This window comes from Bacteroidales bacterium (genome assembly GCA_016707785.1).
Taxonomy (GTDB): domain Bacteria; phylum Bacteroidota; class Bacteroidia; order Bacteroidales; family UBA4417; genus UBA4417.
Map to the genome: position 1 here is coordinate 1 of JADJGZ010000053.1, position 57671 is coordinate 57671.

At 42.8% G+C, this 57671-nt stretch carries 47 protein-coding genes, 1 tRNA gene and 4 pseudogenes (1 of these 52 running past the window's edge); 27 read left to right on the plus strand and 25 right to left on the minus strand.

The window, feature by feature from the left end:
* Window positions 1-168: 168 nt before the first annotated feature.
* The 11 genes and pseudogenes from IPH84_17960 to rhaD form a co-directional block, all read right to left on the minus strand.
* Window positions 169-606, minus strand: a complete 438-nt coding sequence (locus IPH84_17960; protein ID MBK7175056.1) for an AAA family ATPase — start codon at window positions 604-606, stop codon at window positions 169-171.
* Window positions 607-761: 155 nt separating this feature from the next.
* A complete protein-coding gene (locus tag IPH84_17965) occupies window positions 762-1010 on the minus strand; it encodes a hypothetical protein (GenBank protein ID MBK7175057.1) in 249 nt (82 codons plus the stop codon).
* The gene (locus tag IPH84_17970; protein MBK7175058.1) at window positions 1007-1426 is read right to left on the minus strand and encodes a restriction endonuclease subunit S; all 420 of its coding nucleotides are present in this window, start codon (window positions 1424-1426) and stop codon (window positions 1007-1009) included. The genes IPH84_17965 and IPH84_17970 overlap by 4 nt, the downstream gene beginning before the upstream one ends.
* Before the next feature lie 801 nt (window positions 1427-2227).
* Window positions 2228-3768 (minus strand): annotated as a pseudogene (locus tag IPH84_17975) (N-6 DNA methylase).
* 1 nt (window position 3769) lies between these two features.
* A pseudogene (locus IPH84_17980) lies at window positions 3770-6551 on the minus strand (DEAD/DEAH box helicase family protein).
* 381 nt (window positions 6552-6932) lie between these two features.
* A complete protein-coding gene (locus IPH84_17985; GenBank protein ID MBK7175059.1) occupies window positions 6933-7556 on the minus strand; it encodes a hypothetical protein in 624 nt (207 codons plus the stop codon).
* Between the two features lie 351 nt (window positions 7557-7907).
* The gene (locus IPH84_17990) at window positions 7908-8213 is read right to left on the minus strand and encodes a hypothetical protein (protein ID MBK7175060.1); all 306 of its coding nucleotides are present in this window, start codon (window positions 8211-8213) and stop codon (window positions 7908-7910) included.
* Window positions 8161-8514 carry an ATP-binding protein gene (locus IPH84_17995; protein ID MBK7175061.1) on the minus strand — a complete coding sequence of 118 codons (354 nt, stop codon included), beginning with the start codon at window positions 8512-8514 and terminating at the stop codon, window positions 8161-8163. Before IPH84_17995 ends, IPH84_17990 begins: the two co-directional genes overlap by 53 nt.
* Before the next feature lie 167 nt (window positions 8515-8681).
* A complete protein-coding gene (locus IPH84_18000) occupies window positions 8682-10451 on the minus strand; it encodes an L-fucose isomerase (GenBank protein MBK7175062.1) in 1770 nt (589 codons plus the stop codon).
* Entirely contained in the window at window positions 10451-11932 is a 1482-nt protein-coding gene (fucK, locus tag IPH84_18005) for an L-fuculokinase (GenBank protein MBK7175063.1), read from the minus strand. Before fucK ends, IPH84_18000 begins: the two co-directional genes overlap by 1 nt.
* Window positions 11933-11939: 7 nt before the next feature.
* Window positions 11940-12739, minus strand: a pseudogene (rhaD, locus tag IPH84_18010) (rhamnulose-1-phosphate aldolase).
* Window positions 12740-12837: 98 nt separating this feature from the next.
* Between rhaD and IPH84_18015 the strand changes: the two are divergent.
* Both IPH84_18015 and IPH84_18020 read left to right on the plus strand, forming a co-directional pair.
* Window positions 12838-13737 (plus strand): helix-turn-helix transcriptional regulator, encoded by a 900-nt coding sequence (locus IPH84_18015; protein ID MBK7175064.1) that lies wholly within the window; start codon window positions 12838-12840, stop codon window positions 13735-13737.
* Between the two features lie 428 nt (window positions 13738-14165).
* Window positions 14166-14549, plus strand: a complete 384-nt coding sequence (locus tag IPH84_18020) for a DUF302 domain-containing protein (GenBank protein ID MBK7175065.1) — start codon at window positions 14166-14168, stop codon at window positions 14547-14549.
* A gap of 128 nt (window positions 14550-14677) precedes the next feature.
* On the opposite strand, the gene IPH84_18025 is transcribed toward IPH84_18020, so the two are convergent.
* The 3 genes from IPH84_18025 to IPH84_18035 form a co-directional block, all read right to left on the minus strand.
* A complete protein-coding gene (locus IPH84_18025; GenBank protein ID MBK7175066.1) occupies window positions 14678-16600 on the minus strand; it encodes a T9SS type A sorting domain-containing protein in 1923 nt (640 codons plus the stop codon).
* A 250-nt stretch (window positions 16601-16850) separates the two neighbouring features.
* Complete coding sequence (locus IPH84_18030) at window positions 16851-17369, minus strand: hypothetical protein (GenBank protein ID MBK7175067.1); 519 nt, start codon at window positions 17367-17369, stop codon at window positions 16851-16853.
* On the minus strand, window positions 17353-18099 hold the full coding sequence (locus tag IPH84_18035; GenBank protein ID MBK7175068.1) for a glycosyltransferase family 39 protein: 747 nt from the start codon (window positions 18097-18099) through the stop codon (window positions 17353-17355). The genes IPH84_18030 and IPH84_18035 overlap by 17 nt, the downstream gene beginning before the upstream one ends.
* 260 nt (window positions 18100-18359) lie before the next feature.
* Here IPH84_18035 and IPH84_18040 point away from each other — a divergent pair, with 260 nt between their 5' ends.
* The 13 genes from IPH84_18040 (at window position 18360) to IPH84_18100 (ending at window position 35433) form a co-directional block, all read left to right on the plus strand.
* Window positions 18360-19235, plus strand: a complete 876-nt coding sequence (locus tag IPH84_18040; GenBank protein ID MBK7175069.1) for a T9SS type A sorting domain-containing protein — start codon at window positions 18360-18362, stop codon at window positions 19233-19235.
* A 164-nt stretch (window positions 19236-19399) separates the two neighbouring features.
* Complete coding sequence (locus tag IPH84_18045) at window positions 19400-20347, plus strand: hypothetical protein (GenBank protein MBK7175070.1); 948 nt, start codon at window positions 19400-19402, stop codon at window positions 20345-20347.
* A 1-nt stretch (window position 20348) separates the two neighbouring features.
* The gene (locus IPH84_18050) at window positions 20349-20747 is read left to right on the plus strand and encodes a T9SS type A sorting domain-containing protein (GenBank protein MBK7175071.1); all 399 of its coding nucleotides are present in this window, start codon (window positions 20349-20351) and stop codon (window positions 20745-20747) included.
* A 29-nt stretch (window positions 20748-20776) separates the two neighbouring features.
* The gene (locus IPH84_18055) at window positions 20777-21514 is read left to right on the plus strand and encodes a GntR family transcriptional regulator (GenBank protein ID MBK7175072.1); all 738 of its coding nucleotides are present in this window, start codon (window positions 20777-20779) and stop codon (window positions 21512-21514) included.
* A gap of 40 nt (window positions 21515-21554) precedes the next feature.
* Entirely contained in the window at window positions 21555-24611 is a 3057-nt protein-coding gene (locus IPH84_18060; GenBank protein ID MBK7175073.1) for a TonB-dependent receptor, read from the plus strand.
* A 20-nt stretch (window positions 24612-24631) separates the two neighbouring features.
* Window positions 24632-26080: a RagB/SusD family nutrient uptake outer membrane protein gene (locus IPH84_18065; protein MBK7175074.1), complete on the plus strand. Its 1449-nt coding sequence runs from the start codon at window positions 24632-24634 to the stop codon at window positions 26078-26080.
* A 303-nt stretch (window positions 26081-26383) separates the two neighbouring features.
* Window positions 26384-28144, plus strand: a complete 1761-nt coding sequence (locus IPH84_18070; protein ID MBK7175075.1) for a class I mannose-6-phosphate isomerase — start codon at window positions 26384-26386, stop codon at window positions 28142-28144.
* A gap of 501 nt (window positions 28145-28645) precedes the next feature.
* The gene (locus IPH84_18075) at window positions 28646-29587 is read left to right on the plus strand and encodes an ROK family protein (protein ID MBK7175076.1); all 942 of its coding nucleotides are present in this window, start codon (window positions 28646-28648) and stop codon (window positions 29585-29587) included.
* Window positions 29588-29605: 18 nt separating this feature from the next.
* Window positions 29606-30763 carry an MFS transporter gene (locus IPH84_18080; GenBank protein MBK7175077.1) on the plus strand — a complete coding sequence of 386 codons (1158 nt, stop codon included), beginning with the start codon at window positions 29606-29608 and terminating at the stop codon, window positions 30761-30763.
* Between the two features lie 22 nt (window positions 30764-30785).
* The gene (locus IPH84_18085; GenBank protein MBK7175078.1) at window positions 30786-31286 is read left to right on the plus strand and encodes a DUF5005 domain-containing protein; all 501 of its coding nucleotides are present in this window, start codon (window positions 30786-30788) and stop codon (window positions 31284-31286) included.
* Window positions 31287-31314: 28 nt separating this feature from the next.
* On the plus strand, window positions 31315-31920 hold the full coding sequence (locus tag IPH84_18090; protein MBK7175079.1) for a DUF5005 domain-containing protein: 606 nt from the start codon (window positions 31315-31317) through the stop codon (window positions 31918-31920).
* Window positions 31921-31938: 18 nt separating this feature from the next.
* Complete coding sequence (locus IPH84_18095) at window positions 31939-32748, plus strand: esterase (protein ID MBK7175080.1); 810 nt, start codon at window positions 31939-31941, stop codon at window positions 32746-32748.
* A gap of 54 nt (window positions 32749-32802) precedes the next feature.
* Entirely contained in the window at window positions 32803-35433 is a 2631-nt protein-coding gene (locus tag IPH84_18100) for a hypothetical protein (protein MBK7175081.1), read from the plus strand.
* Between the two features lie 333 nt (window positions 35434-35766).
* Here IPH84_18100 and IPH84_18105 read toward each other — a convergent pair whose 3' ends face one another.
* Together IPH84_18105 and IPH84_18110 are read right to left on the minus strand one after the other, a co-directional pair.
* A complete protein-coding gene (locus tag IPH84_18105; protein MBK7175082.1) occupies window positions 35767-36174 on the minus strand; it encodes a hypothetical protein in 408 nt (135 codons plus the stop codon).
* Between the two features lie 31 nt (window positions 36175-36205).
* On the minus strand, window positions 36206-37135 hold the full coding sequence (locus IPH84_18110; GenBank protein MBK7175083.1) for an SGNH/GDSL hydrolase family protein: 930 nt from the start codon (window positions 37133-37135) through the stop codon (window positions 36206-36208).
* Window positions 37136-37273: 138 nt separating this feature from the next.
* On the opposite strand from IPH84_18110, the gene IPH84_18115 reads away from it, so the two are divergent.
* From IPH84_18115 to IPH84_18125, 3 genes are all read left to right on the plus strand, one after another.
* The gene (locus IPH84_18115; GenBank protein MBK7175084.1) at window positions 37274-38341 is read left to right on the plus strand and encodes a rhodanese-related sulfurtransferase; all 1068 of its coding nucleotides are present in this window, start codon (window positions 37274-37276) and stop codon (window positions 38339-38341) included.
* Window positions 38334-39353, plus strand: coding sequence for a tRNA-dihydrouridine synthase (locus tag IPH84_18120; protein ID MBK7175085.1), 1020 nt, complete (start codon window positions 38334-38336; stop codon window positions 39351-39353). Before IPH84_18115 ends, IPH84_18120 begins: the two co-directional genes overlap by 8 nt.
* A gap of 103 nt (window positions 39354-39456) precedes the next feature.
* A complete protein-coding gene (locus IPH84_18125) occupies window positions 39457-40116 on the plus strand; it encodes an HAD family phosphatase (GenBank protein MBK7175086.1) in 660 nt (219 codons plus the stop codon).
* A 17-nt stretch (window positions 40117-40133) separates the two neighbouring features.
* Here IPH84_18125 and IPH84_18130 read toward each other — a convergent pair whose 3' ends face one another.
* A complete protein-coding gene (locus IPH84_18130) occupies window positions 40134-41486 on the minus strand; it encodes a sigma-54-dependent Fis family transcriptional regulator (protein ID MBK7175087.1) in 1353 nt (450 codons plus the stop codon).
* 120 nt (window positions 41487-41606) lie between these two features.
* Window positions 41607-42584 carry a tRNA dihydrouridine synthase DusB gene (gene dusB / locus IPH84_18135; protein ID MBK7175088.1) on the minus strand — a complete coding sequence of 326 codons (978 nt, stop codon included), beginning with the start codon at window positions 42582-42584 and terminating at the stop codon, window positions 41607-41609.
* 178 nt (window positions 42585-42762) lie between these two features.
* Here dusB and IPH84_18140 point away from each other — a divergent pair, with 178 nt between their 5' ends.
* Window positions 42763-43692, plus strand: coding sequence for a CPBP family intramembrane metalloprotease (locus IPH84_18140; GenBank protein MBK7175089.1), 930 nt, complete (start codon window positions 42763-42765; stop codon window positions 43690-43692).
* 260 nt (window positions 43693-43952) lie between these two features.
* Here the strand turns inward: IPH84_18140 and IPH84_18145 are convergent, their stop codons facing one another.
* The 5 genes from IPH84_18145 to IPH84_18165 all read right to left on the minus strand — a co-directional run bounded on the left by IPH84_18145 (window position 43953) and on the right by IPH84_18165 (window position 46313).
* Window positions 43953-44408: a biopolymer transporter ExbD gene (locus IPH84_18145; protein ID MBK7175090.1), complete on the minus strand. Its 456-nt coding sequence runs from the start codon at window positions 44406-44408 to the stop codon at window positions 43953-43955.
* Window positions 44408-44983 carry a biopolymer transporter ExbD gene (locus IPH84_18150; GenBank protein ID MBK7175091.1) on the minus strand — a complete coding sequence of 192 codons (576 nt, stop codon included), beginning with the start codon at window positions 44981-44983 and terminating at the stop codon, window positions 44408-44410. Before IPH84_18150 ends, IPH84_18145 begins: the two co-directional genes overlap by 1 nt.
* Before the next feature lie 20 nt (window positions 44984-45003).
* Window positions 45004-45330, minus strand: coding sequence for a hypothetical protein (locus IPH84_18155; protein MBK7175092.1), 327 nt, complete (start codon window positions 45328-45330; stop codon window positions 45004-45006).
* A gap of 5 nt (window positions 45331-45335) precedes the next feature.
* On the minus strand, window positions 45336-46157 hold the full coding sequence (locus tag IPH84_18160) for a MotA/TolQ/ExbB proton channel family protein (protein ID MBK7175093.1): 822 nt from the start codon (window positions 46155-46157) through the stop codon (window positions 45336-45338).
* Window positions 46158-46225: 68 nt separating this feature from the next.
* Window positions 46226-46313: transfer RNA gene (locus IPH84_18165), tRNA-Ser, on the minus strand.
* 276 nt (window positions 46314-46589) lie between these two features.
* Between IPH84_18165 and IPH84_18170 the strand changes: the two genes are divergently transcribed.
* From IPH84_18170 to IPH84_18180, 3 genes and pseudogenes are all read left to right on the plus strand, one after another.
* Window positions 46590-47018 (plus strand): transcriptional repressor, encoded by a 429-nt coding sequence (locus tag IPH84_18170; protein ID MBK7175094.1) that lies wholly within the window; start codon window positions 46590-46592, stop codon window positions 47016-47018.
* 76 nt (window positions 47019-47094) lie between these two features.
* A pseudogene (locus tag IPH84_18175) lies at window positions 47095-47591 on the plus strand (bacterioferritin).
* Between the two features lie 28 nt (window positions 47592-47619).
* Window positions 47620-48327: a peroxiredoxin gene (locus tag IPH84_18180; protein MBK7175095.1), complete on the plus strand. Its 708-nt coding sequence runs from the start codon at window positions 47620-47622 to the stop codon at window positions 48325-48327.
* A gap of 461 nt (window positions 48328-48788) precedes the next feature.
* Here IPH84_18180 and IPH84_18185 read toward each other — a convergent pair whose 3' ends face one another.
* Window positions 48789-49811, minus strand: a complete 1023-nt coding sequence (locus IPH84_18185) for a type I asparaginase (protein MBK7175096.1) — start codon at window positions 49809-49811, stop codon at window positions 48789-48791.
* Window positions 49812-50279: 468 nt separating this feature from the next.
* On the minus strand, window positions 50280-51056 hold the full coding sequence (locus tag IPH84_18190) for a TatD family hydrolase (GenBank protein MBK7175097.1): 777 nt from the start codon (window positions 51054-51056) through the stop codon (window positions 50280-50282).
* A 403-nt stretch (window positions 51057-51459) separates the two neighbouring features.
* On the opposite strand from IPH84_18190, the gene IPH84_18195 reads away from it, so the two are divergent.
* The 5 genes from IPH84_18195 to IPH84_18215 all read left to right on the plus strand — a co-directional run.
* On the plus strand, window positions 51460-54522 hold the full coding sequence (locus tag IPH84_18195) for a SprB repeat-containing protein (GenBank protein MBK7175098.1): 3063 nt from the start codon (window positions 51460-51462) through the stop codon (window positions 54520-54522).
* On the plus strand, window positions 54470-55648 hold the full coding sequence (locus IPH84_18200; GenBank protein ID MBK7175099.1) for an HYR domain-containing protein: 1179 nt from the start codon (window positions 54470-54472) through the stop codon (window positions 55646-55648). The genes IPH84_18195 and IPH84_18200 overlap by 53 nt, the downstream gene beginning before the upstream one ends.
* A 79-nt stretch (window positions 55649-55727) precedes the next feature.
* Window positions 55728-56147, plus strand: coding sequence for an HYR domain-containing protein (locus IPH84_18205; GenBank protein MBK7175100.1), 420 nt, complete (start codon window positions 55728-55730; stop codon window positions 56145-56147).
* Window positions 56057-56671, plus strand: a complete 615-nt coding sequence (locus IPH84_18210) for a hypothetical protein (protein ID MBK7175101.1) — start codon at window positions 56057-56059, stop codon at window positions 56669-56671. Before IPH84_18205 ends, IPH84_18210 begins: the two co-directional genes overlap by 91 nt.
* On the plus strand, window positions 56634-57671 hold the beginning of the coding sequence (locus tag IPH84_18215; GenBank protein ID MBK7175102.1) for an HYR domain-containing protein. The gene runs 1731 nt beyond the window's last position; the window shows 1038 of its 2769 coding nt (coding positions 1-1038); it begins with the start codon at window positions 56634-56636; the stop codon falls past the right edge of the window. Before IPH84_18210 ends, IPH84_18215 begins: the two co-directional genes overlap by 38 nt.

The following is a 57671-nucleotide window of genomic DNA, read 5'->3' on the forward strand; positions in this document are numbered from 1 at the left end:
ATTCATCATAATGAATAAAACGAGTTTTGAAAAAGGGAAGACTTAGCAATTCATTTTCACCAGACGAATAGCCCAAAACATAATTTGGCAGGAGTAATTGGATTTTTGCCATGGCTCAGTTTTATTGGAATATTCGCTACGATTTACCCATTCAAAGACGGTGTTTTTCTATTTCTTCTGAAATTCTAATATGGGCTTTAATTTGATTGATTGGAATCTGTGGAAATCACTTATTGGTTTATCCATTAAACCAATTGCAATTGGCATAAAGTACTCTAATTCGAAAGCATCTACAACACAAACATAGTTATCAAATACATAATTTTTATCCGCTAGTTTTCCTGCCTTTAAATCTTCTTCTTTTGAGGTTTTTTTGGAAAAATCGTCAGGTAAATTGTCTGCGTACATACAATCCAAATGATAGAATATATTCGCCAACGCTTCCAAGATATTTGATTTTCCGCTTCCGTTTCTACCTGCCAAAATATTGGGGTTGAAATCTTGAGCTAAATGATAGTCAAAATCTCTAAGGAAATAGATTTCAAAACCACTTTGCAATGACCTGAAACCTTCGGGTGTATTTACTTTAAACCTTAAAAGCTTCATCTGTTAATTTTAGTTTTATGGTTTTAGTTTCTTCATCAAATACTTGTTCAATTATCGGTTGCTTGGCTCCAATAAATCGGAATATGATAGTTTTCCAATTGTCATACGTAAACTCAAAACCAGTTCCTCTCAAAATATATTTTCTAGCATATTGCTCAACTTCCTGTATTGTAAATATCCATTTGCAAATCGGTCTTTAATATGAACTGATAGAAGTAATCTTTGTCCATTTTGGAAAATTCAAAACCTTCGGTTGCTTCATCATCAGGCAATCGCAAATATTGTCGAATGCTCATATTACGAATATCCGTCTCTCTATTTGAAGGTACTTCCCCTTTAGGCAAAGTGTGTTCAAATGAGTCGATTAATTCCTCAAATTGTTCTTCTGTTAAATCTTCTTTCACTGATTCTGGGTCTTTTTTTTTGAATCTACCAGATCTGAAATATCCACTTTGTCTAAATCAAGTTCGCCATTAAATGCTCTTTGCCTAATACTTCCATAAAGGTTTTCGAGTTCTTTAAGGCTATTTAGGAATTTAAGCTTTAGAGATTCAATTTTCGTTACAATTCCTTCAAATTTGGCTTGAATATTAGGTTCGGGTAGAATAATATCAATGTTGCCAACTATGTTTAAATTTAAATTTTCCTGATTTCCACCTCTTGCCAAGCTTCTTAAATAATTGTAGCACTGTTTAAGTAGAATAAACAAAAAAACTTGATTAATATTCTCTGATGGAGGGATTGCAGCACATGCTTGATTTGTTGCCGCCTCAATTTTTAAGAAACCAACATTTCCTCTGGTCTTACCTTGACCATACATAGCGAGTAAAATAGTGCTAATAGGATAGACTTTACAATTTGAATTTCAATAGCTAGATTGGTAACAGTTTCTTCTGTTGAATAAATATAACTGCCATTAACTTCTGTAGTTTTAGCCCAGTTAATTTCACCGCCATAGTACTCTGATTCTCTTTTCCTGCTTGGAGTACCGCCAGTACCAACTTTTGTAATTTGACTAAGCTTTTGCGTTTCCCATCCTTTTCATTTTTTACTGGGTCTCCAAACATATCTAAAAAAAGTTGACCTCAAAAGTTCATCCAACAAATCAATACTTTCTTTTCGTTTTGGATTAATGCTTCGCATTGGGATAGAACTTTTGCACTCGTTTTGGTCGTCTAAAGTTGGAGGAAGTGGAATTTGTAAAGCAGAAAGACTTTGCTTATTCAACGTTTGCCCCATTGCCGCTTGATTACCACCAACTAATGGAATAGACTTTAGAACATAATACAAAACTCCTAAGCAGTTCTGATTCATCTTTGATTGGCAAAGCTGCTATTGCTTCGTTAGTATAAAGGTCTTTTCGCGAATGCTAATTTCCCAATACTGAGTTTGAAGCTCATCAACAAAGTTCCCTTTTTTACGATTTTGCAATTGGACTCAGCTAAAGCAATATCAGTGATTTCTTCTTTGGTTTTGGAAATGTACTTTCTTTTAAATCAGAAATGCTAACCTAAGAATGACCCTTACCCAATATTCACTTTTACTACGACTTGGTGTATTGCCTAAATTAATACTACAAAGTTCCGATAAAGGTTTATATGACCATTTATTATCCTTCATCTTAAAAATAGCTTTCTATTGATTTTATCTCTTTTACCAAATCTTCTTCTAATGAGTTCAATTTCTCAATGATTACTTTCGGCTCTTCATATTTTAACTCTTCAAAAACATCTACCTTATGTTTCGAAAAACTCAAATCATAATTAGCTTCAACAATTTCTAATTTTGGCACAAAGAAATATCTACCTTTTCTGTCGTTCTCGGCTTGACTATCTCTGATTTGAAATGCTTTACAATATCTTGCAAATCACCATAATCGTCTTTCCCATCAGGCAGTTTAAGTTTGTTTCGTTTATCATCGAGAGTATAACCATCTGATTCCATATCATAAAACCAAACGTTCTCAGTAGTGCCCCCTTTGGTAAATATTAATAATGCAGTACTTACACCAGCATAAGGTTTAAAAACTCCACTAGGTGCCGTAATAACTGCTTTCAATTCGGATTTTTCAATCAATATTTTCCTGGCATCTACAAAAGCACCACCAGTGCCAAATAATACACCTTGAGGAACTACAATGCCAGCTGTACCTCCCATTTCGAGCATATTGTAAATACGTTCAATGAAGAGTAATTCGGTTTTGGTAGTTTTTAAAGCCAACTCTTCATTAATATCACCTTTGTCAATATTGCCAGTAAATGGAGGATTTGCTAAAACAATTTTATATTGGGCATTTTCAGTATAGCTTTTACTTAAAGTATATTTGTAGTCAATTTGTGGACTTTTAATGCCGTGCATCATTAAGTTCATCAAACCTAAACGAACCATGGTTTGATCAATATCATATCCTCTATCTCTGTCGAGTTGAGTAATCATATATTGATATGCTCCAAGAAGAAACCCCCCTGTTCCACAAGCGGGGTCTGCAATGTTATGCCCTAGCTGTGGGTCAATTAATTCGACCAATAGTTTTATAATATGACGAGGTGTTCTAAACTGTCCATTTTTGCCAGCAGAAGCAATCTCACTAAGAAGCATTTCATAAACATCACCTTGGATATCTTGAAAATATTGTCCTCCTACATTTTTATCTTTTTCCATTTCTTCATAAATACCATCTATGGAACCAATAGCTTCCGTTAATAAAGATGGTTTAGGAATAATAAAAACGGCATTTGTCATGTGTTTTGTAAAAGAGGATTCTTCTTTATCCAATTCCTTAATAAAAGGGAAAACATATTGTTGTACATAAGTCAGCATTTTGTCAGTTGGAGCAATCTGCTTAAACTGGCTCCAACGAAGGCTTTGTTTGTCAACCCCTCTTGTTTTCTCTATTTCTGCAATTTCCTCTTTAGTTGCATCTGCTCTAGGTCTGTCTTGTGGTAATAGATAAATACCTTCAAATCTAGACGTAAAAGGGTCTCCTGCAAATTCACAATTAGATTGATCTTCTAAATCATTTTCATCTATTTTCTTCATAAAAAGCAAATAGGTAATTTGTTCAATGGCAGTTAGTGGGTTAGATATTCCTCCACTCCAGAATTTTTGCCAAAGGTCATTTATCTTTGATGCTATTGCCGGATTGCTGTTTAATAAGCTCATTTTATGCTACGAATTTTTCTGTTAATACTAGTATTTCATGAATCTCGGATGGAGAGAAAATTCCACGTATTCCCTTTGGATGAATAATTGTAAACGGAGCTTGAATCAGATCTCGTTTCTCAATGTTTCCTCTCTCAATAATGTAATCTTTTAATAGGTTTAGAAATTCAATTTGTCTGGTTGTTAAATGGGTATGTTCACCAATAAATTGTTGCACCGACTTACTCACCTGGTAATCGAGACTTTCCAATATTTCAATGCCCAGAATATGTTTGATGAACTGAAGAAACTTTGCTTTTGATGTTTATAGACCTTTCTTAATAGCGACTCGGTGATATGTGGCTCTTCATCCTGAAGTTCTTCTGCCAGTTGTTGAGTTTCTTCCTCTGATATTGATTCTCCTGATTTAATTTTTCTAAAATCGGATTACGTGCTGTCATTTCTGCAATTTTTGATTCAACCATTTCACGATACTTTGTGATACTTACTGCTTCGTTTTTAGGCCCAAATTCGACAATCTCTTTGGTCTTTAACACGTCTTTCAAATTCAATTTAGTAGGTCCATCAGGTTGAAATAGAAGTTCTCTAAATTTAACAAGAGGAGAAATAGTTTCGGTTAGTTCATCAAATCCATCATCAGTTATTTGTGACCAAAAATGATTGGTATTAACATACTTAATGTATGAAGTATGTTTTGCCACTATGTTTATCGACAATGGCAATTCGCTAACGATTGTAATGATGTTTTCCTTCAATGTATTAAACTTTTCAGTTTCCTCTAATAAGTGAACAAGGGATATCTCCAAAACATCTTTTTGAAAGCGCATAGCTTTGAAATCAGTTTGAGATACTGTTCTGAAAAGTGGTTTGATGGTTTGTTTTAAAAATTCAATTTTTTCAAAATTCAAATGATTCCAAAAAACATCACCTTCTACTTTTGACAAATCAGGTTTAGCCTCTTGAATAACTACTGATTTCTGGGGTAATTCAGCAATTTGAATGCGTAACTTTTCAATTTCCTTTTGAGCAATTGCACCTTTGTCTTTTTCAAGAGCTTTCTCTATTTTCTCAATTCTAAATCCTACAAAGCGAACTGGAAGAGGTGTTTGTCCTTTTAGTTCTTTTCCTTTGGGGGTAAGTTTGAAATATTCAAAATTATCCCAGCAATCCATAATAAGGAAAGTGTCTTTTATGGGACACCAAGATTTCATTTTGGTAGGTTCTAACAATCTGGTTCCGCGACCAATCATCTGCCAAAATTTGGTATAAGAAAATACAGGTTTTATAAAGACCAGATTGACCAACTCTCGCACATCAATTCCAGTGTCCAACATATCCACGCTTAAAGCAATTCTTGGCATGTCTTTATGTGTGAATGACAAGAGACCACCTTGCCATATACTAGGATCATTTGAAACCAATCTTTTGGCTAATTCTCCTGCATATTCAGGATAAAGTGCATCAAATATTTCTTCAATTCTTTTGGCATGTGCCTTGGTAGAACAGAAAAATGGTTTTTCCTGGAAGCACGCCATTTTGGATCTTTAATGCATTCTTCCATGAATTCCTTAACAATGGTAACGTTAGTTCCTTTGTTCGTTACTGTCTTTTTCAAGGTCAGTACCTTCAAAATTGATTTCTGCAACTTCCTTCCCCTCCAAAATCATTTGTTTCTGATCTTCAAGACTAATAGTCCGCTTACTAATTCCTTCCTGTTGAAATTTGGTTTGGATTTTCATAACTTGAAAATCGCAAAGGTATGGAGGACTATTATTTACAGCTTCTTCATACGAATATGCAAAAGTTGGTAAGCCATCTTCGCATTCGAAGAGCTTAAATGTATTATGGTCAATAATATCTGTTGGTGTAGCTGTCAGCCCGAGAGTAATTATCTTAAAATAATCAAGTACTTCTCCATAAGTATTGTATATGGATCGATGACTTTCATCCACTACAATTAAATCAAAGAAATGTGGTGAGATTGAATTTTCTTCATCTCTGATAATATTCAACATCGTAGATAGGTGGAAACGTAATTCGTCTATTATCTTTAGCAATTGAATTCTCACCAATTTTGCCAACTTGGCTCATGAGGGAGAAACTCTTTAAATGCTTCCAATGCCTGATTTCGTAAAGCAATCCGATCAACTAAAAATAGAATACGCTTTGTCCAACCCGCACCATCAAAGTATCAACTAAAGCAATGCAAGTTCTTGTTTTTCCTGTTCCAGTAGCCATTACCAAAAGAAACTTACTTCTTTTCTTTTCAATTCCTTCTAGAACAGCCCGAATAGCATGAATCTGATAATCACGACCAGCTATTATTGTATTAATTATTTCCTTTGCAAGCGGTTTTCGGTTTTCTAATGTATTCATAACGTTCTAAATCATCACGAGTAGGGAAACCCAATAACCTTTTAGGAGGATGGTTTCATATCCCAGAAGAAAATTTCGTGTCCATTAGTGTAAAAGCAAAAAGGCAATCCTTTGTTAATGGAATCAGAAATGTGGTGGCAATATTGTTTGGCTTGTTCCCTTCCTAATTCTGCATCGACGATTGTTTTTTTTGCCTCGACCACAGCAAGTGGTTTACCATCTCTGCCAAGTAAAACATAATCACTGAATTGATGGCCAGCGTAAGGTGTTGGAGCTTCTTCTGCAAGACCTTTATCTACTATAATATCAAATTCTTCAATAACCTGAGTTCGGTCTGATACATTCCATCCGGCTTGTTTCAGCCGGGTGTCAATGATTTCTTTCCGTGTTTGTTGTTCGTTTTTCAAAGCCGATATAACTAATAGTTCAAATGTAATTATATTTTGAAAGTGTTGATGAAGTAGACTTTAGTAGAATCGTTATTTACATTTATTATACATACCTCGTACAAACTATTTTTTTATACTATTAATACTAAGTCATTATTTATCATACAATTAACTCCCATCAACTTCAGCAGCAGGCAAATCATTAAAATGCTCAAAAAGCTCCAGACCACTTTGTTCGAACTTTTTTAGTTCTTTTGAGTAGGATTGAATAAGGGAAAAGGATTCATTCATTGGGTTGATATTATTATCTTTATATAACTTGCTTATTTGAATGAGGGATCGTTTCTATTTTAAAAATATGCTTTCTAATTAGAGATAGATTTTATTACAAAGAGTTAATTATCCGATATTAATTAGTACTTCCCAGAAACCGCCACTAGAGGGACCCATATGTCGAATAGCTTTTTTATTTTTTAATTTCTCAAAATGCTCTTGAACTGTTGAAACTTGTACACCCCATAATTCAGCAATTTCTGCAAAACTTCTGCTATTATCCTTGATAAGAAGGACAACTAATTCCCGTTGCCGTCTGGTTAAAGGTACTTTTACACTGGTTTTTGTACTGCTTTTTACACCGGTTTTTGCACTGGTTTTTACACTGGTTTTTACACTGGTTTTTGCACTGGTTTTCCTAACGGTTTTCACACCTTCTGTTACACCACCTGTTGCACCATCTGTTGCACCACCTGTTAAATCACTTGTTACACCACCTTCATTTAAAGGATTAACAACTTCGGGTAAGAGCCAAAAAGTGACAACGGTATAATCAATCTCCTGATGAAAGACAGGTGACTGGTCTTTATAAATTTTCCAACCACGAATCATCTTTGTGAAGCCGGTACCGGCATTTTCGGCAAGACGAACCGAACGGAAAAGCTTGGCAAGAATGGGATTACGGGGTAAAGAGATATCTTCTCGTATGAAGGTTTCGATGGATTTAGGGGAGCACCCGGATTTAGAAATTCAATACGATTGTCGAAAACCCTGATGCGTGGCTTCATAGGGCTGAAATAATCAGCGTGCATCAGGAAATTTACTAATGCTTCGCGTAAAGCAGATAATTGAGGTACATCCTCTGATGCAAAACCTTCGATTGTAAGGTTTATCGGAATGTCGATGTATTTCCGCAGGCGATCAAGGATAGTAAAGTAGTATTCCCAGAGGTTTTCCTGCTCTGGTAACCGGAAGGAAAAAGGAGACGGTCCATCGGTATAACTATTGCCGGGAATTTCCAGGTAATCGACACGAAAATCAGGAAAATGATCCTGGATGGCATCGTTCTTACCTAGCAAGAGAAGGCCACTGTATGAAAGCTCACCATTTGACAGTTACAATACGAAGCTTTTCCAGAAACTCTGCTCTGGTTAACTTGTTGTAAGAGCTACCCGAATTATAACGTGACATATAATCACGAAAACGGTCCAGAGAATTACTATCCAGGCTTGACTCCGTTTTGCCAGGAATAGTTTTGGAAGTTTGCGTCCCAAATGCCTGGTCGCGAAACATAGCATCTATTTCAGCCTGGGTCGCACGATGATCACCACTGGCAGTGCGAACAAATGTATTTTTATCGAGTTGAAATAAACCGGCTTTGTGCAGAGACAGGAATGTAAAATGCAAGAACAGTATCCTTGTCAAAATTGAATTTGAGGCATTTAGGAATGATAAGGGTGTTGAATTTGTCCGTCGTCCGTAAAGTACTTGTGAAATCCTGCTCAATTTTTTCGGGATTATCCACACCAACGAAGAAGAATGACTTCCCAGATTTTTTTACGCCAAAAATAAGCCACCCCCCGGCAGTATTACTGAAAGCACTAACAGTTTCCCAAGCATTCCTGGGGATATCGGATTTGGCTTCTTTTACTTCGAAGTCTTCCCATTCGATATCTGCAAGTTTTGCTATGAGTTGCCCGCGATTCATTTCATAATGTTATACTCTGTCAAATGTATAAAAACTAATTCGGAAACAGAAGTGGAAATGACACTCGTATTTATTGGGTCATTACAGTTTTCAAACTGTTATGCCAGGTTTTCTTCATAGTCAAGAATATACAAATTCCTTTTTCCAATAAATTAATAGCAGAAACCTCACCCCCCATACACCGCCCCAAAACACTCACAAGCGCGGTAATCGCTTCCTTCTTTGTCCTGGCCAAAGGCGTTCCAGGCGGAGGGACGGAAAATTTGCTTTTCATCGACATTGTGCATGCTAACGGGGATGCGTAACATGGAGGCAAGGGTGATAAGGTCGGCACCTATGTGGCCATAGGAGATGGCACCATGGTTGGCACCCCAGTTCGACATCACGGAATACACATCGGTAAAGGCGCCTTTACCATTTAAGGCCGGGACAAACCAGGTGGTGGGCCAGGTGGGATTGGTGCGTTCGTCGAGTACCTGGTGGATTTCGGAATCAATTTCCACCGTCCAGCCTTCTGCAATTTGCAGCACCGGGCCAAGGCCTTTCACCAGGTTTACCCTCGACATGGTCACGGGCATTTCACCGGCAGTGCGGAATTGGGATGAATATCCCCCACCCCTGAAATATTCCCTGATGGCTTGTGGCCAGCGGGTATGGCTGAGGCATTCTTCCATCTCCTTTTCGGTGATTTCCCAGTAGGGTTTCATGGCCGGGTTTCCATTCCTGTCCTTCTGACGGGCAGTGGCATCAAGGGTTGTGGAGCCTGAATTGATGAGATGGATGATCCCGTTCGTGGCTTTTCCTGTGAGTTTCTTACCCGTAACGCGTTCAACAGCCTCCGGGCTCCAGTAGGTGCGGACATCAGAAAACACCTGGGCGGTATTGGTGAGCAGGTGTCCGAACAGCATGGCCACCCCGTTTAGACTGTCATTTTCGGTAGCCAGCACAAAAGCCTGCCGGATGCCATTCCAGTCGAAGGAGGAATTCAGAATCGCCTCGGGGAAATCGGCATTGGGCATATAATCGGTCCATTGGCGCTGTCCCTGGAAACCGGCCAGGATGGCATTATGTCCCCTGGATTCTTCCCCGAATCCCAGTTCCTTAAGTTTGGGATTGCCAATCATCAGGTCGCGGATGATAAGGGTCATTTTCACAACCGTTTCCCATTCATACTCCTTACGCTTTGCGTCGGCCTGGTTCTGCAGTTTATTGTAATCCTTGCCTTCCAGGCAGTACTTTTTCGTCCAGGCCAGGGCTTTATTAAACTCATCCGCATCATAGATCTTTTCATCGATGCGGCGCAGTATCTCCACCTGGTCCACAAACTCGGTCCTGATGCCCAGGTAATCGTGGAAGAAACCCTGGTTCACCACGGAGCCGGCAATTCCCATGGAAGTATAACCTATGGAAAGATAGGATTTCCCGTTCATCTGGGCCAGGGCAAGACCTGCCTTCACAAAACGAATGATTTTCTCCTTTACATCTTCGGGGATGGTATTATCATCTGCATCCTGCACATCATGCCCATAGATACCGAATGCCGGCAATCCCAGCTGTGAATATCCTGCTAAGGCTGCAGCCAGGTAAACCGCCCCGGGCCTTTCGGTTCCGTTAAAACCCCATACGGCTTTGGGAGTCATGGGATCGGTATCCATTACCTCGGTACCATAGCACCAGCAGGGGGTCACAGTAAGCGAAACGGAAACCCCTTCGCGTTTGAACTTATCGGCACACATGGCAGCTTCGGCAACACCACCAATCGTTGTATCGGCAATTACACATTCAACATGTTCCCCATTCCCGAAAAAGACCTGCTCTTCGATAAGCTTTGCAGCCATTTTTGCCATGTTCATACATTGCTCTTCGAGGGATTCGCGCACTCCACGTTCACGACCATCGATAACCGGCCTGATACCAACTTTTGGAAGTCGTCCTATTAATCTGCTTTTGTTTGAAGTTGAATTGTTGTCTGCCATTTTTGATAAAGTTTTGTATAGAGTGCAACTTCCGACGAGGGAAAAGTTGTCACCTGGTTATAAGGTATGTTTTGTTTCCCGCTTTCGGGATCCGGATAGACTCCTGCTGCTGTGAAGGCAAAGAAGGAGGCTCCCAGCACTGTGGTTTCCTTTTGATCAATGGTGACGACCGGGATACCCAGCACATCGGCCCTGAGCTGGTTCCAGAAGCTGTTTTTCGAACCGCCCCCGACACAGATCACTTGCTGGGCTTTGAAATTCCCGGCTTGTTCAAGGGCAGTCAGAGCCATTTTTAGCTGATAGCTCAGGGCTTCGAAGGCGGCCCTTGTGATTTCAGCCCTGCTGGTATTGAGGGTTAATCCCCCGATATTTCCTTTTATCAGCGCATTTTGGATACTATTAAAATCGGGGTTGATAAACACTCCGTTTGAACCCGGCGCTATGCCTGCGGCCTCATTCATCATGGTTTCGTAGCAGGTTTCCGGGCTACATTCAGCATAAAACCTGTGTTTGATCCACTCAATGATCCCGGAGCCTATCCAGTTCAGGCCAATGTCATAGATGCCATCCACTGCATCCAGCTCGGTGGTAATGCCTTTTTCAAACTGATGTTGAGAAGTGGAATACTTATCACTCCGCACCATGAGTATTTCCCAGGTGCCCGAACTCAGTACCGGCTGATCAATGCCAGCCCCTGATCCAAAAATGGCAAACTGGGTGTCATGTCCGCCCAGGCATACCAGTGTTCCTTCCGGGATACCCGTTAGTACCGAGGCTTCCGCATGAACCTGTCCTACCCTTTGTCCCGGTTTCCCATAGTCGCCAAACAGCCTTTCATCCACCCCTATTCTATTCAAAATCTCTGGGGACAGTCGCCGGGATTTGATATCTGTGAGCATTGAAGTGCCCAGCATTGTAAGATCATTCAGCTTTTCACCACATAACAGGTAATTAAGCAGGGAAGGCATGAACAGGAAGTGCGCGGCCTTATCCAGGATTTCGGGATGTGCTTCCTTTAACCAGATCAGCTTATTGATGGTATTAAAGCTATAAGGGTAAGTACCGCTAATGTTATATAATTCTGCCGGAGAAATATATTTATCCATATTCTTCAGAACAGGGATCGTCCGTTCGCATTGCCAGGAGATGACCGGGTAAAGAAGGTTTCCTTTTTCACCGAGCCATGTGCCGTCGACTCCAAAAGTGGTGGTTGTGACAGCTACGATTGAAGCCGGGTTTATGAGGGCCATCACTTCCCTGGAAGCAGTGCAGAGTTTTCCCCATATTTCATCGAGGTCCCAGATTCTGCCACCTTTAAAAAAGGGATCTTCCCGGCTTGAATTAGGGAGTGAGTGTGATGCCTTTATTTCACCGAAGGAATTCATAGCCACAACCCTCACATTGGTAGCTCCACAGTCGAAGATAATGGCCAGTTTTTCCATGCAATGATCAGGTAAACTTTTCAAGGTCTTTTAATTCGCTCATGGTGAGCCCTTTGGGGTCAAAGCCTGCCGACCATGCCAGCAGCAGCATTTTCGCCCCTTTGTTGGCAACATCCAGGAAGTCGAAAGCTTTTTCGATGCTTTCCCCGGTTGCCAAAGCACCATGTTTTTCCCAGAGGATTACATTCCTGTTTTTCAGTCCTTCAATCGTGACATTGGCCAGTTCTTCCGAGCTTGGCAATCGGTAAGGTGCACAGGAAACCCCTTTGGGGAATGAAAACCCTTACTTCGGGGCACATTTTCCAGAGGGAGTGGTTGAATTTCTCTTCATCCTGGAACAGTTCATGATGGCTCAGGACAATGAGTTCAATGGGATGGGTATGCAGCACTGCTTTATGGGAAGGTTTAAATTCCCTGTTAAAAGCATGAATTTTCACATGCGAAATCAGCTCGCTGGTAGGTTTAAAATCCGGGACTTTCGCCACCCCAGGTGATGTGGTAGCCGCTTGCTTCAGCATTGATCCGCATTATACAGGCTGCCTGTTCAGGGTTTTTGATTAATGTCCGGAGATAGCAACCGGTGCCTGTAATAAAAAGTGTAAGGTTAGAAGCATTTTGAGGAAGGGGGCAGGGAACAAAAAGACTGTTCTGCGGAATAGCGCTATTTTGAAAAAATTCTGACAGATCCACGGAGATATTTCCCGCATTTCTTTCGGCCCATTCCCTGTTCCAGAGGTATTCAGCAATGGATGAAACTTCAGAAATCTTCGACTTTACCTGATCATCAAGGGTTTTCACTTTTTCCATGGCACAGAAAATTGAATGATAAAATTATTGAATGATGAAAATAATGAAATGTTTGAAACCACTAAATTTGTGTCAGTTTCTAACATGGACTTTACACAATGTTTGTAAACAACTCAAAAAGAGGCGATCCCTCAGATGTTAAACAAGTACTTTCTCCCCTTCACCTGCAGATCTGGTGTTGCAGGTACTGGTATTTGACCCAATGGGAGTGTAATGAGATGTCGTTTCCATTCTGGCGGTTATACTGGAACAGGACGAGCAATGGGGAGATCTCCTTTGGCGGGCAGTTGTATGAGATGGAGGCCGGAAGCATCTTTATCATCCCTCCTTTTACAGCATACAACACTCATATTAAGGGACATAAGCGGTATGCAGAAGGAATCAATGTCAGGGGGAAAAGGGTGGATTTATCACAAAAGGAGCATGAACCGGGCAGGGATCCGCTTCTGCATTTATTTATTCATTTCAACTTAGGAGTACCATACGACAGGGTTACTCCCGGGATTTATAAGCTGGAGATCAGCCAGGAGCAGCAGGGCAAGCTTGAGGTGATCACAGAATTCCTTAAGACTGAGAACGAGAACTTCCCGCTGGACCTGAATATTTATTTGTATTCAATTATTACAGAACATGTGGCCAGGCTCAAGGAGGCGTTGTGGCAAACCACGAAGATCGATTTCAGGATCATCAATGCGATCAGGATGATAGAAAAGGAACTGTCAGGACATCTTTCCAATGACACCCTGGCTATGCAGTCGGGGATGGCCACCAACTCATTTATCCGTTTATTTCAGCAGGAAATCAGTCAGAGCCCGCAACATTATATCAGGCAGCAGAAAATTGACCGTGCCTGCATGCTTTTGCATCACAGTAATGCCAGTATTGAAACCATTGCTGCCGACCTGGGTTTTGCTGACCGCTATCATTTCTCGAAGGTGTTTAAGAAGGTGGTTCAAAAAACGCCGGCAAGGTACAGGAAGGAGAGTGTTTGGGTGTAGATGGTTGTTTCTTCTATATTTTCCATCTTGGGTGACTTTCGATAAATACTGTTTCAGGAAGAATTCATCTTTCTCAGGATGAAAGAATCCAGAATCCAGGAGTCAGGAGTCAGAATATAAAATGAAAAATGTGTTTTGTCCTGAAATAGGGTTACAGGTAAATCTATATTGGTCAGGCTGGCCAAAAGATTTAAGGATGCAGAACAGTCTCCTGAATTCTGTCTCCTGAATTCTGGATTCTATTTCTATTTCCCATATAGCTAAAATATATGTCCTTTGAACTTTTAACCAGTTATAAGTGTTATTATAGCGATTTAAAAATCCATAAAATCCTTAAGAGAATGAAATTAAAATCCATTTTTGTCATTGTTCTGATTGTTTCAGGGCTGACGACCATTGCCCAGAATTCGATGGAAAAACCAGCTGTTATGCTTGAAAGCCAGAGTAAATTCAGTTTTTCCGCAACCATTGATGAATTATCGAAAGCCATAGTTGCAAAGGGCTGGAAGATCACAATTACACACGATCTGCAGGAAACCATGAAAAAGAACGGGAAAGAAGTTCTGCCGGTAAAAGTGATGGAGATTTGTAACCCGGGACTTGCTTATCAAATCCTTTCAAAGGATCATCTGCGTGAGGTGTCACCCATGCTTCCATGCAGGATATCAGTGTATGAGAAAGCGGATGGCATTACGTATGTTTCAAGGATGAATGCTGCAGCTTTTACTGCATTGTTAGATCCGGATGCGGCTAAAACCATCACCCAGGCCTTCGCTGAAGCTGAAGATTTTATCAGGACAGTAAAAAAATAAGGGTTTCGATTTTGCAGCAGCTCAATCGGTCTTATTATGTTCAACAGCTTATTGATTTCACCAAAGCGAATCTCATCGTAAACTGATTGGATGAGATCGCTGATATTGAGTGTGCTGCAAGGCTCCGGCTATTCTACAACCAGCTTCCTTATGACAGGTGAAAAAGCGCCTGAAACAGTTACATAATACAAACCGGGAATCAATAGGATATTCATTTCGACAGTAGATTGTCCGGGCAGAATATCTTCAATTGTATAAACGGTTCTGCCAAAGGAATCTCTAATGGACATGCAGGTGGTTCCTTTAGGTAAATTTTCAATTCGAATTTTGTCCTTAGCAGGGTTGGGAAAGATCATTACCTCCTGAAGAGAGGCATTGTCCTCTGTACCATACACTTCTTCATTGATCAGCAGTTCCTTATTCCCGGATTCAACCAGCACAAAAGCAGTGGAAACCGGGGGGAGCTCGATTTTGACTTCATCACCAATCAAGGAAGCATTGGCAGGTATGGATTCATAATTAAGAGGGCCCCCTGCAACCAGGTTTGTACCCACACCATTTACCATGACTTTCCGTGAAAAGGTTTCCGTGTCGCCATTCCTTAAAATATAGCTATAATAACGGTCACCAAATTTGAAGTCCTGGATATTGATTCGGGCTACCTGTGTTTTTGAGCTGCGGTTAACAAGGGTCAGGGCTGACTGTCCGGATGAAAAAGCGGTTGGGAAAACCACCACATTGGTATCGCCTCTCTGTGTATAGTTGAGCATAACATCCCCGGTAAACTTCCTCATGAAATAAAGGTGGTAAAAAGCCGGGCGTGGGGCATATTTAGCCACACCGGGTTCATCTCCATTTGAAAACATCCCATGGTCGTTGCCATTATCCCAACCATTGGCCAGGTCCCAGCGAAGGGCAGCTCCATAGCCGGTTTTTAGCGCTTCTCCTGCCACCAGGACGGCATGCATTCCGTTTACATGCGAAACCGCCTGTTTTGAGCCAGTGGCAAAAATATTGTACTCAGTAAGAGCTACGGGAAGATGAGGTTTCCCGGCTTCATCAATTCCGCTGTATAAATAGGCTTTAATTTCCCCTGCCCTTTTGTAAGAATTCAGGATGGTTTCGCGGGAGGAATTCTGGTTATAGGGAGTAAAGTAGCAATGCAGCACATAGAAATCAGCAGCATCCCCGGCAATGGAGGCCACATCTTTATTCCATTCAGGAAACTCAGAACTATAACTATCGAGCATCACCAGTCCAATTTTGATATCAAGACCCAGGCTGGCAGCTGCTGCTTTCATGCTATCGATAAACACCAGGCTGTGTTGTGCATAAAGAGAAGGGGTAATGTATTCCGGCTGTCCGTCCTGGTTCAGGCTCTGATCAATCCTGTAACCAGCTTCCCAGCTTCCAAAAACTTCATTCCCGATTTCCCAGAATTTGGTCCGGCCATTGTCATAGCGCACCCAGTCGGCAGCCATATGGGCAGCAGTAGCCACTGGAGTGGGTCCGGTCCCATAACGGGCATAGCCGTAATTAACTGTAAGCATTCCGGTGACATCTGATTGATCAAGGATGCGGTAAAAAGAATCCACAGCCATTGTCCAGTTTTCCCATGAGTAGGGCCTGATTCCATACCAGGGTTCAAAGTTGGAGGTTTGCCCGGCAAGGTGTGCAGGGATATCAGTGGGACGGGTATCGACAGAATGGTTCCAGAAGAAAACATCCGACACACTTCCCGCAGGACCGCGCAGTACCCCCATTTTTCGGTTAGCCATATGATGCATTAGTTCTTCATTGTCCGACATACATCCCGACCACAGATTCGCATTGTCGCCAAATACATAGGGAGTAACCTTCGTAATAGTATCACCGAACAGCACCTTCAAGGAGACTGTCACCGGGTTGGTGGTTTGTTCAACTTCTGTATAAGCCGGGCTTGAAATTGAAACCGGTTGCCAGGAATTGAGGAAGAATCCCTGGTCCTGGCAATAGCCGGAATTTGCAGAGAAAAAAGCACTGAACAGCAGAAAGATGAAAAGTCGTCGCATAAGCCATGGACATTGAGAAATACAAAGTAACTACTTCTTTGGCAAATGTTTAACTGCAAGGTGTATGCATCGTCAAAATTACGCTAAGTAGAATCACTTCAAGGAGGCTAAACTCCAGGATACAGGCAATCGGAAGCTATGGTGTTACAATCAACACAAAAGGTAAATAATGGAATAGTATAGGATTCGGTCAGTAATCACAATAGACATGCATACACAACACATTTACTCATCCTTTCGAAATCTGAAATTAAATACAACGGTTATATCCATCACATAAGCAATCCAGAATAATAATGCAGGAATGATAATGATGAATTGGCGGGTACCGACTCCAAGCAGGGAAGTACCCCCCAGGTAGATCAATGCAAAAACAGCCAGGAAACGGATTATAAAGTGCAATTTCTTCCAATGTATAAGGCTCAATATGAAACTTAAAAGCATAAGAGAAAACAAAACAGAGGAATACCAGATTTTCATCAGGCGGACGCTGGTATGCATAATTTCCGGGGAATCCGAAGAGCATACGGCTAATATTTGCATAAATGTTCCTGACATATTTAAATGGATAAGCTTTTATATTCTGAATAGCCTTGCTTCGATATGCATCATCTTTTTGAACACCTTTGAATTTAGTGAACTCATCAATGTCTTTCTGATGGTTGAGTTTCAGCAGTTGGTTGATTCCGGGGTCGGCGAAATCGATCTGGTTTGCGGTAAATTTTTCATTATCCCAGGCGCCATATTCATTTTCATAAGGAGAGCTCATCCAATATAAGCGACATGCCTCCTGAATTCCCCCAATAAAAAATCCTGCCCGTTAACTGAAACGTATATATGAGATAAGGAGATGTTACAAGCATTGCAATCACCAATAAAATTACACTTCTGCGGGATTGTGGTGTTGTTTTTTGTATGATCCACATCAGGACATAAAACAACAACATGACTAGTATTACATACCCAAAAATTACTTTGGTTAAAGCAAGGTATCCAAGGATAAATCCCGACAGGACCATATATTTATTGGAATTGCGGGTGAAAGTCATGACCAGTGAATAGATCAGCAGGGATAACAGGAAAACAGTTAAGGATTCAGTAACAATTGAAGCCATATAATTATAGGAGCTATAGCAAAGCGCCCAAAACAAGCTAAATATCATTGCTTTACTGAAAGGGATCATTTTCACCAGCGCCTTAAATAAAAAGACGATGGATAAATATTGAAGGACAGCGTTCAATATTAAAATACCTGCCTGGGGTACCTTAAAAAAGACAAATGGCATTAAAAGAATCGGATAACCCGGCCCCCACCATAGGTTAATATCCGGTGCTGGTGGAGAATAAAACCCATGAAGCAGATTGTTGGCAAAGAAAAGATACCCCATTTGATCGCCTTCCGTGATCCTGCCACGAAATACAATGACAAAAACGATGAAAATAATTAAAAAAGGAGCAAATAACAGGTATGAATTCTGTGTCAGCTTAGGTATTCTCATAAACTAAATATATTCACTTTATCAAATATACAATTTTCCGCAAATAAAAGAATAAAAGAGTAAATAGTGTAATTATTCAAGTCAATAATTTCACTTTTCCATTCAAACAGTGGCTGAAAATTAATGATTTGCATTTTTTTCGAGACAATAAAAAATAAATTTTCATCCACTTGTATCAAAGCATTAATTATGTATTACATTTGCATATATCAATAGTATGTCTGAACATTCATACATAGTAACCAAAAATTAACCAGATCATGAAAAAAACATCTACTTACAATCCTTTTGCCGGCAGCAGGAAATCCACACTCCTTGCCTTAGCCATCCTGATCTTCACCACAGCAGTGGTATTCGTTGGCTGTTATAAATTCCGCTCAATCGGGCAACCGGAAGCAGGATTCACCAATAGTTACTTTGATGTTCCCATCGTTGCACAGCGTGATGACGACCCGGGACTGGGAGATGACGAATGGGCGAATACCCTTCAGAATATCGGTTTATTTGGGGTTATGGTACCTGATGGCTGGCTTGTTGGCGATTCCATTGAATATACCATCATCTCAAAAGACCCTGCACTTAATAACACAGGTTTCCTGGTTTATAGCTTCGCGCATTCAAAAACACTCAAAGATTCAATTCCTCCATTGCCCGGATACCATTGGTGGGGCGCCATTACCGACCGTATCGCTGAACTGACCCAGCTTGATAGCTTTTACTTCACTCCACGAATTAAAACCGATGGAAAAGTGGGAACCTTTTTCCTAAGGTATGCAATTGGTGATAAAGACTACTGGGACCGCAATCCTGCCGATCGTTATAACTATGGTGGCGGACTTTCTGACCCACAGAGCATCACTATCGTCAGCGGAGTAGGAGTTGATGAACTTCTTAGCAGTGCCAACGTTTCCATCTATCCCAATCCTACCGATGGGATGATGAATGTGAAGCTGAATGGCTACAAACAGCAGGTGATTCATATGAACCTCATCAATACTGCAGGTAAAACCGTGTTGAGCCGTGAAATTCTTTCTGCCTCCAGCCAATTCAACCTTTCATCCTTACCAAAAGGTGCCTATGTGGTTGAGCTTAAAAACGGACAGTTCAGGCATAATTCCAGGATCATCCTGAAATAACTTTTATCGTTAAATTGCTTGAAACAATAATATTGTTTCAAGCAATACATCTTCATTTTTTTTGATCTTTCGTCATCACTGGCATAACTGTGTTATCCATGTAGGGGCATCTTATGTATGCTTAAAACACAATGCAACAGGTAAAAGATAACTTAGCCAATCCTATGAGAAAACAAACAATCCTCTTGCTGGCCCTGCTCAACCTTGGCATTTGCAACATTAAAGCACAAGTGAATCCTGACCATGACTTCAACGCATTATTGAGGAAGTATAACGGGGGTTGGATAGCCGGTGATGCTACCTTTTCTATCGCACTTCCTGAGCAGAAAACCCTGTGGTTATTTGGCGATAGTTTCATCGGCACAGTAAATCCGGATAGCTCGATAGTGGCAGGTTCCCATTTTATCCGCAATTGCGCCGTTTTGCAGGATGGCGACTCAATGCGATCGCTGCATAGAGGTACTTTTGCCAATCCGGGCGATTTCTTTCCATCGGACAATCCCGATTCACTCTGGTTCTGGCCTGAACATGGACTGGTTGAAAACGACACCCTGAAAATCTTCTTTTCGGAATTTATCAAAACCTCCGGAACATCCGGATGGAATTTTAAATACACCGGCGCCGTCATCAGCTTTTTCTCACTTCCTGACATCAGCCTGCTGGGTACCTATCGCCTGCCCTATTATGATGTAAACAACGTTTGCTATGGAAATGCAGTCATGACAGAAAATGGTTATAGCTACATTTACGGAAGGCAGGAAACAGATACCGTTTCTCATGTTGCTTATCCCCATGTAGCGCGTGTTCCGTCAGGAAACCTGCAGGCTCCCTGGCAATTCTTCAATGGGTCGGGATGGGTAAATGAACCGGATGCCTCCTATCGGATTGGCAATGTAGCTGTTTCTCAACAGTATGGCTTCTTTAAACAGGATAATAAATACGTTCTGCTCTCACAGGAAATCTGGCTTTCGTCGAAAATATATTCCTATACCTGTGTCACTCCATCGGGCCCTCTTAATAACAAAGGTCCTGCTGTATCAAACGCCGATGCTCTACCCGGGTACCTTTACCTACAATGCATTCCCTCATATCCAGTTCACCGAAAACGCTGAATTGCTGGTTTCTTACAATACCAACGGCGATTTCTGGTCGATCTTTAATAATGTTGAGATTTACAGGCCCCTCTTCATTCGTGTCCCACTTTCCATGATTGACCCTTCCTTCCCGACCGGTATGCTTGAACCTTTGAAGAATACCCAACAAGGCTCATTGAAGCTTTTCCAGAATCAGCCAAACCCGGTAAAGGATCAAACGGAAGTGAAACTGCAACTGGATCGAAAGCAGTACGTGAGCCTGGAACTGCTTGATATGCAAGGGAAAAGAATCAACACCTTTATAAATTCGGAACTGCAACCCGGAACCCATACCTTCTCCTTCGACCTGCAATCCCTTGAAAGTGGCATGTACTGCTACGGAACCGGAAACCACTACCTGAAGCTGATCAAGAATTAAGCGCTTATCCTTCATTCAATCTTTTGCTTATGATTTTTTCTATTGACCATAAAAGCGCAGTCCCATTGCATGCCCAGGTGGAGACTTTGCTGCGCGACCTGATTTCTTCGGAGGAATATCAGACTGGTAAATTCCTGCCTAACGAAGTGAACCTCGCCAAGCAGCTTGGAATATCAAGGAATACCGTGAGGCAGGCTACCAATAAACTTGTGTATGAAGGTCTGCTGATTCGCAAAAAAGGGGTGGGTACCCGCGTTGCCGATCAAAGTGTAGATACCAGGATCAATAACTGGCTGAGTTTTACACAGGAAATGCAGTCGAAAGGTATAAAGATCCGCAACTATGAAATCACCACGGAATGGGTGGAAGCAGATGAAGAGTTAGCCGCTTTCTTCAGGATCCCTGAAGGTAAAAAAATCCTGAAAATGGTCCGACTGAGGGGCCGTATTGAATACCCGTTTGTTTACTTCATTTCCTACTTCCATCCGATGGTGGGACTTACCGGGAACGAGGATTTTTCAAGACCTCTGTACGAAATCCTGGAAAAGGATTATTCAGTGGTTGCCAAGCTTTCCAAAGAAGAGATTTCTGCCCGTGCTGCCGATAAATTAATGGCGCAGAAACTCAATATCAAAACAGGTGATGCAATCCTGAAACGTAAGCGCTTTGTCTTCGACCCGGGAGGCAGGCCCATTGAATACAACATAGGATATTACCGGGCCGATTCATTTGTGTATACCATTGAAAGTGAACGTGATATTGCTTAATCACACATTTTCTGCATAAATAATTTTTAATCCATCTTTAATGAAAGCCTTTTTCATTCAATTTATCCTGTTCCTTTCGGCATATATGGCATATGGCCAGCAGCGAACAATCACAGGAACTGTTACCGATGCTTCTGATGGTACAACCATCCCGGCAGTAACGGTCCTGGTAAAAGGAACCACACGCGGTACAACCACCGACCTCAACGGCTTTTACAGCCTTAAAATCAACGAAACCGACAAAACAATTGTCTTTTCTTTCATGGGTAAAAAAGCCCTTGAAGTTGCCATTGGAACTTCGGCGGTCATCAATGCCAGACTGGAATCGGCTGATGTCAGTCTTGATGAACTGGTGGTAGTCGGATACGGCACCATGAAGAAAAGCGACCTCACAGGTTCTGTGGCATCTATTCGCACCGATGACCTGAAAAAAATTCCTGTTAATTCCTTTGACCAGGGAATCCAGGGGAAAGTGTCAGGAGTGCAGGTTACCCAACTTTCTGCCCAACCGGGAGGAGCCTTGTCGCTGCGCATCAGGGGAGGAAATTCCATCATGGCAGGCAATGAACCTTTATATGTTATTGATGGAGTGCTGATTGAAAGCCAGGTAGACTTTTCCTGGATAGGCTCACCTTCGCAGAACGGACTGAGTAGTTTTAATCCGAATGATATTGAATCCATTGAAATCCTGAAAGATGCTTCCGCAACCTCTATCTATGGCGCAAGAGGAGCCAATGGTGTGGTTCTGATCACCACCAAAAAAGGAAAAGCCGGGAAAGATCATGTTAGCTTTGAGACTTACTTCGGAATGCAGCGAAAGGCAGGGGATATAGAAGTGATGAATGCCAGCCAGTTTGCGAGGCTTTATGATGAAGCAGGTTTTAATGCAGACCCGGAGTTTTACATTCCCCTTTACCCGAATCCGGATAGCCTGGGTACTGGCACCGACTGGCAATCGGAAATCTACAGGGATGCACCAATACAGAACTACCAGCTGAGTTTCTCCGGAAGTAATGAAAAAACCACTTATGCCCTTACTGCAGGATATTACCGGCAGGAAGGGATCATCGTGGGTTCCGACTTCAACAGGTACTCTTTCCGTCTGAACCTCGACCGAAAGATGACAGAACGCTTGACCGGGGGGTCCAATTTCAGCTTTACCCAGACAAAATCCAATACCGTCCCGACCGATACCCCCGGAGGATTTTTCCCCGGCGTGGTAAACACAGCCCTCATCTTTAACCCGGTGTTACCTGTAAAAGACGACGATGGGATCTATACCTTAACGGATCCCAATGCCGATGCCTGGCTCGACAATCCCGTGGCTGTAACACGCGATGTTGTAGCCATCGACAAGGTAAACCGAATGCTGGGCAACGCATTTCTGGAATATCACTTCCTTAAGGAACTCAAATTCAGATCCAGCTTCGGAATCGATTATTACCACTCCCTTCAGGATATGTACACCCCCAGGTATGTCTTTTCAGGTTCATTTAACGATGGACAGGCCCGGTTTGCCAGCAGCGATTTTGAGACCTATCTTACTGAAAACACCCTCAATTATTCAAAGAGCTTCCAGAAGAAGCATTCTGTGAATGCAATGGTGGGTTTCACCTACCAGAAATCCAATTCCAGGACTTTTATCGATATAGCCACTAAATTTCCAAACGATATCCTGGGGTATTACGGCATACAGAATGCCACCAATATGCCGACTATCTATTCATCATTCAGTGAATCGGCAGTGATCTCTTACCTTGGAAGAGTAAACTACAATTACAGCGACAGGTACCTTTTTACCCTTACCGGCAGAATTGATGGCTCCTCCCGCTTTGGCGCCAATAACCGCTTTGCCACTTTCCCTTCAGCAGCTTTTGCATGGCGGGCATCAGAAGAAGATTTCCTCAAAACCTCAAAACTTATTTCCAACCTGAAGCTGAGAATGAGCTATGGGATCAGCGGCAATGACCGTATTGCCAATTATGCCTTTATCCGAACCATTTCATCTTCCATCTATTATTTCAATAATTCAGTACCCGCTTCAGGCTTTGCCCCTGAAAACCCCGGGAACGACAATCTGAAATGGGAAACCACCAGGCAGGCAGATTTCGGGGTTGATGTCAGCTTCCTGAAGGACAGGATCAGTTTTACTGCTGACTATTACCAGAAATACACCTACGACCTCTTGTATTATGCAAATCTGCCCTGGGTTACAGGATATACTTCCTATCTCAAGAATATCGGGGAACTCAGGAACAGGGGAGTGGAACTGGCAGTAAGTACCGTGAATACCATCCAGTCTTTCAAATGGAACACGTCTGCCAATATCTCCTTTAACCGTAACAGGATTATGCATCTCAACGGAGCAGATCTTTTTGTCAATAATGACACTTATAAACTAAAAATCGGCAATTGGGCTGTAATCAGGGAAGGCGAAGAGATGGGCAGCTTCTTCGGATTGACTTCTGATGGAATATGGCAGTCGGATGAAGCTGAAGAGGCCGCTATTTATGGCAATGAGCCCGGCGACTTCAAGTATGTGGATCAGAATAATGACGGGAAAATCAATACCGAAGATTGCAACATCATCGGCCATGCATTGCCTGATTTCACCTGGGGCCTGACCAATAATTTCTCTTACGGGGCTTTCACTCTCGATATCTTTATCCAGGGAAGCCAGGGCAATCAGCTACTGAACAGCAACCGTTTTGAGCTGGAATCGGGGAATGGATTATCCAATGCCTCTGTCAAGCTCCTTGACCGCTGGACACCGGAAAACCCGAGTGATGAATTCCCAAGGGCCAATCGCAATGCTGCTTACCTTAAAATGTCGGACCGATACCTCGAGGATGGATCGTATATCAGGGTAAAGACCATCACCCTGGCCTATGATTTACCGAAAAGGGCATTGGATTATCTGCATATGGACAAGCTAAGGCTCTATATTACCGGGCAGAACCTACTCACTTTTACGAAATATACCGGGTTCGACCCGGAAGTAAGTTCCTTTGGTATGGACAACACCCGTTTGGGGTATGATTTTGGCTCTTATCCTTCGGTTAGAACCCTCATTTTCGGAGCCAGCATCAATTTCTAATCCTTAAAAACAAGCATCCAATGAAAAAATATATTTGGCTCTCCCTTCTACTGCTCACTATGATGGGAATATCCTGCACCAAGGATCTTGAACTGGAGCCACACCAGATTTATTATGACAACTTCTACCAAACCGGCGATGATGCACTCAGCGCTGTGAACTCCGTGTATGATGTGCTTGGATCTGTGAACCAGTATTCCAATTACCTGTGGCTTATCCAGGATATTGCCTCCGATGATTGTAATGCACGTGCCACGCTGAATGATCCGAATATCCATGAATTCGATACCTATTCCCTCGAATCCAATAATAAATACCTGGCGGGGATATGGCAGTATTCTTACCTCGGAATCAGCCGGGCTAATGTAGTACTGGAAAAAGTGCCGGGGATTACCATGGATTCAGCCCTTCAACAACGGATCCTGGGAGAAGCAAAATTTCTCAGGGGGTTATTTTATTTCAACCTGGTACGATTATTCGGGGAAGTACCGCTCATCACGGTACCCGTGACACCTAACCTGGGTGACGATGAAATTTACCTGGCTAAATCTCCAATAAACACAGTATACCAGCTCATCATCGAGGATTTCAAAGCAGCTTCCATTCTGCTGCCCGAAAAACATACTTCTGCTTCCGATAAAGGACGTGCCACAAAAGGGGCTGCACTGGGATTGCTTTCTAAGGTTTACCTTACTCAACAAGATTGGGAAAATGCGTATCTCACTGCCGGGGATGTGATTGAAGCAGGGAACTATAGCTTGCATGCCGATTTTGCTACGAACTGGAAAGAAGCCAGTAAAAACGGGAAGGAATCGGTTTTTGAAGTTCAGTTTTATAAGAATGCCACTGCCGAAAACTCACAGATGGTGATCTCCGGACTGCCTTCATTACCGGGTGTTTTCAGCGCAGGTGTTGAAACCATGCTGCCCACAACCGATCTGCTGGAAAGCTTCGAAGAGGGCGATTACAGGTACACAGCTACATTCTTTGATAACTTCTGGACTTATACCTTTGAACCCCATATCTGGAAATATTGGGACCAGGTAGCTTATAAACCTCAGAATACCAGTCAGTCGGGTGCCAATTTTGTCCTGATGCGTTATTCCGAAATCCTGCTTATTTATGCTGAAGCCTTGAATGAAGCCAATGGTGGTCCTACTACTGAGGCTTTTGATGCCATCAATACGGTAAGGGAAAGAGCCAGGAATGGGGTTGCAGATGTATTGCCCGATTTATCAGGACTAGACCAGTCGTCTTTCAGACAGGCAGTGTTAAGCGAGAGAAGGCATGAATTTGTTAATGAAGGCCAGCGCTGGTTCGACCTGGTAAGAACAGGGAATCTCATCAATTACGTCAAACAGGCTAAAGGGGATAAGGCAAATCCTTCCGATTTCAATACTGTATTTCCGATTCCTCAAAGGGAACTGGATTTGAATAAAAACCTTAAGCAGAATTTGGGTTATTTTTAATGTCGGATGTGGAATGTCGGATGTGGAATGTGGGATGTGGAATGTCGGATGTTGAATGTGGGATTGCGGATTGCGGATTGTCCCGTAGGGAAGACTTTAGTTTGGAATGCTGAATTTTCGCTCAGCACCCGGCACCCAGCACTCAGCACTAATAATTTTGGATTCAATCAATTGACGAAATACAGATTGAAACAGATATACTCATCACTCAACAGCACTACTGAATTCATGATAAGTGGATAAACTCACTCAGCACCAGTTCAAGTGAATTACAAATAAATAAGAAAAAACAAAACGAGACACTTGAATTCAAACTACAATAAATACCCGGAAATCAGGATCAAAGGCCTGGAGGAGCATTGCTTTGACGGCTGGGAGGAGATAAATTCCCGGTTGGCAAAGGCTGTGGCTGAAATCCGGAAACCTTCGAAAGTGGTCGTTGTGGAGTGTTACCAGGGCGTGGATGATGGCGAGGTATTGCCAAACCTGGTGAAAGGCCTGAATCCTGTTTTAGTGATCTCTTCAAAGGATCTCATGCTCCGTCCTGATGAAGTTGAAACCCTTACAAAACAGGATGTTACCGATGACCGGATTTTTGGTTTCATGACCCGGCTTAATATGGAGGATTTCTTCGACCCTGAAAAAATTCTCCAGGCACAATCTTCCATTCATTCATGCACTGAAGGCATCGTCCTCGTATATGGTCCTGGTGCTGCCACTGTAATATCCGAACCAAATCTGCTTGTTTATGCCGATATGGCCCGCTGGGAGATTCAGCTCAGGATGCGACGCAAGCAAACCCATAACCTGGGGCTGGACAATGCACATGAAAACATGGAAACCCAGTATAAAAGGGGGTATTTTGTCGACTGGAGGGTTTGCGACCGTTTGAAGAAAAGGATTATGAACCGCTGGGATTTTGTACTGGATACAAACCTGGCAGGAGAACCAAAGATGATTTCAGGCTTTGCCTTCATGGAAGCTATGAAACAATCGGTAACACAGCCTTTCAGCGTGGTACCCTACTTTGATGCCGGTCCCTGGGGTGGACAATGGATGAAGGAGAAGTTCGGCCTTGATTCAGGCTTGTCAAATTATGCATGGTGTTTCAATTGTGTTCCTGAAGAAAACAGCCTGTTCCTTCGCTTTGGTGAAACCCGTTTCGAAATGCCTTCCATTAACCTGGTATTTACTCAACCCCGGTTGTTGCTTGGGGATCCGGTTCATGCAAGGTTTGGGGATGAATTCCCGATCCGTTTCGATTACCTTGATACTATGGGAGGTGGCAATTTAAGTCTGCAGGTTCATCCGCTCACCGAATATATCCAGCAGAATTTTGGCATCCCCTATACCCAGGATGAAAGTTATTACCTGATGGATGCCACTGCGGAAGCTTGCGTTTACCTGGGATTAAAAGAAGGCATTCAGCCGGAAGAAATGGCGGCTCAACTGAGGGAATCGGAAACAACAGGCAAAAATTTTGAGGACACTCATTTTGTAAATAGTTGGCCAGCCCGTAAACACGATCATTTCCTGATTCCCGGGGGAACCGTACACTGCTCAGGAGCAAATAGCATGGTATTGGAAATCAGTGCTACCCCTTATATTTTTACCTTTAAACTCTGGGATTGGGGAAGACTGGGCATGGATGGAAAGCCTCGTCCGATCAATATTGACAGGGGAATGGCAAATATTCAGTTCGACAGGACGACCACCTGGGTAAGGGAAAACCTTATTGGCCAGGTGGAACTTATGGCCTCAGGTGACGGCTGGAGAGAAGAAAAAACAGGCCTCCATGAACGGGAATTCATTGAAACGCGCAGACACTGGTTTACTAAGTCTGTGAACCATCATACAGGTGGCGGAGTCAATGTGATTGCCCTGGTGGAAGGAGATGAAATCATCGTAGAAAGCCCTGCCAATGCTTTTGAACCTTTCATAGTGCACTATGCTGAAGTCTTTATCGTCCCTGGATCAATAGGCTACTACAATATCAGGCCATATGGAACATCTGAAGGAAAAGAATGTGCGACGGTTAAGGCTTTTGTGAGAATTAACGCTTAGGAGATGGGGAGATGGGGAGATAAGGGGATGGGGAGAGGGCGAGATGGGGAGAGGGCGAGATGGGGAGAGGGCGAGATGAGGAGAGGGCGAGATGGGGAGAGGGCGAGATGGGGAGAGGGCGAGATGAGGAGAGGGCGAGATGGGGAGAGGGCGAGAGAAGGCGAGAAGGGGAGATGGGGAGATTAGGAGAGATCTACATGTCACCCTGAGCTTAGTCGAAGGGAGACCAGGGAATTGAGCCAGGAAGGTCAGTGATAATGTGAATTGGTGATGGAGAAGATTACAATATGTCAAGAAGCCTTGTAATTTAAATTTGAAAATTGGTCCGGGGATTGGCTAAATGGCACTTGGCTTAAACGGATGGATTGGATCATGAAGAATTTAGTCCGTGAGCGTGAATTAGTTGGTCCGCCGGCGGATTCGTGGACCCCTTTTTGAAGAATATAATTCGACTTAAATCAATAACAGAAATTTAAACCATCATCATAACAAGATTATTTCATGAACAACCATTCAAAGATTGCCCTGGGTGCCGATATAGGTGGAAGTCACATCTATTGTGCAGCAATTGACCTGTCGACGCACAAAATCATCCCCGGTACTGCCCGGGAAGAGAAGATCAACAACCAGGCACCAGCCGACGAAATTCTGAATGGCTGGAGTAAAGCCTTGCTTGGCAGCTTGTCGGCAGTCGATAGCTCCCGGCTTGTGGGAATTGGCTTTGCAATGCCCGGTCCCTTTGATTATGCCAAAGGAATCGCCCTGTTTGAAAGGGTTGAAAAATTCGAGAGCCTTTATGGGCTGAATATCAGCGAAGAACTTCGCAACCGCATGCAACTGGGGGAAGATATCCATTTCAGGTATATCAATGATGCCACTGCTTTTGCTATAGCCGAAGCCTGGGTGGGAAAAGCCGGAAATTTCGATAAAATGATTGCCCTTACCCTGGGAACAGGTTTTGGCTCAGCATTTGTTGATAAGGGTATCCCGGTTACCGATGGGGATACCGTTCCGGAAATGGGGTGTGTTTGGCATTTGCCATTTAATGATGGTATAGCCGATGACAGCTTTTCAACCCGTTGGTTTACAAGGAGTTTCTTTGATAGAACGTGGAAAAGAGTGGAGGGAGTAAAAGAGATTGTTGACCAATTGAATACTGAACCAGCTGCTGCCATATTATTTGAAGAATATGGCTCAAACATGGGTCATTTCCTGGCTCCATGGATCAGGAAATTCGATGCTAAAGTGATCGTCATTGGTGGCAACATTACCGGGGCCTATAATCTGTTTGGGCACCACCTCCTCGAAGCACTGAAAAATGAACAACTGGATGTCCAGGTTCTGCTCTCTGACCTCAAAGAAGATGCAGCCGTTATGGGGGGTGCCCGCCTGCTGGTTGAAGATTACTGGATAAATGTAAAAGATCTATTGTCGAAAATGTAACCTATAATAACTGTTCATATGACGAAAAAAATAAGAGTATCCTTCGTACTGCCTGTCCTCATGTCGTTCTTTGTCATGAGTTTCTGCGACCTGGTTGGTATTGGTGTCGACCGAATCAAACTGGAGTTCGGACTCAGTAATACCATGGTCCAGCTGATCCCTTCGGCGGTATTTATCTGGTTCTTTTTCCTTTCAGTGCCGGTAGGGGTACTCCAGGACCGGTTTGGTAAACGTAACATCCTCAACCTGGGGATGATCATTACCGCCATTGGACTCCTGGTGCCATTTTTCATCTTCTCAAAAGCAGCTATATTCTTTGGTTTTGCACTTCTGGGCATAGGAAATACCATCGTACAGGTATCAGCGAATCCCCTCATGGTGGATGTGGTTCCCTCCGATAAAACCTCCAGCTTCCTGAGCTTTTCCCAGTTCGTGAAAGCCGTAGGTTCTATGATTGCACCGTTCGTAGCAGCCTATTTTGCAAATCAATTCGGCGACTGGAAACTCATGTTCCTTGCTTTCGGTATTGTTTCCATCCTGGCAGTCCTATGGCTGGGGGTTACAAAAATTGAAGAAACCAGGAACACCGAAAAAAGAGCTACGATTGGCTCTTCACTGAGCCTGCTGGGCAATAACTACATTGCTTTGATGGTTCTGGGAATTTTCCTGGTGGTAGGTATCGATGTTGGTATTAATGCCGTATCAGGACAATTCCTCTTGAAGAAATTTGAAGGAAGCATCACACAGGAATTTGCTGAAAAAGGCCGCAGTATCTATTTCTTCGGAAAGATGCTGGGAACTTTCGCCGGAGCTTTGATGCTAGCCAAACTCTCTTCCAGGAAATTCCTATTCTGGACTACCATCCTCGGACTGGTTTCTGTCCTGGCACTCATGGTTGCCCCTTCACAGATGCTGGCTATGGGGGTAATATTTGTGATTGGACTTGGCGTTGCTAATGTATTCCCACTGATTTTCTCATTAACTGTTGAGAAATTCCCCCTGAGGGCTAATGAAATCTCAGGATTGATGATCATGGCCGTATCCGGTGGTGCTGCAATTCCTCCGCTTATCGGCTTCCTGACAGACCAGGTAAGCCTCACCGCCGGCATGTTTGTGCTCGTGGTATGTGCTGCTTACCTTTTCTTCCTTGCTATACTCCGCAGCAAAAAAGCGTGACCCACAAACTAAGATCTATTCTATGAAAAACAATATTTCATTAAAAATCATCACCCTGTTTGCAGGATGCTTACTTACCCTTGCTTCAGGTCCGGCATTCGGACAGGTAGTAAGCAGGGAGAAAGAACCGTGCAAGGTAGATGATAAATTCACCCGCATGTTCGCCCGCGATTGCTGTGGGGTAACCGGTGCTGATGGGGAATACTCTGTGCTTCTTCCTGATGGCCGCACCGTATGGATTTTCGGGGATTCATTCCTCGGAACCGTGAATCCTGACCGTTCAAGGGAAAAACGATCCCCCTGGTTTATCCGCAATGCTATGGCAGTTCAGGAAGGAGATACCCTTCGCAGTTTGTATAATGTGATAGACGGATGGGAGTCGTCGCTGGTCATTCCACCTGGAGCACCTAAAGGGACACAGTTTTCAGAAGACTCCCTATGGTACTGGCCGGGAGATGGTTTCATCGAAAATGGCAAGCTGAAAGTCTTTATGACGGCATTTCTACCAGGCTACCCCCGGTAACTGGGGCTTCAAATGGGTAAGTGCTAATGTGGCCACATTCACACTACCTGAAATCAAACTGGAAAGCATTGATCATTTCGACTATCCCAATGAAGCTGAAATACACTGGGGACATGCAATTTGTGATGAAGACGCAGATTATACTTACATCTATGGGGCATCTAATAAAGATAAACATGTGTATGTTGCCCGTGCTCCCCGCAACAACATCCTTGCCCCCTGGGAATTCTTTACAGGAACAGGATGGGATAAAGACTCGCATAAAGCTCAGCCATCCCTCAAAATTCAGGGTTCTGAGCAATTCAGCGTATTCAAATACAATGGGAAGTATATACTCTTTGTCCAGGAAGGTGGATTTATGACCGGAGAAATCTGTACATACATCTCAGACCTCCCATATACCGGCTGGAAGAACAGAAAGGTGATCTGCCACACTATGCTGCCAAAAGAAGTAGCATCTACTAAGAACCTTTTTGCCTACAACAGCGTTGCCCATCCACAGTTTATCGAAAATGGGGAATTACTGATTTCTACCTGTATAAATAGTTTTGAAGTGGAAGATGTATTCATGGATGCCAGCAAATACAGGCCTGTCATGCAACGTGTTCACATGAAGTACATTTTTGAAGAATAATCGGTGAAAAATCTGACCATGAAAAACCTGCTCATCCTCCTCATTTTATTCAGCTGGTTTGGCTGTTCAACTGCTGCCAAACAGCAAAAAGTTTACCAGTCCGACCGACTCCCAAAGCCTGATACCACCTGGATTTTCACCCCGGCAAGCTATGCTTCCAACCCAGAGAAACTGTATCCTGTGGTTTACCTTCTTCATGGATGGAGTGGCAGCTACCAGCAATGGGACGATATTATGGGATGCCAGGACTATGCAGATAAATATGACTTTATCCTGGTGTGCCCCGATGGATTGTATGATTCGTGGTACCTCAACAGCCCGGTGCTGCCAAACAGTCAATATGCAGATTTCTTCTTTAAGGAACTGATGCCCGGAATAAACAAAGATTATCGCACAGATACCAAAAATATCTTCATCACAGGATTAAGCATGGGCGGACATGGTGCACTGTATTTATTCTCCCTCCACCCGGAAATGTTCTGTTCGGCAGGAAGCCTGAGCGGGGGTGTTGACCTGAGCGATTGTGCCGATTCCTACGGTATTCCCAGGCTGCTTGGACTGAAAAACGATGCCTCCGATAAAGCCATCCTCAATAAGTTCTCAGTTGAGTATAACCTTGAAAGCATTCAGAAATCAGGCAAAGAGTTTATCTTCAGTTGCGGTACGGGCGATTTCTTCTACGATATCAATAATCAGCTCAGAATCAGCTGCGATAAACTGGGAATTAAAGCCACCTATGTATCTGCTCCCGGGGGCCATGACTATGACTTCTGGAGAACCCATATCAAAAGCCACATTCTGTTCTTTTCCGAACGAATAGTGAAATAGCTTACCATCTTTCTATTCACCACCCGGAGCCAAGGCTCCATTAATCTTCATGTCATGCGGAAAATACTAACTATATCCCTCCTATTTCTTATCGCGATAGCTGTTCAAGCCCAGCAGAAAGTGAAGGAAGTACTGATTATGCACCACAGTCACCTGGATGTTGGATTTACTCACCTTCAGCCGGTTGCCCTGGCTTTGCAGGTCGAATATATCAACCAGGCCCTGGAATTGCTCGATCGCACAGCTGACTATCCGGAAGCCTCAAGGCCAAAATGGACCTGCGAAGTGACAGAACCAGTGATGATGTGGCTTGAAACCGCTACAGAAAAGGATATTCAGAAATTTGGCAACTATCTCAAAGAAGGCAGGATCTGCATCTCGGCCCTGGAATATAACACTACACCCCTTGCAAGTTCCGAGGGCCTTGCCAGGCAATTGTACGATGCCGCAGAACTCTCGAAACGATTTGGTGTGCCCATCACTACGGCCAATCTGCATGATGCCACCGGCCTCCCCTGGCCCATTGTCGACCTGTTTAAAGATGCGGGAGTGGAAATGCTTACCATGGCCATCAACCTCCATCTTTCTGGCACTCCCAAACCAAGGCCTGCCGTTTATCGCTGGCAAAGCCCGGGAGGCAGGGAAATCCTGGTGATGAACGGGGAGCATTACTCCATGTTCGACCAATGGACTAATAACCATACGGGCAGCCTGGATACTGTTCAGGCCGGACTCGACAAATACCTGTCGTATGCAGCGAGTATGAATTATCCCTACGACTTTGTTTATCTTACTGCTACCTGCGCCCCTTATGCTTATGACAATTCGCCACCTAACTTCGACCTTCCGGCATTGGTGAAACGCTGGAATGAAGAAGGCCGTCAGCCAAAACTCAGGTTTGTAACACCCAAAGACATCCTGGCCCGGATAAAACAAATCCCATCTGAAAATATTCCGGTGGTAAAGGGCGACTGGACCGATTTCTGGAATTTTGGAGCCGCCAGCTCTGCAAAAGAAACTCAAATCTCATTGAATACCGCTTCCAATATGGCAGTGATCGACCTGCTGGCAGCTTTCGGGAACAGCAATCAGCAACTCCGGAATGCAAACAGTCAGATATGGGAGGATGTCAACTTTTACAACGAACACACCTGGGGCGCCTGGAACCCTCTCGAAATCCATCACCCCTTCCCTACCGCCCAATGGAATATTAAAGCCAATGCAGCTTATGAAGGAATGGCTTTCTCAAAGTTTTCTCTGGTACGCTACTTACAACAGCTTGCAGGTAATGAAAGGGCTTATGATAAAATTGAAGGAATAATGCTTGTAAATCCCGGTTCTGCAAGCGCCAGGGTTTATCCCCAGGTTCCCGATGACTGGTTCATTCCCGGCAAGAGAATTGAAACATGGCTGATGGGAGGTGACCGTTTTGAAAGAACGCCCAACCTCGGGAAATTTTACAGTCCTGTGGAAATCCCGCCCTATAGCTGGAAAAAAGTACCTTTCAGCCAATTGAAGGAAGCTCAGCCTGAATTCCCCATTAAAAGTGGAAAGGATTTCATTGAAACTGACTTCTACCTGCTTAAATTCGATCCAGCCACCGGGAAGGTTACCTCTTTGTTCGACAAAAAGCTCAAAAGGGAGGTGTTAAATACTAACAGCCCTTATGGGTTCTTCCAGTATGTTCATGAAAAACCCGATCCAGCTGTCAATCCGCTGAGAACTGCCTTCCATGTGAGGAGTGTTGAAAATGAGCGTATCGGCCTTACCGGCTGGAAACCCGACTGGAAAGCTTCCTATAGCAGTATCACCCTTAAGGAATGCAAGGTGGAACTCACCCCATTCACTGCAACCCTGGTGATTACTTCAATTGCGGAAGGTACTGACGGACTGGTTCAAAAGATTGTCCTTCATGCTGATTCTCCGATTATCGACCTGGAAGCTGACCTCCTCAAGACTGAGAATGTTATGCCGGAAAGCATCTATTTTGCCTTCCCTTTGTCATTGGAAGCAGGCTGGAAAGGATTTTTTGATACAGCTGATGTCCCGGTGGAACTGGATAATGAGCAATTACCGGGATCCTGCCATGATTGGGTCACCGTGAGTTCATTTGCCAGCATCCATGACCGGCAGTTCGGGGCAACACTCTATTGTCCGGATGCCCCTATGGTGATGTTCGGTGATTTTAATTTCGGAAGGAACCAGTCGGTGATACCCCGTGATAAAAATCCATTACTCCTTGGATGGGCTACCAATAATTACTGGGAAACCAATTTCAGGGGAGCACAACCCGGACAGATCAAACTGAGGTACGCATTCCAGTCGCAGGGCACTTATAACATGGCTGAAGTATCAAAAACAGCCCAGCTGGTCAGCAGTCCGGTTATACTCCACCCGGTTGTGAACTGTGCTGCAACAGAATCGAAGTCATTCCTGACAATAAACCAGGAAGGGGTGCGGGTAACTTATGTAAAGGAATCAGATGACCGTAAGGCAAAGATCATCCGGTTGGTTAACCTGACTGATAAAGCCATGGATGCTGATTTCAGTATACCTGGTATGCAAGTTGCCGCAGCCTGGCGCTGTTCAACCACCGAAGAAAAGAAAGACGCTCTAAAGGTTCAGGGCAACCTGGTGAAAATTAACCTCCGGCCAAGGGAAGTGACGAGTGTAAGGGTGGAGTAGCCTGGGTCAAATTAAGGATCCTTGATTGTTTTTTCCTGAAAAGTACAATCTGCTTATATAAGATTGCGGATTAACCTGAAGGGAAACCCCAGCAAAAATTATTGAAGTCGTAAATCAAGAATTCTATAATTAAGACAATTCGTGCTTCTTGTAGGAAAATAGAACACGAATTACACTAATTGAGCACGAATTTTCACGAATAAGAATCCGTGTAAATCCGCGAATGGAACCGTCGGCCAGCCGGCGAATCCGCGTTCCATTTGCCGAGCTATTGAATATCCTCCGACCCATTTTACATTTTACATTTTGCATTTTAACTTTTACATTTTGTTCTTACCTCGCCCTCATCCGGTTCCCCTTCGGATCATGGGTAACTTCTGCAAGGCCCAGTTGTTCCATAAGCGGGGGAATATACATTCCAAAACGGCCACGGAAGCCTTTTTTAAGGCCGTACCAACCACCAACCGGGTTACTCTCCGACCGGCCCCAGGCTTCAACAGTCCCCTCTTTTGCAGGTTTCTGCTCATCAGCACTCCCCAGTTCCATCCAGTCCCCATGCTTTTTTAACATTGCATGCAGATCGTCGAGACAACGGATATCATAATGCAACACCGTTTTGCCGACCGTACAAACCAATATTTCCCTCCCATCTTTTTCATCCACATGCATGGTAAATTCAGAAGACAATGGTGGCGTTTTTAAAAGCATAGGTTGCTCTTTTGTTCCGATTTTTTCTTTCATAATAGTTTGGGAATTAAATTCTTGAACTTGCTTAGTGAAGGTAAATCTTTTCTTGGGATATGATTTCGTTATCTTTCCTAACCTGGAGGATAAAAATACCGGGATTGAGCATCTGTAATGGCATAGATGAGTTCATCAGGCGGCTTTTCAGCATTTCCCTTCCAGAAAGATCAGTGATGATAACTTCAACAGGTAACTCATCCTCCTGAATGACCAACTGCTTGTTTTTCAATACAAATAGCTTTTGAGTCACTTTTTCTGTCAATCCGACTTCCCTTTCCACATATTTCAGGACCTCCTGCACCCATAATCCATATTGTTTACCGCTGGGATGCAAGCCATCGCCGGCAACCAGGGTTGGGTCATTTAGTCCATTCCTTGAAATCGGGGTGATGTCAACATAACGTATATCATAAGTCTCAGTAATAAAACGATTGGCTGAATTGAAGAGGTCGATTTCGGCACTGATGACCTGGCTGCCATTTCCAAGGGGTGTATAAGCATAGTCTGGAATAGAAAGGACAAAAACATGAGAAGGGTCATTCCCCGCGAGTTCCAGGGCTTTTTGAAGCAATTCTTCAAATTCAGTCATATACGTCTGAACCGTACCACCCTGGTATTGGTTATTCACGCCAATCAGCAGCGAAACCAGGTTATATCCTTCCAATGGCATTTGCTGCTGAATTCCATTACGCAGGTTATCAGTCCGCCAGCCTGTCTGGGCAATGATTTTCAATTCCTCAACAGAATATCCTCTTATCTGAAACTGTGCCACCAACTGGTTTGGCCATCGTTCATCCACACTAACACTCTGCCCGATGGTATAAGAATCACCCAATGCCAGGAAACGCAATGGCTCCCTCACTTTGATGGGCTGAGCAAGTATAATGGAATTTAAACAAAGCAGTAATGCCAGTAGATAAAAAATCCTGATCGGTAATTGGGTAAACAATTGTTTCATAGTCAAGTAACAATAATCTGGTCGGTCATGTTCAACAACAGTTATTTTTAGGTTTTAACTTAGAGAGGGGCCCCTTGATCAAACAAATTTCCCTTCCTTGCGTTTGAACTTTCATTTAGACTCAAACAACCATCACTCATGCTTGCAAACAGGATCAACAAGGAAATTTTACGTAAAAGGCTTAAAAACGAAACATTTAAAAGAAAAACCCTCTCTTTCTACAGATACGTCCCTTTTGAAAACCCACAGGAAACCAGGGATCATTTCTATGCCTCCTGGTCAGAATTAAACTGCTTCGGAAGAATTTATATTGCCCGCGAAGGTATCAATGCCCAGATGAGTGTTCCTGAACATCAGCTGGAAGCCTTCCTGCATCACCTTGAATCCATCCCACAGCTGACTTCAATGCCTATTAAGTATGCAATTGTTGATGATGGAAAATCATTTTATAAACTTACCATAAAGGTGAGGCCTAAAATTGTAGCCGACGGACTGGATGAGGGTTCATACGACCTCGGGAAAGTAGGCAAACACCTTAATGCATTTGAATTCCATGAGCTATCAGCAGATCCGTCAAACCTGGTAATCGATATGCGTAATCACTATGAAAGCGAAATTGGCAGGTTCGAAAATGCCGTTTGTCCTGACGCCGATACTTTTAAAGAAGCGATTCAGGTGGTCCTAAGAGATTATAGTGATCAGAAAGACAGGAAAGTCCTGCTTTACTGCACAGGTGGTATCCGATGCGAGAAAGCGAGTGCATTCCTGGTTCACCATGGCTTCAAAGATGTATCCCAGCTTTATGGAGGAATCATCGAATATGCCCAGCAGCTGAAAAAGGCAGAATTACCCTCACGGTTCATTGGCAAAAACTTTGTTTTTGATGAACGACTCGGAGAAACAGTGGACGGACAGGTAATTGCACATTGTCACCAATGCGGGAAACCTGCTGATACCCATACCAATTGCGCCAATGACGATTGTCACCTTCTCTTCATTCAATGCAGTGAATGCGCTGAGAAATTTGCAGCCTGCTGTTCTCCTGAGTGCCGTGACCTTCTTCAATTACCGGTAGAAAACCGTTTGGCTCTCCGCTCTGAAAGAATGAAACAATATGCCGGGAATAAGATTTTTAAAAGCCGCGCCTCTGCTCATTTTAATCATGAAATGCAGCTAAACGACCTTAAGCCGGTACTTCATGACTAATTTCTGGCAGGAGTTAAAAACACCCTTCCTGGTACTGGCACCCATGGAAGATGTCACCGATACCGTATTTCGTGAGGTGGTGATGTCGGTATCCTCATCTGATGCCCTTCATGTATTGTTCACTGAATTTACCTCCACAGATGGCATGTGCCATGAGAGAGGACGCGACAAGGTGATGGAGCGGCTAATGGTAAACCAGAGCGAGCTGGAATTGCTGAAAGCAAGAAACATTAAACTGGTTGCACAAATCTGGGGTGGAGACCCTGAGAATTTCAGGAAGAGTGCAATGATGATTTCTGAAATGGGCGTTTTTGATGGGATCGATATTAATATGGGTTGTCCGGTTAAAAAAGTCGTTAAACAAAAAAGCTGTGCAAACCTTATCAATTACCCGGATCTGGCCGGGGAAATTATTCAGGCAACGTCTGAGGCCACTAAACTACCGGTAAGTGTGAAAACGCGAATCGGTTTTAGTAGCATTAATACTGAGTCATGGATAGGTCACCTCCTGGAAGCCTCACCTAAGGCAATAACCATTCATGGCCGGACTAGGAAAATGATGTCGAATGGTCCGGCCCTATGGGATGAGATTGGAAAAGCTGTAACTCTAAGAAATCAGATGAAAAGCCCGGTTACCATCATCGGGAATGGAGAGGTTGGCAGTTATGCTGATGCTATGAATCGCGTTCAGCAATATGGTGTTGATGGGGTGATGATTGGAACAGGTATCTTTCGAAACCCATGGTTATTTAATAAGGAACCCATGGAAATATCGTGCAGGAATAGGGTTAGCCTGCTGCGTTTCCATATCAGCCTGTTCAGGGATACATGGGGAGATGGAAAGGATTATAATGTATTAAAACGATTTTATAAGATCTATCTGAATGGTTTCCCCGGTGCAGCCCATTGGAGAGATCAATTCATGAGGGCACACCATTATGACGATGTATTGATTTTGCTAAATTCATTGGAAAAAGAGGTGATTCATAATGAATCCATACCTTCTGGTTAGTATTTATTTGAAGGATCTGATGCTAATACAAGAGGGGTTCCTGATTGCAGGAATAGCTGATGAGAATCTTATTTTTATATCTTCGTGATTCTTATAATTTCTCATGGACCCAATTCATTCGATAAAAAACATCATTTTTGACCTGGGGGGCGTGCTTTTAAACATAGACCCGCTTCTTACCGTAAAGGCTCTTACCGATATGGGGGTGCAGGATATGATGGAAGTACACAAACGTTTAATGGCGGCTGAGGTATATCAACGTTTCGATTCAGGAAGAAGCACTCCAGATCAGTTCCGTGAAGATATTCGTCAAAATTGCGGTCTGCCTCTGAGTGATGAGCAGGTTGATGAAGCCTGGAATGCTTTATTACTCGATTTTCCCGCTTCCAGGGTTAATATGATGCGTGAGATCTCTTCCAATTACAGGCTCTTTCTGCTTTCAAATACCAATTCCATTCATTTCGAAACTTATACAGAAGCATTCCGGGCAACCCACGAGTTTGAAATGGAATCACTATTTGAACGCTTATTCCTTTCCTATGAACTGGATTCACATAAACCCGATCTGGAGATTTATTTACGTGTAATGCAAGCAGGCCAGTTTATTCCGGCTGAAACCCTCTTCATTGACGATTCGCTTGCCAATGCAGAAGCTGCAGTAAAAGCCGGGTGGGTCGCCTTCCATTTAAAAGAAGGGATGGAGGTTACAGAACTATTCAAAAACGGAAAACTCCGCACAGAGGCGGAGTTTCTTTTACCTTAGGCAAGGTACACGCGTAATTAAGACAGATCTCCTTCTTCGTCTTTCATCATCCTATAAATGGTTGTCTTACCAATATTGAGTTTATCAGCTACAAGACGTACTTTATTATCGTATTTATGCAGGTAATGCTTAATAATCATCTTGATATATTCATCAAGTGTTGCTTCACCAGTCTGAAAGTCAATCATTGAACTGGTATTCGACAATTTGATATCATCTGCATGAATGGTATTGGTATTTGTCATTACAGCAGAAAGTTCCATGATAGCCTTTAACTCGCGCACATTACCAGGGAATGGGTATTTGCGTAGTTTTTCAAGTGATTCTGCTGAGATGGTAAGCTTGGGCAAAGTGTTTTTCTGACAAAATTCATCCACGAAAAACCTGGCTAGCAGGAAGAGGTCGTTGCCTCTTTCACGTAAAGGAGGAAGCATAATAGGTAACCCTAATAAACGATAGTAGAGGTCCTCGCGGAAATTACCCTTTTTAACTTCATCCATCAGGTTCTTATGGGTAGCAACGATTACCCTGACATCCAGTTTAATCGATTTACTGGAACCCACCCTGTTTAATTCTTCTTCCTGGAGAACCCTTAACAGCTTCGATTGCATATTAAGGTCCATATCTCCAATTTCATCAAGGAAGATCGTACCGTGGTTCGCTTCTTCAAACCTGCCAATTCGTTGGGCATGTGCACCGGTAAAGGAGCCTTTCTCATGTCCGAACATCTCACTTTCAATCAGTTCCCGGGGAATAGCAGTAACATTAACCGCTACGAAAGGCTTATTATGCCTTTTGGAATTATAATGTATAGCCTTGGCAACCAATTCCTTTCCTGTACCGGTATCACCCTGTATGGAAACTGAAATATTGGTCTTTGTGGCTTTTTCAATCAGGTTAAAGACAGCATGCATGGCAGGACTGTCCCCTTTTATGAGATTACTGTACTGGTATTTCTTGCCGATTTCTTCTTCGAGGCGGGAAATGCGCTGTTTCAGGTTGAAGTTACTCTTAATGTTACGCATGACCGACCATAGTCGTTCCTTTGTATCCGGATCTTTCAGCACATAGTCATAGACCCCTTTCTTCAGCAATTCAACGGCTGTCGAAATATCCTGCTGGCCTGAAACGATAACGACAGGCAGTTCAGGATCAAATTCCCGGATCTTTTTAAGTACATCAAACCCGCTCATATCAGGCAGGTTAAAGTCGAGGGAAATGACAGACGGGTTTTTATACAGATTTGCCAATAACTCCTTCCCTGTAGCGAAAATGGTAACTTCATAGTCGGGATTCTGGGAAAGATGGTATGACAGAATCCTGGCATACATCTGGTCATCCTCTACTATGAATATCTTGAAGGCTTCCACAGCAATTTATTTTATCTGTTTATTTCCCAAAACCGAAAAGGTAATAAATTTTTGAATAAAAAGGTCAAATGCTCAAAAATGAACTTACTTTTCCATTTTGGAATAATCTGTACCGGGAGTTTATGAAATCCCATTTTCTTTCAAAGAGAGGAGTAATTCTTCAATTTCGGCAAAGGATTCCAAAGTCAGCAGTTTCATTTTAATTTGCTTGAAATTGGGAATTGCTTTAAAATACCCTGAATAATGTTTTCTCATTTCCAACATGGCAGTCCGTTCCGGCTTTCGGGTTAAGGATAGCCTGATATGTCTGAGACACACATCTACCCTTTCATTTAACGCAGGAATATCGGGAATTGTTCCTGAAACTGAGTAGGATTTGATATCCCTGAAGATCCAGGGGTTTCCAATAGCACCTCTGCCTATCATAACTGCATCCACTCCATAAGTATTTCTCATACTGAAGGCGATTCCGGCACTGGTCACATCTCCATTCCCTATTACCGGGATTATCATGCGTGGATTGTTCTTTACTTCCCCTATCAGTGTCCAGTCAGCAGTACCAGTGTACATCTGGGCACGCGTCCTTCCATGGATTGTAATGGCTTTGATTCCAACATCCTGAAGTCTTTCTGCTATATCTACGATGTTCTTGTTTTTTTCATCCCACCCTAACCTTGTTTTCACCGTTACGGGTAATTTTACCGCATTAACAACTGCCTGGGTAATCTTTACCATTTTGGGGACATCATTCATTAGGGCGGCACCAGAGCCTTTCATAGCGATTTTTCGGACAGGGCATCCAAAATTGATATCAATAAGTTCCGGTTGGGCTTCTTCAGCCATCATGGCGGCTCTCATCATAGCTTCCGGGTCATTGCCAAAGATCTGGATCCCAATGGGTCGTTCCATTTCTTTAAATTCCAGTTTCCTGTAGCTTTTTGCAACTTCCCTGACAAGAGCCTCGGAAGAGATAAATTCAGTATACACCAGATCAGCACCGAAGGTTTTACATACCTGGCGAAATGCCGAATCAGTGATATCTTCCAGTGGAGCCAGTAATACCGGGAAATCCCCTAAATCATTTTTACCTATTATCATCTTCCTTTTCAACTTCAGCTTTGCTACAATTAACAGGAGGGTATACCTATATATTGTAACATTCCTTTTCTTTTAAAATGTGGTACAGAGAATTTCAATCTGCCTGCAAAAGTAATTCAAGTAATCATAGCATCCCAATAGATAGCAATTGCTATTTTTGTTGTCTAGAATTCTCCGGATGATTATAGGTCTTCTTTCCCATTTGTCACATGCAGGCAAGCTAGCCTTATTGGTAATCCTGCTTCTAAGCTTTCTACTGTTTTCGACACTACTGGGTTACCTGATCCTCATGCCCTATTTCGGGGTGAACATCCTGGAGATATTAACCACCCCCGACTATACAGATACCAAGGTGGTAAATGGCTTAAAATTCCTGCAGATTCTTAATATGTCAGGAGGCTTATTACTTCCTTCCATATTGTATCTCCTTTTAACTGAAAAAAAGCCGCTGGAAAATCTTGGGATGCGCACGCCCCAAGCCGTTGGTATAATCCTTGCAACCCTCACAATATTCATTGCTGCACAACCCTTAATAGGGTTCACCAATGAATTGAATGCCCGGATGGAACTACCCGCATTCATGTCAGGACTTGAGTCATGGATGCGGCAAATGGAATCCCAGGCTGAAGAAGTAACATTAGCCTTTCTTTCAACTACTTCATTCCCGGGGTTTTTACTAAATGTATTTATGATAGCCATTTTGCCGGCGATCAGTGAAGAGTTGTTATTCAGGGGAGTGCTGGCCCGATTGTTTCACAACTGGACAAACAATATCCATTGGGCTGTTTTTCTTTCTTCATTCGTTTTTGCAGCCATTCATATGCAATTCTTTGGGTTTTTGCCACGATTCCTTTTAGGGGCCGGATTAGCCTACCTTTTCTTTTTCACAGGGAATCTATGGTTGCCCATACTGGCCCATTTTATAAATAATTTCATAACGGTGCTGGTTGAATATCTTTTCCGGCAAAAACTGATCGGTATCAGTGCCGAAGAGTTTGGCTGGGCAGATAATGTATATGTTATTTTATCCAGTCTTGTGCTGGTTGGAATACTCGCTATTTACATCCGGACAAAGGGCAGAGTAGCAGCGATAAATACAAATAGTTAGGGTTCATTTCCGGGAACTACAAGAATTTGCCTTGTTTAAAGCGGGTATGAGGCTGCATCCAGTTTATAATCAGTCCATCACCATTAGTCTGCAGACTTTTCCACATAGCGTGTGGCAAGGAATCAAAGATCTAAGAACCCTGGCCAGTAGGAAGAGAAAGCGTTTTATCTTTATACAGCGACTGGATCAATTCATACATAAAAAAAACCGCTTCGGACAGGAAGCGGTTTTCTGATTTTAATACAATGTATTATTCTTTCTTAGCAGCCTTTACGTGTGGAGTAATTAATTTTAAAAGCACCGGCTTTTCTTAATTCCTGCTTCACATCTGTAACAACACCCATTCTTGTTTCCATATCCACTTTAAGAGCGGTAGTGATGAAGTTCTTTTCAGATTCATCGCGGGAAGCTCTTTCCGATTGAACAAATGCTTGAATGTCGCCAACAGATGCGAAAGCATTATTTAACTGGATGCGGGATTCGTTACCAAGTACGGATTTTCTGGGCTGACCAATATAGATATAGCTGACCAAAGATTTCTTTTCCAGTTTCTGGATTTCGGTAGCCATTGGAGGAACTAGTTTTACCTGAAGGGTAACTTCACGGATGGTAGTGATAACCATGAAGAAGAACAGGAACATAAAGATAATGTCGGACATGGAACCAGTATTGATTCCGGGAACTGTACGTCCACCTTTTTTCTTAAAACGTGCCATTATTTGGTCCCTCCTATATTTTCAGGTTCTGCTTCTGAAATAGCGACTGGAACAGCTTTAGATACAGCATCGATATAATCGGAATTTGTCAAATCTTTGAATTTGACCCCATATCTTTGCCTTGACAGTTCATCACGTAATTCATTTACAGCAGCGGTAAGTTCGTTTTGCACCTGAATGTACATATCATAAGAAGTTCCCCTGTCGTTTTTCAGTGAAATAATTCCTTTAGAGACTTTAACTGTACCAAGGTTATTGATGGTTTTCTCTTCCATTTCCGGAAGATCCTGCTTGTTGGTTGGATTGGAAAGGAATTCCTTGGCTGTAGATCTAAGTTGGGAAATATCAATTTCAATTCCTTGAACTAAGAGTCTGTCACTCTTATTTACAAGAACTTTCATCACATTTCGTGTTTTCACTTCAGGAATAGGAGCAAGCGGATCCGGTGGAGGAGGCAATTTCCTGGTGATACCCAAATCTGTATTGATAGATGATGTCAACAAGAAGAAGGTGAGCAGCAGGAAAGAGATATCCGCCATAGATGCTGTACTAATATCTGCTGATCTCTTTGACATAAAGATGGTGTTTAATCGGTTTATTTAAACCATTTAATCACAACTGAATAGAGAGTAATCCCTATGACAGAAGCAAAAATTATATATGTACTTATTAGTCCGGCTCCGATTAATTTGGAAGCACTAGGGCTGATCTGCATTTTCTCATAGAATGGACCTTGATCTGCAGGTGAGATCAGGTAAGAGATCAGAAAGATAGCAACCAAAGCAATAACCCCAAAGAGAGTAGCTTTTGTATTTTTCGCATCTCCCTTTACCATACTATATATCGGGAAAAGCAAAAGTGCAGCTGCAGCAATAAAAAACGCAAGATAGGCTACATATAGCCCAATATCTATCATATTCATAGCTCTTAGTTTTTAGCGTTCTTATTCTTTACCAGGATATCCATAAAACTGATGGATGCGTCTTCCATGGTATTAACGATCGACTCAACTTTCGATACCAGGTAGTTGTAAATAACCTGAAGGATAATAGCAACGATAAGACCAAATACAGTAGTTAACAGAGCCACTTTCATACCACCGGCAACAACGGTTGGAGAAATATCACCGGCAGTTTCAATAGCATCGAAAGCCTGAACCATCCCTACAACTGTACCAAGGAACCCGAGCATGGGTGCAAGTGCGATAAACAGCGTAATCCAGGTAAGATTGGTTTCAAGTCGGGCCATCATTACACCCCCATAGGAAATAATTGATTTTTCAACAATTTCAATACCTTCACTGTAACGATCAAGTCCCTGGAAGAAGATAGAAGCAACAGGTCCGCGGGTATTCTTACAAACATCTTTAGCAGCTGTAACGCCATTGGTCTGAAGTTCTGATTCAACTTTTTCAAGTAGCTTGGTGGTATTGGTTGTAGCCATATTCAGATAAATAATACGCTCAATACAGAGACCAAGTCCAATGATAAGGCAAAGTAGAATTGGAGCCATCCAGCCGGCACCCCCTTCAATAAACTTCGACTTCAGCATTTGATGAAAAGATTTTGATTCCTGGGCAGGTGCAGTTTCTGGTTCTGCAACAGGAGCAACAGCTGTATCAGCTGACGGAGTAACAGAATCAACAGTAGTTGCTGTTTGAGCAGGCTGTGCCTGATCCTGGGCAAATACAACACTCGACAGACAGGTTAGCATAACTGCTAATGACAAGAAAGCGATCAATTTTTTCATGGTAATTTCTATTGATTTTTTTTGTTTCGGTGGATTACTTTAAGTTGTATTAATATCTGTAAAAAGAGCGGAGAGCATGGGATTCGAACCCATGAAGCCCTTTTGGAGCTTACACACTTTCCAGGCGTGCGCCTTCGACCACTCGGCCAACTCTCCAATATTTTAGGTGCATCTACCTGTATGTCAGGACACGGTTCACCAAACGGAGCGCTAAATTACAAAAAAATATTACAAACTGATTTTCTACGAAATATTTATGCAAACCATATTCATTATAAACAGCAGTACCGACAACATTTTAAAGGATTCTCAGACAAATTTTATCCAAATGTTTAACAATTTTCTTATTAATTATTATAACGTATTAAACAATTATCTATATTTGTATATTCTTAAATAAGAATAATTCTTATATAATATTAATTAATAATTATGGCTATTGAACTTCGCAATAAACTGGTAGCAAAGGGATTAAAAGTCACACCTCAGCGACTTGTGATTCTGGAAGCAATCATTCAACTGCATAATCATCCTACTGCTGAGCATATCCTTGAATACATCAGGAAAAATCATCCGAATATAGCAACCGGTACACTTTATAAGGTATTGGATACCCTTTCGGAAAAAGGGCTTATCCTAAAAGTGAAAACCGACAGGGATATCATGAGATATGATGCTGTTACTGAGTCTCATCATCACTTATATTGTGCCGAATCCGACAGGATTGAGGATTATTTTGATGAAGATTTAAATCAACTGTTAGATAGGTACTTCTCTGAAAAAGGCATCAATGGATTTAATATCAGGGACATAAAACTACAGATCATTGGAAATTTTGAGGAACAGAAAGAAGGAATATAATATTCAAGCCCGGATAATTATTGAATTAAAACAATGCGCCTGAAAACAATAATTTATAAACAAAAAACAATCAATTATGAAAGATAAAAGCAGAGAGCTTCTAAACAAGGCAATTGCTGATGAATTATCAGCAGTTCATCAATACATGTATTTCCATTTCCTTTGCAACGACATGGGATATGACCTGCTGTCAGGTCTGTTCAAACGCACTGCCATTGACGAAATGATGCATGTAGAACGATTAGCCGAACGTATCCTTTCCTCAAAGGGGAAGTTGAAATGAAACCAGCTGTTGAAGTAAGTAAAATTCATGACGTGAAAGCTATGCTCGAGATGGCAACCCAAATGGAATCGGAAAGCGCCAGGGATTACAACCTATGGGCGAATGAATGTGCTGCCAATGCAGATTCTGTTTCCAAAAAAGTTTTTGAAGCCCTGGTGGAAGAGGAAGAACGCCACTTCGACCAATACGATGTTGAAATGGAAAACCTGAAGAAATTCGGCGATAATTACCTTGCCCTTCAATCAATAGAACGAAGCAAAAACGTTGCTGCCGGGAGACCGACAGAATAATTTATATAAACCTTTAAACATTAAAAAAATGGAAGATAATCAAGTAATCGCAATGCCAAGAATCGGTGATGCCGCTCCTGCATTCAAGGCAGTAACAACCCAGGGAAATATCAATTTTCCTGAAGACTATAAAGGGAATTGGGTTATCCTTTTCAGCCACCCGGCCGATTTTACCCCGGTATGTACATCTGAATTTATGACTTTCGCAAGTATGGAGTCAAAATTCGAAGAAGCTAACTGCAAACTGGTCGGCCTTTCGGTTGACGGGCTCTATAGCCACATTGCGTGGCTTAGAACCATAAAGGAAAAAATTGAGTACAAAGGAATGAAGGATGTAGAAGTGAAATTCCCCCTGATAGAGGATATCACTATGGAAGTTGCTAAAAAATATGGCATGATCCAACCGGGTGAAAGCAATACCAAAGCTGTCCGCGCAGTTTTCTTTATTGATCCCAAGGGAATAATCAGGGCTATTATTTATTACCCGCTAAGCCTTGGACGTAACTTCGATGAACTATACAGAGCCCTGGTTGCCATGCAAACTGCTGATGCATTTTCAATTGCAACGCCTGCCGACTGGTATCCCGGAGATGATGTAATTGTTCCACCCGCAGGATCTTGTGGTACAGCTAAAGACAGAATGGATGGAAAAGAAGATATGAAGTGTTATGACTGGTTCTTCTGTACCAAAAAAATCGATAAAAACACTGTCCTCAATACGATACTGAAAAAGTAAAATGTAATAAATCGCCAGATTATTCTTCACCCTGCCATTGTAATTTAGTGACAGGGTGTTGTTTTTACAGCCCCTCAGTACCATCATTCCTGCTTACCAGGAAATAGATAAACCATATTAGCCAATCTTAAACTATTTTTGATGGCAGGAATTCGCAAGTACTCAGATCGGCCAAAAGAATTTCTCACAAATTTATTATCAGCATCAAATCCATATAAACATGTTTCCGACAAAGAAAACATATATACAACCAGACATGAAAATGTCGGATTTGATTATTGAAAATCCATCCTTATTACTAATGATGGAACACTTCGGTATCGGTTCATTGGTGCAAGAAAAGAATGTAGCTGAATTATGTTCAGGATGAAAGACACCCCGATGATGCTGCCTTTATGAATGCACCTGTCTATGGCACAATGTTTTATGGAGGCCTATCGATCAATATTCACCATTGATCATTAAATAGTCAGCTCCCCTCTGAGCGGCGTCTGCAGGAGTTGCCTCAGTTCATCACCCCTATAGCCTTGTCCCAGAAGGTACATTAGTTTTGCAGTTGCTGCTTCAGTCGTGATATCGTATCCACCAACCAGCCCGATTTGTCCAAGAACTACACTGGTTTCATACTTACCCATGTCAACAGAGCCACCCTTACATTGTGTAACATTATAAATGATGATCCCTTTTTCGATTGCATTTTTCAGGGATTGGATAAACCATTCATCAGTAGGAGCATTGCCGGCACCATAGGTCTCAAGGATCACTCCTTTTAATCCGGGGATGTTTAAGATACTACAGACAATAGGTTCAGTAATTCCGGGGAAAAGTTTAAGGATGGCAATATTTGTATCGAGCTCTGTCCTCACTTTGAGGTTACGAAAATTAGGCTTAAGTATCACATTATGATTATACCTGACATACACGCCCACTTCAGCTAAGGCAGGGTAGTTCCCGGAGAGGAAGGCATTGAAATTTTCCGCATTGAACTTATTTGTCCTGTTTCCCCGCATAAGCTTGTTTTCAAAGTAGATAGCTACTTCAGGAACCACGGGAGTGTTATCAACATAAGCCGCGGCAATTTCAACGGCATTGATAAAGTTATCGCGACCATCAGTCCTTACAACCCCCATCGGTAATTGGGAACCCGTAAAAATGACAGGTTTATTGAGGTTTTCCAGCATAAAACTCAGCATTGAAGCGGAATAAGCCATGGTATCAGTCCCGTGGAGCACAACAAATCCATCGTAATCGTTATAATTACTCTCAATAGTTTGCGCCAGTTTCACCCAGAATGAAGGTGACACATTGGAGGAATCGATGAGAGGGTCGAAAGTAATACCACTGATTTTGTAATCGAAATTTTCGAGTACAGGCATCATCTTATAGATATTTTCGAAAGCAAAGGGATGCAGTGCCCCTGTGGCTTTATCCTTTACCATTCCGATGGTACCACCGGTGTATATGACTAATATTGAGGTTGACATTGTATTGCGGATTGCGGATTGCGGATTTGATGATTAGGAGATGTGGAGATTAGGAGATGTGGAGTGGAGATGTGGAGATTAGGAGATTAGGAGATGTGGAGATTAGGAGATTAGGAGATGTGGAGATGCCTTGAAGGGGTGTCTTTGGCTTGGAGATGTGGAGATTAGGCGATGTGGAGATTAGGAGATGAGGAGATGTGGAGATTAAGAGATTAGGAGATGCCTTGAAGGGGTGTCTTTGGCTTGGAGACGTGGGGATTAGTAAATGATTTTGGATTGGGGATTTGAATTTCTACTTTCCATTTTAAAACCGGGTGCAACTCCAGGCAGCGCCCTGACTGATTTTGCCGACTGTTGGGCACCAACTGCCACCTTCCGCTTGCCAGATTATGTATAGAGATCTTTTTCATTTTTCATTTTTCATTTTTCATTTTGCATTTTTCATTTTGCATTCAATATTTTGCATTTTCATACCAGAGGCAATTTAAACAATTTCCTGGCATTCCCTGTAGTAACATCAGCAACTTCCTGTAATGTATTTCCTGTTATTTCAGCAATTTTAGAAGCAATAATGGGAATATAGGAAGGTTCATTTCGCTTTCCTCTGAATGGAACCGGAGCAAGGTAAGGGGCATCTGTTTCGAGGATGAGATGATCAAGTCCTATTTCCTTAACAACTTCCTGCAGTCCGGAATTCTTAAAAGTGATTACACCCCCTATTCCCAGCGTGAAGCCTGCTTCCGTGATCAACCGGGCTTGCTCAATGTTGCCGGAAAAACAATGAAAAACTCCTTTTAAATCCGGAGCCAGTTCCTTTTGAACAACTGCCCATACTTCATTAAATGAATTACGCATATGAATAGCCACCGGTAAATGGAATTTTTTTGCCCATTGCAGTTGGGTTCGAAAAGCATCATCCTGTTCTGACTTGTAGGTTTTATCCCAGTAGAGATCAATTCCAATTTCACCAATAGCACAAAATCCTCCTTTAGAAAGGGCATCTTCAACCTGGAGTAACTCCTTTTCCATGTTTTCCAAAGTCACCGAGGTAGGATGCAAGCCGGCCATCGGGAAGCAATGATCTGGAAATTGTCTGGCCAGATCAAGCATCGGAAGCCAGGAACTACTGTCGATATTCGGCAACAGAAATTTGGAAACTCCGCTTTCAATGGCCTTTTTTATTGTCAAAGGTCTGTCAGCATTGAATTCTTCAAGATAAAGATGGGTATGGGTATCAATAAACATGATGCAAAAGTAAAGATTGTTCTGAATGAGTCTTTCATAGACATGGATATTACATATCAGGGAACGAGCAATTAAAGGATATATGTAGACTAGATATGGACTGAATGCAACGCTCAACTTCATCTGCAGATGAAAGAGGTCAAACTGTCAGGGTTAATTCTGCTATCAGGCGGAAATATCCCTGCTTCAACGATTTCCGGCATTATGAATGTCAGACACAAATTCATTTTCTCCATAAAACCTCAATGAATTAGTAAAAATGGATCATGTGGATGATTAGGATGAAGAAAAATGATGAATTCTGATTAAAATAAGATCAGCATTCAACTTTCTATATATCACAGGCAAGTCATAATGATTTGCTTCAAAAAAAATTATTGACAGAACACTTAATTTGTTCGTTATGAAATCATTTACCCAAACAAATGTATTGCTGGCATTACTAATTATGCTTGGCATTGAAGCAGCTTTCGGACAGCAACATGAGAATATTGAAAAGCATGGGAGAAAGGCTCCACCTGTTCCTGCTATTCAATCTTTTGTTCTTCCCGGAAGCAATACAGATGCACCGGCAGGTTCCATTTCGGTGGCTGAAAATGCCACTTATAATGCTTATACACCAGAGCAATTGGTTCAAAACCTATTGGTGACAGGTTGTTTAACCGCCAGTAATATTAGGTTTGGGTATTATAAAAAGAACAGCAATGGCACCTGGTCATGGACCAATCATACCTGGTCAGCTACTCCGGGCGACAGGCAAATGGCCTATTTTAATAAGGCTACATCAACCTTCCCTCTTGATGAGGGCATTATTTTAACATCCGGAAAAGCTTCTTCAGCAATGGGGCCAAATAATGCAGGAAATAAATCAGATAAGATGGTCAGCGCTGCTTCTGATCCGGATCTTAATTCAATCACAGGCAATACCATGTACGATGCTTCAGTACTGGAGTTCGACTTTGTTCCAGCCGGGAATACTTTAGAATTCACTTACATTTTTACATCAGAAGAATATATTGAATATTGTGAAACAGAATTTAATGATGCTTTTGGTTTCTTCCTGAGTGGTCCCGGGATCAATGGAACTTATACCAATAATGCAGTTAACCTGGCTACCATCCTCAATAATATCCCGGTAACTATCAATGATATCCATCCTTCTGGCACCAATGTAAATAATGTGAATTTCCCGGCAGAAAATGCGGCTTATTATCTCGACAATCCTTCCGGATCAGTTACCATGCAATTTGATGGAAGTACTGTGATATTGACAGCTACTTATCCGGTAGTACCCTGTTCAACATATAAAATTAAGATGAGTGTGGCTGATGCATCTGACCAGCAATGGGATGGAGCCGTATTTCTTGGGGCCAGAAGCTTTAATTCAGAGAATATCAACCTGAATAATTACGGGAATTTTATTGAAGATGAGAATAATGTGTTTGAAGGTTGCAATAACTTCTTCAGGGTAACCAGGACCAATCCTGATCAATCACAACCCCTTACTGTTAATTTGATATTATCCGGAACCTGCACTAATGGTGTGGATATCCAGACAACCGGAAATCTACCATTTCCCTCAACAGTTATCATCCCGGCAAATGCTGCATATGTCGACATTCCCTATGTCGCTCCAAATGACGGGATCGCTGATAATGATGAGACTCTAATTGTGCAGGTTATTACCAGTTGCCCTTGTGCAGCCAACCTGATAACAGTAACCAAGACAATAAATATTTATGAAACGGTTGTGATTCAATCAGTTTCAGCTGTAAATGCCCAATGTAACGGACAAAATAATGGTACTATTACTGTAAATGCCACAGGGGGATCAGGAAGTTACCTCTATTCGATAAATAATGGAACAAGCTGGCAGGGTACAAATAATTTTACGGGTTTATCAGCAGGTAATTATACGGTCAAGGTCAAAGACCCGGGAAGTTGTTTCGCACCAGTCTCATCACCGGCAACCATAGGAAACCCCGCTCCAATTGCAGCTAATGCCGGTCCTGATGTAAGTATATGCCAGGGTGAAAGCACACAGCTGAATGGAACAGGTGGTGTGTTGTATAGCTGGAGTCCGGCAACGGGATTGAATTTTACAAATATTGCCAATCCTATTGCTTCTCCCACCTCAACAACTACCTACACTTTAACTGTAACCAATGCCCTGGGGCAGTGTTCATCAACAGATCAGGTGACAGTTACTATAAGTCCTGTGGCAATAGCACCCACTTCCATATCTGTTGACCGGAGCATTGGTTGTAATGATGACAATGGAAATATAGTCCTTACTGCCACCGGAGGATCAGGGACCAGTATAAAGTGGTCAATGGGAAGTTGTGGTTCAGCTGTTATTGGAACCGGGACTCCCCTCACTATTCCTTCGCCCACAGCAACAACAACCTACTATGCATGGTGGGAGAACTCCTGCGGATCTTCATCATGCGCTCAAATAACAGTAAATGTGCCGGATCAAATTTCCGTGTCATTATCTGCCGGAACAATAAGTTGTTATGGAGGAACCACTGTTCTAACAGCGTCGGCTTCTGGTGGGACGGGCACACTTCAGTATAGTCTAAATGGTGGAACTTATCAATCAGGAAATACTTTTACAGTCAATGCCTCAGGTTCTCCATATACAGTTACTGTGAAAGATGCAAATAATTGCTTAAAAGCCTCATCTTCATTCACGCTTAATCAACCTTCACAATTGCAATTCGGAACTGTAAATACTACGAATGTAAGTTGTGTTGGTGCAACAAATGGGCAAATTCAATGCAGTACTTCGGGCGGCACTGGTTCAATAGCTTATGCAATAAGCCCGAATGCCGGCAATCAGTCACCAACCGGAACTTTTAATAACCTGCCAGCCAACTCTTATCTAATTACTGCTACTGACGCAAATGGCTGCCAAACTTCCAATACCTACTTAGTTGGAACAACACCAGATAACACTGCACCTGCCATCGTTACCTGTGCTCCCAACCAATCGGCTTTTGCCAATGCATCCTGCCAGGCTGCAGTACCCAATTTCACAGCCAGCGTAACAGCAACAGATAATTGCACCGCTACTCCTTCGCTGGTAATCACTCAATCACCCGTAGCCGGAACACTGGTTTCGACAGGAGTAACCACTGTTACCATCACTGTAACCGATGCTGCAGGGAACTTCAGCACATGTTCGGCCACATTCACCGTTACAGATAATACTGCACCAACCATTGTTACCTGTGCACCCAATCAGTCGGCTTTTGCCAATGCATCCTGCCAGGCTGCTGTGCCCAATTTTACAGCCAATGTAACAGCTACCGATAACTGCACAGCTACTCCTTCGCTGGTTATCACTCAATCACCTGCTGCCGGAACACTGGTATCAACAGGGGTAACTACTGTGACCATCACCGTGACAGATGCTGCCGGGAATTTTAGTACCTGTTCAGCTAACATTTACTGTTACCGATAATACAGCACCCACCATTGTTACCTGTGCACCCAATCAGTCGGCTTTTGCCAATGCATCATGCCAGTCTGCTGTGCCCAATTTTACTGCCAATGTAACAGCTACCGATAATTGCACCGCTACTCCTTCGCTGGTTATCACTCAATCACCTGCTGCAGGAACACTGGTATCAACGGGTGTAACCACTGTGACTATCACAGTGACAGATGCTGCCGGGAATTTCAGTACCTGTTCGGCTAACTTTACTGTAACCGATAATATTGCACCTACCATTGTTACCTGTGCACCCAATCAATCAGCTTTTGCCAATGCTTCATGCCAGGCTGCAGTACCTGATTTTACAGCCAATGTAACAGCAACAGATAATTGTACTGCTACTCCTTCGCTGGTCATCACACAATCACCAACTGCCGGAACAATGGTATCAACTGGTGTAACCACTGTGACTATCACTGTAACTGATGCAGCCGGAAACTTCAGTACCTGTTCAGCCAACTTTACTGTTACTGATAATACTAATCCGAACATCGTTACCTGTGCACCCAATCAGTCGGCTTTTGCCAATGCTTCATGCCAGTCTGCAGTGCCCGATTTTACAGCCAATGTAACAGCTACAGATAATTGCACGGCTACTCCTTCGCTGGTCATCACTCAATCACCTGCTGCCGGAACACTGGTATCAACAGGTGTAACCACTGTAACTATCACCGTAACCGATGCTGCCGGAAACTTTAGCACATGTTCAGCTAAATTCACCGTTACAGATAATACTGCACCCACCATTGTTACCTGTGCACCCAATCAGTCGGCTTTTGCCAATGCATCATGCCAGTCTGCTGTGCCTAATTTTACTGCCAATGTAACCGCTAACGATAACTGCACTGCTACTCCTTCACTGGTCATCACTCAATCACCTGCTGCCGGAACACTGGTATCAACAGGTGTAACCACTGTGACTATCACCGTAACCGATGCTGCAGGGAATTTTAGTACCTGTTCAGCTAACTTTACTGTTACGGATAATATTTCGCCCACAATCGTTACTTGTGCACCCAATCAGTCGGCTTTTGCCAATGCTTCATGCCAGTCTGCAGTGCCCGATTTTACAGCCAATGTAACAGCTACATGATAATTGCACCGCTACACCTTCACTGGTCATCACACAATCACCTGCTGCCGGAACACTGGTATCAACAGGTGTAACCACTGTGACTATCACTGTAACCGATGCTGCTGGGAATTTCAGTACCTGTTCAGCTAACTTTACTGTAACTGATAATACTAATCCGACCATCGTTACCTGTGCACCCAATCAGTCGGCTTTTGCCAATGCTTCATGCCAGTCTGCTGTGCCCGATTTTACAGCCAATGTAACAGCTACAGATAATTGCACTGCTACTCCTTCGCTGGTCATCACACAATCACCTGCTGCCGGAACACTGGTATCAACAGGTGTAACCACTGTGACTATCACTGTAACCGATGCTGCTGGAAATTTCAGCACCTGTTCAGCTAACTTTACTGTTACAGATAATACATGCCCACAATCGTTACCTGTGCACCTAATCAGTCGGCTTTTGCCAATGCTTCATGCCAGGCTGCAGTGCCCGATTTTACTGCCAATGTAACCGCTAACGATAATTGTACTGCTACACCTTCACTGGTCATCACACAATCACCTGCTGCCGGAACACTGGTATCAACAGGTGTAACCACTGTGACTATCACTGTAACCGATGCTGCCGGAAACTTCAGTACCTGTTCAGCTAACTTTACAGTTACCGATAATACTGCTCCGACCATCGTTACCTGTGCACCCAATCAATCAGCTTTTGCCAATGCTTCCTGCCAAGCTGCTGTGCCCGATTTTACAGCCAATGTAACAGCTACAGATAATTGCACCGCCACTCCTTCGCTGGTCATCACTCAATCACCCACAGCAGGAACACTGGTATCAACAGGTGTAACTACCGTAACCATCACTGTGACCGATGCTGCAGGGAATTTTAGTACCTGTTCAGCTAACTTTACTGTTACGGATAATATTTCGCCCGACAATTGTTACCTGTGCACCCAATCAGTCGGCTTTTGCCAATGCATCCTGCCAGTCTGCGGTGCCCGATTTTACTGCCAATGTAACAGCTACAGATAATTGCACTGCTACTCCTTCCCTGGTGATCACTCAGTCACCCACTGCCGGAACACTGGTATCAACAGGTGTAACTACCGTGACCATCACTGTAACTGATGCTGCTGGAAATTTCAGTACCTGTTCAGCTAATTTCACCGTTTCAGATAATACAGCTCCAACCATTGCTACCTGTGCACCCAATCAGTCGGCTTTTGCCAATGCATCATGCCAGGCTGCTGTGCCCGATTTTACTGCCAATGTAACCGCTAACGATAATTGCACTGCTACTCCTTCGCTGGTTATTACTCAATCACCTGCTGCAGGAACAATGGTATCAACGGGAGTAACTACTGTGACTATCACTGTAACCGATGCTGCAGGGAATTTTAGTACCTGTTCAGCTAACTTTACTGTTACTGATAATACTGCTCCTACCATTGTAACCTGTGCACCCAATCAATCAGCTTTTGCCAATGCTTCATGCCAGTCTGCTGTGCCTGATTTTACTGCCAATGTAACAGCTACAGATAATTGCACTGCTACTCCTTCGCTGGTCATCACACAATCACCTGCTGCCGGAACACTGGTATCAACAGGTGTAACCACTGTGACTATCACCGTAACCGATGCTGCAGGGAACTTCAGCACCTGTTCAGCTAACTTTACTGTTACAGATAATATTTCGCCCACAATCGTTACCTGTGCACCCAATCAGTCGGCTTTTGCCAATGCTTCATGCCAGTCTGCTGTGCCCGATTTTACTGCCAATGTAACAGCTACAGATAATTGTACCGCTACTCCTTCGCTGGTCATCACTCAATCACCTGCTGCCGGAACACTGGTATCAACAGGTGTGACTACCGTGACTATCACCGTAACCGATGCTGCAGGGAACTTCAGCACCTGTTCAGCTAACTTTACTGTTACAGATAATATTTCACCCACAATTGTTACTTGTGCACCTAATCAGTCGGCTTTTGCCAATGCTTCATGCCAGGCTGCTGTGCCGAATTTTACTGCC

What these genes read in the sequence shown, in the direction of transcription:
- IPH84_17960 (MBK7175056.1), bottom strand. Translation starts at nt 606, where the DNA reads ATGAAGCTTTTAAGGTTTAAAGTAAATACACCCGAAGGTTTCAGGTCA.
- IPH84_17970 (MBK7175058.1), bottom strand. Translation starts at nt 1,426, where the DNA reads ATGTATGGTCAAGGTAAGACCAGAGGAAATGTTGGTTTCTTAAAAATT.
- IPH84_17995 (MBK7175061.1), bottom strand. Translation starts at nt 8,514, where the DNA reads ATGAATCGCGGGCAACTCATAGCAAAACTTGCAGATATCGAATGGGAA.
- fucK (MBK7175063.1), bottom strand. Translation starts at nt 11,932, where the DNA reads ATGGAAAAACTGGCCATTATCTTCGACTGTGGAGCTACCAATGTGAGG.
- IPH84_18015 (MBK7175064.1), top strand. Translation starts at nt 12,838, where the DNA reads ATGTTTGTAAACAACTCAAAAAGAGGCGATCCCTCAGATGTTAAACAA.
- IPH84_18020 (MBK7175065.1), top strand. Translation starts at nt 14,166, where the DNA reads ATGCTTGAAAGCCAGAGTAAATTCAGTTTTTCCGCAACCATTGATGAA.
- IPH84_18025 (MBK7175066.1), bottom strand. Translation starts at nt 16,600, where the DNA reads ATGCGACGACTTTTCATCTTTCTGCTGTTCAGTGCTTTTTTCTCTGCA.
- IPH84_18030 (MBK7175067.1), bottom strand. Translation starts at nt 17,369, where the DNA reads ATGAGCTCTCCTTATGAAAATGAATATGGCGCCTGGGATAATGAAAAA.
- IPH84_18035 (MBK7175068.1), bottom strand. Translation starts at nt 18,099, where the DNA reads ATGAGAATACCTAAGCTGACACAGAATTCATACCTGTTATTTGCTCCT.
- IPH84_18040 (MBK7175069.1), top strand. Translation starts at nt 18,360, where the DNA reads ATGAAAAAAACATCTACTTACAATCCTTTTGCCGGCAGCAGGAAATCC.
- IPH84_18045 (MBK7175070.1), top strand. Translation starts at nt 19,400, where the DNA reads ATGAGAAAACAAACAATCCTCTTGCTGGCCCTGCTCAACCTTGGCATT.
- IPH84_18055 (MBK7175072.1), top strand. Translation starts at nt 20,777, where the DNA reads ATGATTTTTTCTATTGACCATAAAAGCGCAGTCCCATTGCATGCCCAG.
- IPH84_18060 (MBK7175073.1), top strand. Translation starts at nt 21,555, where the DNA reads ATGAAAGCCTTTTTCATTCAATTTATCCTGTTCCTTTCGGCATATATG.
- IPH84_18065 (MBK7175074.1), top strand. Translation starts at nt 24,632, where the DNA reads ATGAAAAAATATATTTGGCTCTCCCTTCTACTGCTCACTATGATGGGA.
- IPH84_18075 (MBK7175076.1), top strand. Translation starts at nt 28,646, where the DNA reads ATGAACAACCATTCAAAGATTGCCCTGGGTGCCGATATAGGTGGAAGT.
- IPH84_18080 (MBK7175077.1), top strand. Translation starts at nt 29,606, where the DNA reads ATGACGAAAAAAATAAGAGTATCCTTCGTACTGCCTGTCCTCATGTCG.
- IPH84_18085 (MBK7175078.1), top strand. Translation starts at nt 30,786, where the DNA reads ATGAAAAACAATATTTCATTAAAAATCATCACCCTGTTTGCAGGATGC.
- IPH84_18095 (MBK7175080.1), top strand. Translation starts at nt 31,939, where the DNA reads ATGAAAAACCTGCTCATCCTCCTCATTTTATTCAGCTGGTTTGGCTGT.
- IPH84_18100 (MBK7175081.1), top strand. Translation starts at nt 32,803, where the DNA reads ATGCGGAAAATACTAACTATATCCCTCCTATTTCTTATCGCGATAGCT.
- IPH84_18105 (MBK7175082.1), bottom strand. Translation starts at nt 36,174, where the DNA reads ATGAAAGAAAAAATCGGAACAAAAGAGCAACCTATGCTTTTAAAAACG.
- IPH84_18110 (MBK7175083.1), bottom strand. Translation starts at nt 37,135, where the DNA reads ATGAAACAATTGTTTACCCAATTACCGATCAGGATTTTTTATCTACTG.
- IPH84_18115 (MBK7175084.1), top strand. Translation starts at nt 37,274, where the DNA reads ATGCTTGCAAACAGGATCAACAAGGAAATTTTACGTAAAAGGCTTAAA.
- IPH84_18120 (MBK7175085.1), top strand. Translation starts at nt 38,334, where the DNA reads ATGACTAATTTCTGGCAGGAGTTAAAAACACCCTTCCTGGTACTGGCA.
- IPH84_18125 (MBK7175086.1), top strand. Translation starts at nt 39,457, where the DNA reads ATGGACCCAATTCATTCGATAAAAAACATCATTTTTGACCTGGGGGGC.
- dusB (MBK7175088.1), bottom strand. Translation starts at nt 42,584, where the DNA reads ATGATAATAGGTAAAAATGATTTAGGGGATTTCCCGGTATTACTGGCT.
- IPH84_18140 (MBK7175089.1), top strand. Translation starts at nt 42,763, where the DNA reads ATGATTATAGGTCTTCTTTCCCATTTGTCACATGCAGGCAAGCTAGCC.
- IPH84_18145 (MBK7175090.1), bottom strand. Translation starts at nt 44,408, where the DNA reads ATGGCACGTTTTAAGAAAAAAGGTGGACGTACAGTTCCCGGAATCAAT.
- IPH84_18150 (MBK7175091.1), bottom strand. Translation starts at nt 44,983, where the DNA reads ATGTCAAAGAGATCAGCAGATATTAGTACAGCATCTATGGCGGATATC.
- IPH84_18155 (MBK7175092.1), bottom strand. Translation starts at nt 45,330, where the DNA reads ATGAATATGATAGATATTGGGCTATATGTAGCCTATCTTGCGTTTTTT.
- IPH84_18160 (MBK7175093.1), bottom strand. Translation starts at nt 46,157, where the DNA reads ATGAAAAAATTGATCGCTTTCTTGTCATTAGCAGTTATGCTAACCTGT.
- IPH84_18170 (MBK7175094.1), top strand. Translation starts at nt 46,590, where the DNA reads ATGGCTATTGAACTTCGCAATAAACTGGTAGCAAAGGGATTAAAAGTC.
- IPH84_18180 (MBK7175095.1), top strand. Translation starts at nt 47,620, where the DNA reads ATGGAAGATAATCAAGTAATCGCAATGCCAAGAATCGGTGATGCCGCT.
- IPH84_18185 (MBK7175096.1), bottom strand. Translation starts at nt 49,811, where the DNA reads ATGTCAACCTCAATATTAGTCATATACACCGGTGGTACCATCGGAATG.
- IPH84_18190 (MBK7175097.1), bottom strand. Translation starts at nt 51,056, where the DNA reads ATGTTTATTGATACCCATACCCATCTTTATCTTGAAGAATTCAATGCT.
- IPH84_18195 (MBK7175098.1), top strand. Translation starts at nt 51,460, where the DNA reads ATGAAATCATTTACCCAAACAAATGTATTGCTGGCATTACTAATTATG.
- IPH84_18200 (MBK7175099.1), top strand. Translation starts at nt 54,470, where the DNA reads ATGCTGCCGGGAATTTTAGTACCTGTTCAGCTAACATTTACTGTTACC.
- IPH84_18210 (MBK7175101.1), top strand. Translation starts at nt 56,057, where the DNA reads ATGCCCACAATCGTTACCTGTGCACCTAATCAGTCGGCTTTTGCCAAT.